Source organism: Vibrio sp. L3-7, from assembly GCF_963898195.1.
Taxonomy (GTDB): Bacteria; Pseudomonadota; Gammaproteobacteria; order Enterobacterales; family Vibrionaceae; genus Vibrio; species Vibrio echinoideorum.
On sequence record NZ_CAWQUW010000012.1, the window covers coordinates 57672 to 114378 of the forward strand.

Below are 56707 nucleotides of genomic sequence, written 5' to 3' on the forward strand. Positions count from 1 at the left end.
GAGTTGGACTCACACGCCAATATTGAAATCCGACTGTTCAACCCTTTTGAGTCACGTAGAGCTGGCTGGATTGGTCGTGCGTTCAACTTCTCGACTCACCAAAAACAACTGGATAATCGACTTCACGAGAAGTACTTCAATGTTGACCATCAATCGATGATTTTGGGCGGAAGAAATATTGGTAATGATTACTTTGGTTATAGCGAAAATGCCAATTTCTTTGATATGGACGTTCTGTTTCGAGGTACGGTAATAGCGTCTTTCGACCGAAACTACCAAGCACTTTGGGAGAGCGAATACGTAGTGCCAATTCAAGAGCGCATTCAAATCCAGGAGACCGAACAATACCAAGCGTTCACCAAAGCGTTAAACAAAGGCGAAAAGAATACAGCGTTGATCACGTCTGAAGTCGAAAGGCAGATAAAGAGCTTAAACCAACCGAAGTTCATTTCGGCCTCTGTCACGCCGGTATTTGACTCACTGGAGAAGCTCAATGACAACAAGCCTTACTTTCGTCAACGTACAGAGAACTTAATGAAGCAAAAAGTAGCGACGCCAACTAAGGCTATAATTTCTACGCCTTATATGGTGCCAAGCGATAATCAGTTTGTGTTTGTCGATGCGCTCAGAGAGAACCAAGCCGAAGTCACTTTACTGACCAACTCATCGGCTTCCAATGATTCAGGCTTTGTACCAGCTTATTACGAAAAACACCGTGAGACTTTGCTCGACAAAGGCGTAAGTATCTATGAGTACAAAAGCCAAGCTATCAATGATGATCACTACTTTCATGTTGATACCTACTACCACAACAAGACAGTAATTTTAGATGACCGTTTTACCTACATTGGCTCTTCTAACTTTGACCCAAGATCAGACTTTCTGAACGTTGAGTTTGGTGTGTTGATTGACAATGAGGAGTTTGCGAAGCAAGTGACACACAACTTAACGCGTCAGAAAGACGAATTGTTCTGGGAGGTGTCACGTGCCCAATCAGGTGAGACTACTTGGGTTTCAGGGGAACAAAAACAGACTAAAAACCCTGATTACAGTTCATGGAATACGTTGCCGGATTGGTTGTTCCGCAAAGTAAACGGCGAGTTTGAGCTTTAATACTAATGCCCGTGAGTGTGTCAGAATCATAAAGTCCTTATTTGTCTGCAACTCTTTGTAACTCATCAATCTTCAAAACATAAAAAACCGCGTGATTCGCGGTTTATTTATGTTTCAGGCAAGCAGATCTCAGTTTATAAACGACGAGTCATCGCTCTCTTGGCTACGTAGTTAACCATATCTAACGTTGTGTAAATAGATTCAACATCATTAATGTCGTAATCAAGATGGTCACGTTCGACATACTGTTCTGCTAGTCGATAGATATCTACAACACGCTCAGCCACAGCTTCCATTGGGTCAATAAGTTTGATAGTTGGAAATGCACTTGCAAGCTGTTTTCTAACAAGAGGAAGTTCAGTACACCCTAAAATCACGGTATTTACCCCTTTATCAACGATACTTTGTACAGCAATCGAAAGTAGAGCTGCATTATGGTCAAACTGACCGGCTTTAATACCGTTTGTTTTACGAATCGCTTGACCACACTCTGTCATCTCACCCGTCACTTCACCATAGATAGCGCTATGTACGTTATGCTCTTGCTCAAAGGCATCTGGCTTAACAAACACCAGATTGGCGTCCGTTAGGTAGCGATCATAGATTCCCGAGTTGTAAGTACCATTGGTACACAGAATACCAACAATTGCTTCCGGATTATCTTCTTTGATCTGATCAACCGTGGTTTGAAGCATATCGACAATATAAACATTGGTATGTTTTTGAACTTCAGGTCTGAAGTAATGAGCGGTATTGCATGTCATTACGCCAAATTGAACATTGGCATGTTCTAAAATGCACGCTGACTCGATCAGCTCAGGAACAGGGTCGGTGCCGCCTTCGTTAATCGCTTCAGAGCGGTCTGGGATATCTGAATTTTTCACCACAATCATAGCCATGTGGTCTTGGTCTTTAAGTGCGCCGTGTTCAATCTCTTTCTTAGCGACGATATCTTGGAACAGAGCATCCGCTTCCGGCCCCATATTACCAAATACACCGAATCGTACGTTTTTCATTGTTTTTACCTTTATGTTTGCTAGAACACAAAGGTTATTACGTTCTGTTGATTTGCTTGAATCCCATTGGATGGATCGAATCCTCGTGAGCGCTTAAGCAACGTACAAATATTAAAACTGAGTGCCTAAAGAAAAATGAATACGAAACTCATCGCCTTCAGGGGCATCTAAACCGTAAGCAAAATCGAGTTTAATAGGCACAAATTGTGAATTCCAAATAAGGCTAAGACCAGTACCACGCTTCCATTCCGTTTTGTCATCAAAAGCATCACCGACATCGAGAAACGCGCCCATCCAAATTGACCGATAAATCTGATGCTGATATTCAAGGCCTGCCGTTAACATGTAGCGCGCGCCAGTCAATTCACCGTTATCGTCTTTTGGAGAAATCGATTCATAACCATAACCTCGTAAGCTTCCATCACCACCAGCAAAATAACGCAGTGAAGACGGTACGTCCGACAACGATTTAGCAATGTTAATGCCAACGTTTGAACGGAAATGGAGCTTCTGACTGTCACTAATATCCCACGAAACTACACTGTTTCCTTCCAACCGCAACAGCCTTGAATCAGAGAACAGATTAGGGTCAGAATACTCAATAGAATAGATGTGTCGATGATTAAGCTCCAATTGATCATTTTTACGATCAACCTGAGAGAAACTGATGCCAGGTAACAACAATTGCGATTGGTTTTCCTCAGACGCCTGACGGTACTGTTCGTGCAAGTATTTGACGTAAATGGTGCTTTGCCAATCACTGTCTAATTGCCAGTAACGTTCGAACTTAAGATCGTTTGTAAAACTATTGGTGTCTCGATGATCAATTCGTTTCGATTCAAACTGAATACCAAAGTAATCAGTTGTGACTTTCTCAGTTGGGATTTTGTACCCCAACTGAAGTGATTGCTCCTGTTCAGACAAATATGTCTGTGTTTCAAAACTGTGGCCTCTTCGGTTATACCAAGGCTTTGACCAACTGAGAGAGGCTCGTAAACCGAGATCGGTAGAATAACCGCCACCCACCTGCACAATATTATGAGAGCTTGGCTCGGCAATGATATCAATTGGAACTTCTAGGTTGTCATCAAGTTTGTCAAAGTCACCATGTACGATGACACTTCGAAACCATTGAGTGTCAGACAAATCGGATTGCAGTTCACCTAACTTTATGGTGTCAAAGTCGTCACCTTTTTTGAAAGTTGGTATTTTCTCGATACGGGTAGGATCAACGCCATCATCTGGAATACTTATAGAACCAAACTTGTATCGTGGCCCACTTGAAAAGTGCAGGTAAATGTTGGCGATGTTCTCGCTGGGAATCACTTCAATTTTTGACTCGATAAACCTACCGTCAAAATAACCTTTCCGCTTCGCTAAAGAGAAAATCGCACGCTTAGTTTGGTCGTATTCTTGATGAGACAAAGTTAAACCTGAGCCTAACTTGCTATGATTGAGTATGTTGATGAACTCTTCATTTTTACTCGCTTCGCCTGTGACTTTTACTATCGATTCTGCGATGCGCATGACAGGACCAGAATCGATGTTAATGATCACGTTATCAGAATCATTGAATTCGATATCTAGCTGAGGGTGATAATAACCATAAGGATTGAGCGCATCTTGAATACGTTTAGATAGCTTAGTTTTCGATAGCTGTGACGCAGGAACATCGGCTAAAGGTTCTAAATATAATTCTACATTTTCGGTGAGAGTTTTATTAACCCCTTTAATCTCAAATTCAGCAGCTCTCGAAGAGTGTTGGGTAAACAGGAAAAATGAAGCTACCAGCACTAATTGTTTAATCGAGGTCTTCACGCGGTTACCCAATTTGCTCAAAACCCGAACAGGTTATGAGCAAAGCGTTAAATCGCTGAATCTCTTATGGAGGACGCTATCCTCCGAATGAACTTATCTTGTTGTTTAGCACCGTAACAGTCGCTTGTTTACGACTCAAATCCCCGTACTACAGAAACAAAAAAGGCGCTCATAAGCGCCTTTTAAATCCCTACTATTTACTGATTATCAGTAATCTCTCAACCAAATATCATGATTAGTTTGAGCTTTTTTATTTTTCTTCTTTTTGCCAGTCCCTTCGGGTGGTGCGACAGGTTTTAACGCTGCAACAAGTTCAGCGGTTGCTTCTTCATCCACTTCAAAACCTTCTACTTGCTCACGGTCAAGACGGATTTTGTTCTTCTTCTCGATGATCTTGAAGTGATGGTAATCTTCGTGATCGATCAATGACAACGCAAGGCCAACCTCACCTGCACGGCCACTTCGACCGATACGGTGCATGTAATCTGATGGGCTTCTTGGTAAATCAAAGTTGATTACAACTGGAAGTTTTTCAATGTCCAAGCCACGAGCAGCGATGTCTGTCGCGATTAAAACGTCAATCTCTCCAGATTTGAAATCTTCAAGGATACGAGTACGTGAACCCTGCCCTTTATCACCGTGGAATACTTCTGCGATGATACCGCGCTTGTAAAGCTTGTCTGCCAAGTGCTCACAACTGTTTTTCGCATTAACGAAGATCAGAGCTTGTCGCCATTGGTGTTGTTGAATCAGATGTGCTAGCAGAGCTGTCTTGCGTCCTTTCTCAACTTCGAATACACGCTGCACCAATGTGCTCGCGTTTGCACTTTGAAGTTGAACTTCAATCGGGTCGTTCAGTAATTCGTGAGTTAATGTTTTAACTTGCTCTGGGAAAGTCGCAGAGAACAGCAAGGTTTGCTTTTTGCTAGGAAGAAGTTTCAAGATCGCGTCTAGTTCTTCTGTAAAGCCAAGGCTCAACATGCGGTCCGCTTCATCAAGCACTAACGTCTTTACTTTATCGAGTTTGATAGCGTTGCTTGAGATCAGGTCAAGCAATCGACCTGGTGTTGCCACCAAGATATCTGTACCGCCACGTAGCGCTTGCATCTGAGTGTTCACCGACACACCACCGAATACACAAACGGTTTTAATTGCACCGTTGAAATGCACTGCGTAAGACTTAACGCTATCGGCAACTTGCTTAGCAAGCTCGCGTGTTGGAACCAAGATAAGGCCAGAAACATAGTTACCTTTGCCCGAACGACGGTCTAAAGGTGCATCTTCATGAATCTGCTGTAATAGTGGAAGTGCAAATGCCGCGGTTTTACCTGAACCGGTATTTGCGCCTGCAATTAGGTCGCGTCCTGCTAACACACTTGGAATAACTTGCGCTTGGATAGGCGTTGGCTGTTGGTATTCAAGCTCGGTAAGACGAGCCATCAATGGTGAAATTAAGCCAAGATCAGAAAAGTTGGTTGGTGTTGTGGTGTTAGTCATTAATTGCAGGAACTCAAAGCTAAAATAATAGCGCGCTATACTAACGTATTTCAGCCGTATTACGTAACTAAATCGCCCTTTTCACTGTTGTTTAAGCAATTAAGACCAACCAAAATACATCCGGAGATGAAGTAAGTGATACCAAAACTATTCTCGCGCCGCTTTACTTCTATGCCTTTGCCTCAATAGATTGTCATACCTTCCACTCAATTTAACCATCCAGCGACTGTTTGCGTCGGAACATATGAGTTTGGCTCGGTTAACCACACGGCTACGGCATCTGGCGTGGCGACCAATGGAGCGAAATTCACATTAAATTGCCATTGAGACTCACCACGTTGATAGCCGTCGTAAACCACGACAAAATCATGCTTGAGTTTCTTACCTCTGTTTTCTCCGGCTTTAACACTAGTGACTTCGTTCATCGCTAATAAGGCTATATGGGCAACATAAGTGCCTTTACCTTCATAACTCACCGTAAAAGAGTCATTTTTTCGTTCAACGGTTAAATTAGGGCTTGTTTGCTCGGTCATTGACGGTAAGTTTCGGTCGAGCCAATTGAAGTAACCGCGCCACTCTTTACCGTCGACAACAAAGCCTGGAGTATAAACGCCACTTGTTACCCCGTAAGCTTTGTATAAGCGTTGTAGCGAGCCGCGAAAAATGAACAGTGTTGACTAGTAAAGTGAGCAATGTTTTTTATGTTCATTTTACTAGTCAAATGGGCCTACAGGGTGTTTGCAAATGAATTCGCATACCAGCCATATTCGGTCTTTTTAAGTTTAACGATAGATAGCGCACTGTTAGGAGAACCCGCAATCAAAAGGCGAGTAAAGGTGCTGCTTCCAGAAACGTGATCATTGAATGTGATGCGATTATACTGCCCAGAGCCGGGCTTTAATCGCTGAAGCTCAATTGATATAAGGCCACTCAAAGAAATAAGTGTAATTTCCTGCCCAACATAACCATTAAAAATTTCACCAACTATTGAGCCTGAAGAACCATCACTAAAATAAAAAATATCACTCAGGCTAGCATCAAGGGAGTTAGAAACCTGAGTTACAGTTAGCTCTCGACTAGTATTAAAACCACGAAAATCACCAAGGCGGTAAATATAAGTTTCACTTGTACCCTTAAGGAGTACTTGTTCATGTTCCTGCATGTCTAACTTAAGGTTGTCAGATAAAGAATCGACAAGCTTAATACCATAACAAGGAACCATCTCACCTTGCGCCCCTCGCAAACGGTTGAGGGTAAATGAGGAGCAATGTACACGCCACTGCCTACCATCAAACAAAGAAGCAAAACAACCGTTAGACATGAGAACAAGATCACTATAACCAGAATAATCGTTAGAATTATCTGAAATCATGCCCAAATCAACCGGATTAGAAAAATCGACCGTAGCATCAAAACATCGTAGATTTTTACGTCCATCGAATGTTCCATTAGTGCCAATTGGAGCTATTAATAACAGCTTGTAACCATCAAAGCCGTCATTATCACCAACAACGACCCACGATGACTTGCAATCTGAGGTTTCAAATTGACCTTTTAAAGTCCAATGCCCGCCTATTTCATCATAAAGTTTATGAATAGAAGTTCGATAGCCATAAATTGGATTATCATAATAACTACGAGAGATTGCGAAAACCGAACCATCTGGACGTCGGCCGAAGCCAATTTCACCCCCAGTTTGACTATCAGTCTCCTTCGTAATCGTTTCACCAATGAGCCATGAATCACCGTCATTGTATGCGTATGTTTCAACAACGCTTGAGCTTGGTTGCTCAGTATAAGATATTGGCACCATGATCTGCCCATACTTATTACGAGCAATTTTAGTAGGCGGAGTAAAAACCAACCAAGCTTCGCTTGGTTTTATAGCGGCAGTGATATTGACAGGATTTGACCATGAGTCACCATGATCATCTGAATAAACAAATTCAATCTGTGATGATATATTTTCGTCATTGCCTGGCTGAGAGAATCCCCAACCGACTTGACCCTTAAATGAGGTATAGAAAATATAAGTTCTTTTTTCAAGTTCGTCATAGTAAATCACACTCTCAGAGCACTGATAAGGTAATGGTTTAACTACTGCCTTCTTAGTTTGAAATGAAAGGCAATTATCATCAGAAATTTTGACATGAATTTCCATTTTCATATTGTCAACCTGACCAGGGTCAATATCCTGACCTAATTTAGCAGTATATGCAGTAATAATTCTACCGCTTGGTAAAGTGCATGATGTTGGTGCATAAAAATAAACTATCTCATCACCTGGTGGAGTAGAGTCTGATTCGGTAGTAACCTCATGAAAAAGCGAGTTATTAAAATATTGAATACTTGATGGTTTAAATCTTTGTTTAAATATGTTTTTTGTAGATTCATTTATCCCGATCATGCGAGAATAATTACCATCAATTTTCATTAACTTTTTAGAAGCATCATAACCCTGAACGATACCAGATCTAAAAGGGTTTAAATTGTAAAGCCGTTCACTTGCATTAAGCTCATCAACTAGCCTAACAGCGGATTCTTCTCCGAGCTCATCATCGATAGTGACATCACTGATTTTTTGGGAAACGGATTCTTCCTGACGACTTGTAATTGAATCAAAAACAAAGGTAAAAGCCTTTTGTAAATGGTCGTCATTCTCTGGGTCAAACATTATCCCCTGAGCCGCCAGCATATTCTGAAACTCAGCAATCACATGGTTAAACCAATCAGCACCAGGGTAACTAGGTACATTGTTATCGCCTGACTCAGTAAACCAACCAGGACCACCACTAAGGGGCTTCTTAGGTGGGCGGCTCGTATCTTGACTGCCATTTTGTAGTGGATGCATTGTAAAACTCCAATTTTTTATTTTGTTTAAACGCCGTTTAAATGGCTTTTATTGCTCGTTGGCGTAATAGAATTCGTAATACAAACCACCTAGCTTGTAACGATTTAAAGTACATTCAAGAACGCCAGCATCAGAGGTTAAAAGCGGCGTTAAAACATCATCAAGACACGTCATGTAAGCACCAGGAATGCCATACACTGTAACGCGCAAAATGTAGCGGTATTTCTGTTCCCATAGTGGGTAAATGCAAGAACGTAAGCAGTGGTGAGGAAACGTCTCATCAACCTGAACAGTAAAGCCTAAATCTTCAGCTAACTTTTGAATGTTCCAAGCCTGCAAGCCACCCTTGCGGTGATACTTTTCTATGACTGAAAAGCGACGATATTCAAAATTCGAATTAGGCTCTGCTACACATTCAGGAAGCCCTAAATACTCTTCCCATTCAGCGAGTGTTTGATAGAGCGTTTCAGGGCGCATTTCGAGCAGTAAGTTGTTCGCATTATCTTCTGCTTGAACAAGTCTTGGTGCATAACCCTGAGCATATTTAACTAAGTTCGAATCTGGTGCTCTATCCCACAAAATACCTTTCGGCATTTGCGCCATTATCGAGCCTGTCCATGCCTCTACATCGTGCCCCATGTAATCACCCCTAAAGCATGAAGCTCACTAGATAGAGCAGGAACATCGGCATTAAGATCTAGAACGTAATCACTCACACCAGGTGTTGAACCAATAGCAGTACGAACAGAGCTTAATTGAAGCGTTGAACCAGGGCTTAGCGTCTTAATATAACCTTCTATACTGGTCTTCACGCTTTGCCTTAAATCAGTGTTGTCTGGGGATATTGTGATACCCAAATCAGTCTCTTTTAGTTGCAGAGGAATATACACCGCTTCAATGCCACCTGGTCGGCCAACATCAGTACCTGTTGCTGGGTCTGGGTGGCGATAAATATAATCCGTCATTGCCACTTGGTCGGTGTAGGTTGGAATGATATCGGCGCGTTCGTCATAGACAAACGCATAGCCAACAGTGGCAGGCCCTTGGTATAAATCGATACACCAAGCGCGAGTTACACCTGACACTTCACGACACCAAGCAACGTAATCATGTAACGCGCCACCCATTGGCGGGTTACGCTTACGAAATAGCAAACGTTCAAGAACCTGTGCTACTGGCTCTATCTCTGCACCGCCTGAAATCTCACCTGTAATACCGTTTGGTTGAATGCCTGGAACAGTAGAAACCAACGTCAGCGTTTGGTCTGAATCTAAGTTACCTGCAACGCCTGCTTCTTCCGCTTCAACCTGAACAACCACGGTGCCACCAGACGGCGCATTTGATAGCGTCACTCGATACAATCGGCCATCAGAATGCGTCATCACAGTGTCAACGGGAATAGGTACGTCACCAGTAAACGTTACGGGGCCAAAAGCATTGCTTGCAAGCTTTTGAAGCACACCTTCATAACGAGCGGTGTCGATAATGGTTTGGTCTTCAGATTCAGAAGAAGGAATAATTTGGCGAACAATCCACGTTTGATAATCATATAGATCGCGAATGCTGCCACTAACAGAAGCGTTTAAAGCCTGCTCGATACCAAACTTAGGCAGCAGAGTATCTAGTGAAGCCTCAATATCAATTAGGCCACTTTCGATTAACTGGCGTAGCGTAGGAACGTTAAACGGCACGTTGCGCCTCCCATCGTTTAGAAACCGTCAATGAAATCACTTCATCGTCTGGTTTAGTAATATCGATATTCAAGGCTAGGGTTTGAAAGCGAGGAATAGAACCCGTTACGATAACGCTTTTTGCCATCTGGCCATTGCCGCTATCAACCAACATCCAAGCCAGTGCGTCCTCTGCGTATTTCACCGCAAGATTGCGCACATCTGTCGTTAGTTTTTCACGGTAAAGCAGCCAGAGCTTAGAGCCCCATGGCGCATCGTAAAACGTGTCACCAGGCCAGCCTCTAAGGTCATTAGAAGCATCAGGCAAAGTATCGGATTCTTCAGCGCGAGAATCGGTAAACAACGAGATCAAAACGAGGGCTGAAACAGTGTCGCCATTGACACTTCCGCCCTCGATAATGATTCCTGTGTTTTTCATCATGTCGAACACGATGCTCACGCTCATAGTTAACCCACTGGTGCTGAAGTATTCCTGTTCTCTGCATCTTTGTGGAAGTGGCCAAGGTAGCTAAAGCCGCCTGCGGTTAAATCTGAACCGCTAACAACGCTGGCAGAAGTAATGCCGCCAGTAGCAAAAATACCAAGGTCTGTAGATATCCCACCTGTTACATGCAAAGGGCCTTGAATCAATGTTTCAGGGGAAATAATAGTGAAGGAATTAGCGGCTTCAAAAATAACGTCGGTTGCTGTAACAACCATCTTGCCATCTTTGGTTAAGCGGATTTTATGACCTTCCAAATGGTAGAGGAAAACGTCTCCGCTTTCACCCTTTGGACGATATTTTTTATCTTCAACGGCTACAGCAACCAAGTTACCTAGATTGCCACCGATAGCCGCAAGAATGGCTTCAGAGCCAACTGGTGGGAACGAACTGCAACCGTAGTTTTGAAAGCGCTCGATGTCATCAACTGATTCATCCGCATGCATCTTAAGCTGTAAGTTTTGGCGCTGTAAACCTTCGACCACACCAGAAACTACCGCTCTCGTAATTGCGCCATTAATACGACGACGAATAGGTGCTAGTAACTTTTGTACAAATCGCTCTGTTACCATTGGCCACCACCTAACTTCGTTTGCTTTTCTGCTTCAGCAGGAATATCGAATGCATCCGATTTCACCACGCTAACCACCGCCAAACGTCCACTGTCATCTTCGCTAAACATGATCGAGGAAATCATCATCTCTTCATCAATACCGAATATCTCATCGAGAACAGGCACCAATGTGTTGAAGTTCCAAAGCTTGCCCGTTTGCGGGATTCGCCACCCTGTCACCGTGTATTCAGCACCATTAGATTTGGCTAAGCTTCGTTGGCGTTCCCATTGTCCGCGCTTGGCTGCACCTTCTGCCGTGGTAATTTCTTCATTGATGATAATCATTGGTCGGTAACGGCTAATCTCTTCGTCTTTCACTTCCGCCTTGATACCGCCAACCGCTGAAAGTGGCGCATCATCCCAACGGCCAAACGAAGCACCATCGGCTTTAACTATAAAAATGCTATGACGATTACGCCAACTAAAACGGCCTCGCGCAGCCTTAACGTTTTCACCAAGAATCAAAGACACACCCGCACGTTCTTTGCTTGATCGCGTGATAACTAAATTCCCGTAGGTGTCGCTGGTAAGCAGCACGCCACGCTGACGAGCCAAACGAGAAAGCAGATCATGCGGTGTTTCGCCTTGCTCGATTTGAATACGAGGGAACGCCGCGCCCACATCGGTATTCACGATCACTTTAATGCCAAAGGGCTTGCACACTACGTTAGCAATCTGGGTTAACGTTTGGTTGTTGAACTGGCCTGAAGGGTAATCAATAGAGCAATCCACCAAGTCTGCGGTCTTGTCTCGGCCACTGACTGATATCACCACTTGAGTTGCATCGTAGCTCGGCACCCAATCATCCACATAGCCCGTAATCACACGCTCACCGCCAATTTCAACCACACACGGTTGGCCTTGCTTAATCGGGTCCATGAAGGCTTTATACTTATCTTCAGAGCCTTGCCACTTCCAAGTGAGCTCTAAGTCAAACGAACCAGCCATCGATTCAATTGAACGCGTCACGCTAATCTTTGTCCACCCGCCGTAAACATTGCCGCCAGCCTTAAGCACAACATCACTCATTGATCACCTCGACCAAATCAGAGGGAAGAATAAACGAAGGGTTAGAAAACCCATTACGACGAACAATGCTTTGACGCATCTCTGTGTTACCTGTTTCTTGCCATGCCACCAAAGATACAGGCACCGTGCTAACGGGCTTGTAGATACTTAACTGAGGCAATAACTCAGCACGAGATCGAGTGTCTTCCAACACAGCCTGGCGTAGTACACGCAGCTGACGCCACACGCTAGAATCGCCAACCTCAACCGCATCAGCAGAAAGGGCAGCAAGCTCATCAGCAATGCCGTAACCAATCTGCTTTAAGCGCTGACCTGTCATAACGGCATTACGCTCAACACCTGAAAGGCTTTCAACCACGTCCACCTGGTCGTTAAGTTCAAAGCTAACATTGGCATTACCCATTGCAGCAGCTTTTGATACAGACGATGAATTTAAAATTAAACGCTTATAGGCATTCGCATTGTCAAGAATGGCTTGCTGCTTGGCAGGGTTCGCCACCATAGACACTGAACTAGCAAAGCCATTGGCACTATCGATATTACGACTTAAACCACCTGTAACAGCCAGTTCAGCTCGCATACCATCCCAACGGTTCTGCACGTTCTGATAAACATCGAGGGCGCGAATAGGGTCAGTCACCACGCCTTTCACGTCTTCCAACAGACCCATGGTTTCACGCGCTAATTCACCAGGGTAGGCCAATAGGTTGCCAATAGAATCTTTGGCGCGCATAAGGCGATCAGTCCATTCACGCAACTCACTAGGCAGTGATGGTAAGCCACGAGTAAATTCATCTAAGTCATCTAAGAACTGGTCAACCATATCGCCTACACCTTCTGTGGCTGCTTCATCGAAGTCCTCTTCAAAAGCCGCGTTCGCCGCGTCTTGTGACTTTTCAGATTCGGCTTTTACTTGGTTGGCCGTATCGCTTTTAGCGTTAGGAAAAAGGTTTTCACCCACTTCGAAAACTTCAAAGCTAAAGGTCGCTAAGCCATCCGTTTTATTGACTAACTTAAAGCTACCCTTGCCAACTTGAACCTTACGAATACCAAACCAAGGGTGAATCATTTCACAAGGCCCTGGTGCGTTAATCGCTTCAATGATTTGTTTTAGCTTTTCAAAATAGCCATCACCTACCGTGCGGCCATTAATCATTTCTTGCTGAAGTACTTTACCGTTGTCTTCGGTATAGCCTTGTTCACGCTTAGGGTAAGCATGAGGAATAGCACGGCGACCAAAGTCACCACTTGCGTCATCTAGGAAAAATTCAACACCACGAATAGAGGCGTTTAAACGATCTTCAAATGCCATTTACAGCCCCTTTAATTAATTCCGGTGTCTGGGTCGATTTGAATGGTTGGCGAGGAGGACGTTACTTTCTTAGTAATACGGTCATCACTAACAGAAACATCAACTTTCACATTACCGTTGGCAACATTGTACTGGCCATAACCCACAGGCTGTTGATAGCCAGCGCCAGCACTCAAACCTAAGTAGCTATTCACTTTGTCTTCTGTTATGGCTTTATCTGAAGCCCCACCAAGCAAGTCACCTAGCGTGGTTGACTTAGCCCACTTGCCGAAATCGGTACCACCAATCAGAGAATCAAGCACAGTATCTACAACGGGGTAAATAATTGTCGCAGCAGCCGCACCTTTTAAAGCTGCGCCCGTTCTGCTTGGTTTCGTTGCACCTGGTCCTTTGCCGCCATTTCCTTTCCCATCAGGAACGTCACCACCTAAACCACCCATGCCACCACCTGGCATGTTTACAACAAACACTGGCATCGCGCCTAAGTCTTGAAAACCACCTTTACCATCGGAGCTACCTTTTTTACCTCCAAAGGTCTTTTTACCCCAACTAACAGCGTCTATTGCTTTCTTGCCTGCAACCAAACCACCGACAACCCAAAGCGCAGTCTCACCCCACTTCAGCCAGTTTTGAATGGTTTCATCATCAACACTGTTAATGGCATCAGCGAGTTCTTGAATAGGTTCAGCCAGTCTTTGATTGGCAAATTGATTAAATGAGTTATTTAGAGAGGTCATTGCACTGTTTAATGTGGCGGCATTTTTAGCAGCCGCTTCTTGCGTCGCACCTAGCTCAGAAGTACCAGAAGTCATTTGTAGAAGAAGGTCTTTGTTCTCTTGAGAATAAATAGAAGACAGACCTTGCAATGAAGTCTGGTCGAATACATCGCCCAACTTTAGCGGGTTATTTTTTGCGGCATCTAACACTTCAAGCAGTAGCTCTACTGGCTCTCGTAATTCTTTGGTGCCTTCTTTAAATACAGCGATGCCTTGTTTATCTAGAAACTCAACTTTCTTTTTATCTGAGAAAGTGGCGAACACGGCTTGAATAGAGGTTAGTGATTCGTTGGCGTTACCTTTTGCCTTTGCAAACAACTGAACAAGGGCAGACATTTGTGTAATCGCTTCAGGTCCTTTAGCCTGATAGGTAGCAAAAAGCTGCTCTGATATCCCTGCCAAATCCTTAACACTCACACTACCAATGGCGAACTGGCCGTACAGTTCATCAATGGTTTTCATTACCGCTTCTGAATCACGAATACCTTTTTCTCTGAACTGAGCAAACAACGCACCTGTCGATTCAGCATCAGCGCCAAAGGCTTGCATGAACACACCCATGTTCTCTAGGTTGTCCATTACAAATTCAAGATCACCTGTCTTACCAAGCAAAGTATCAACGCCTAAAGCCAAAGTGGATGTATCGATTCTTACATCGGCTTGAGTGGAAAGTTCTTCAATGGATTGGGTTAGCACATCCACTTGGTCGCTAGATAACTTGGCGTTGGTGCCAATACGAACCATCTGAGATTCAAACGCCGCTATATTGCGTACAGTTACGCCAGTGGCAAAGGTTGTTGCCATACCCACATAGCGATTACCTAATTTGTCGATACCTCGACCAGCTGCGGCGGTCGAGGTTTTAACGAGTGTCATGGCTTTTTGATTTTTCTTGGCGAACTCACCCATCGAATTACCATACTGACGCGCCTTAGCCGCTAGGTTGCCTGCAAGGTTTAAGACAATATCGGTTTCAAGCTTCTGTGCCATTGGTTAACTCTCTCAATTTTCGATAGGTTTTTAGCAGTCGCCGCAAGGGCATATGGGTTGTGACGTTTAACGGAACTTTTGAACACATTGCGAGTTGCAAGTTTTCGCAAATCTCCGGCAACGCCTTAAGGTCGCCCCCTGTTTTCAAGCTCCTTGGTAATCAGCTCATCGAGTTCGCTTGCTTTTTCTTGCAGCATTTTAAAGTCGTCCTGGTGCAGCTTTCTCAACTCCTTAATAGAGATAGGCCCCTGAACACTGCCAATGTACTCAACCTGACGAACAAGAAGCTCGATGCCATAAAGCACATCAGAGGTGTACGCCATGGCCACACCATCATTCACGATCACTTTCTCTGCCGCTAACTGCGCATCGATGTAATCACCAGAGCTTAACTCTCTTAGACCAACTTCATGGTGGACGGCTTCGCCCACCTTGAAACCATGATCCAATCCAAAGGTCATGATGGCCATTAAACGCGCTCCGCTGGGTTACCTTCGAACGTGCCCGTAATCTCACCAGAGTCACTTAACTGGAACGGTGCTTGTGGTGAGGCACTTGTAATCATGTAATCAACACCGTTGTCGCCTTCCCAAGTTAGCGTTGCGTCTGTGATGTTATTGATTTCAACAACATCGACATCTTCATCCGCCGCAATCACTACCGACACAGTAGAAGGCGTGAACTCTTTCGACTTACCCCAAATACGGTTTGGCCCTGCGTGAGAAACGTGAGTGAAACCACCTGGGTTCAAAGTAGAACCCTTCTTTGTTTTAAGCTGTTTGCTGTTAGCACGAACAACAACTTGACCAAGGATTTGTCCCATGGTGCGTACTCCCTATTAAAGTTTGAACTGCATTAGTGCGGCGAAGATACGGAACTGATTCACAATGTCTGGCTTGAACACACAGTTCAAACGGTTCTGATCACTTGTGTCTCGATACACTTCCAGCGTCTCTTTGAAACCATCGAAGTCTTCCATCAAACCACTTGGCACCCAGTCAGTATTGGCAAGCTCTAACACGGCATTGCGCATAATCTTTGGTGTCACAACTGGCTGACCAGGGTCAAGGCGATCAAGTACATCGTCACCTGCCAATTTATGGCGAGGGAATCGGTTGGTCACCATGGTTCGAAGTGAGTAACGTAAGTAACCCAATGTCGCTGGTGTAGTGATATCGAGGTAACTTGGGTCTGGGTCGCCATAAGCATTCTGACGATACATTGACACTTCACGTTCAATCGCTACTTCATTGCCGGGTGTCACCATGTATGTGGCAATACCATCATGCAAAAGTAGATTGCGCTCGGTCATATCCCACTGAGCGGTTTTAGCCGGTGGCAGCAAACTGGTTAGCACTAAAGTTTGAAGAGGGCGAGCAGGGTCAATGCCCAGTGAGTAAGACGCTCGGCCTGCGTAAGCGGCAGCAAATTCCCAAGGCGAGTTTGGCGAACTGTTCGTACCCATACACGTAAATAAGAAGTCATTACGCGCAGAGCCAAACGCACCCGTCTCAGCAAAGGTGCCACGGAACGCAGTGTAAGCAATGCCTTCAATCATCTTGAGAGGGCCCCAACGATTAATCAGCTCGTCACGTAGGTCATTCATTGATTGGGTATCGTTAAACGGCATCACGATATGGTTGTACCATTCGTTCGGAATAGCCGCGATAACGGCGCTCATGTCTGGCGTTCCTGCACCGCCTGTCATGTCGGTAATCGCAACGGTCACACCACCAGGCAAAAACTCACCATCGTAATAGTTGTAACGGATATCGATATCGTCGCCCGTAATACCCGTCCATTTACATGTCAGCTCTACAATATCGGTAGACGCCGCTTTCAAAGCAGCAGTAACAGGCAGGTTGGTATCAGCATTCACCTTAGCAATGATGGCCGTCGCAATAGAATCAGCATCGTCTGTGTCTTTCACCGTTACCTGCACGCTTTCGCCAGCAATCAATAACGCGATCACACCTGCTTTAACCGTGGTTGCAGTAACGGCAATCTCACCCTTAGCCGCACTTGCCGCCAAGTCAGCCACACCCAATGCATACACATCTGTATATTCATTGGTTTTGCGGAACTTCTTAAGCGTACGAGAAAGCATTGCACCTTTACCGTAAAGGTCGTCTATTTGGCTTTCACTTGTCGTAATGCGATTCAGCGTAAGTGCATCAGCACTGCCCGTTGCCAGCTGTTGGCCAAGTACTAATACTTTCTGAGCCAAAGCGGGTGTGCCTGAATTCGCTTCGCTGTTGTCGATCTCGATATAAACGAGTGGTACTCGAATATCGTTAGGAATAGAGCCCAATGACATGCTTATTCTCCTTCAGTTTTAGAGGTTAAAGCCTTGGCTTCTTTCGCCAGCGCTTTCTTTTGTTGCTCGATGGCATCGGCTTTTTCTTTTGCCAGTGCCGCCTTGGCTGCATCCCAATCTTTTTGAGGGACTAGCACCACGTCGCCATCATTAATTCTTCGAACCCAGTAGCCTGTGCGTTCGACTTCTTCACCAGCCGCGTTAACAAAACCACCTTCAGGTTTGCGTACGGGCACTTCGGCGTTCTTGGGTTTAATGGGGATCAGATTCTTTTTTAACGACATGATTAAGTCCTATATTTGTGTCACGGTTTATTGAGGCAGCTTCACTTCACCATCAATGGTGGGTGCGCCATCTGCGATTTCACCTTTCAGACCAAAGGTAATGAAGTCATCTAACGTACTGAGATCAATCTCTTCATCTAAGTACCATTGCTGCGACCAAGTGACAGACCAGATAGCAATACCAAGCTTGTCAATTTCACCGCTGTATAAATTGTCACTGCGTACGTTTTCAACGCGACCATAGGATGTTGGCAGTGCGCTTCTATCCATCAATTCACGCACTAACTTTCCTGCGACCACTTCGGCACGTAGGTCTTTTTCGTAACCGAACTGGTCAGTGGTAAACACATAGGCCACCAGGTTAACGTTACCAATTAAGCGATTACCCACGGTTTCATATTGCTGAACACGCAGGGCAGCAACACGAACGCCACCGTCACGGTTCGACATCCAGCGCTTAATATCATCAGCCTTATCAAAGCGGCCAACGTGGCGCTCAACGGTTTGGATCTTTTCTATTTCACGCACACCACCTTCAAGCTTTGGCTTAAGGTACTGAACGATTTCATTCACAGCCCAAACGGTAGAACCACTGGTGGTAAAGTCGGGTCTAGACATTCATTAACTCCTTCCAGAAGTCACCGATAACCGCATACACTTCAGATTGATTGTCGGTACTTAGCCCTAAGTATTCGCGCTGTGGAATGTTCATCATGCGAGTGAGCGCCCCTACAGACTGATAGACCGGAAACGCCAACGCTTTACCAAAGGCTTGTGTGATAAGGCGCGTATGAGCAGACACTTGAACCGGACCAGAAAAGCCATCTTGATGAACGCCAGCGTAGGCCAGCGGCGATCCAATTCGAACTTGGTTGCGCTGCACCTGGTACTGGATGGAGTCCAACAAATCGCCTTCGGACTGCAAAAGGGATTGGTTTCCATGTCGAGTCTTCGCATAACTGCTAGACCAATCATCCCAACGCTGACCATCAGGTGACGTTTTCTCATCGGCGATTCTTCTTCTGGTTTGGCTCTCTACAATCCCACCTAACGAATCCAGCAATTCCGCTTTGTGCTTTGGGTCGCTTAGGGTTCCAAGCAGCTGTTGATAGCGCTCAAGCTCTTGTGTTCCCGACACTTGAACACCAATCGACATTACAAGACGCCTCTCAAACTGTTGCGGGTGAACTGGCGCTCGTTCTCTTGAATGAGTTCAACCTTGCCCACACTGCTTTCGGTTGGCGCTTCGATGGTTGGCAAGCCTAATTCACGCTTGCCATTAGCAATTTCACGCAGGGTTTCAAGCTGCATCTTGTAGCGCTCTTCTAGTAAGTTCGTGGCCTGTTGGTCACGGTCGGCTAACCAGTAGAACGCAATAGTGATGGCAACCTTATTCAACATGCCTGGCACAGTCGGTAGTGGCAGAACATAACGACGCCCTAAGAAAGAGTTAATCTCTTCGTCGGCTTGGTCTAATGCCTGGTTAATCCAAACATCGTTGAGTTCGTCTGTAGTGCGGTCTACCGCAAAGTTCCACAGCATCTGCTCATCACGATCAAGTAAGTCTTGTTTGGTTGCGTAAGTTGCCATCGTATTTACTACCTTTTAAAAACGTTATTGCTGCATGTCTTGAAGATCGAGTACGTCTTCAAGTTCAACAACTTCGACTGTCAGGTGCGGCTCGTCGTGTACGCGCTTCGCCTTTTCAGGAGAGAGGAACACCACGCACTCTGGTTCATGATCTTTCGCATGAACTCGCGCAGACGCATCCGGCTCTTGCTCCACCACAAGCACCAGCTTTTCTTGGAGACGATGGAACTGAACGCCTGAGCGCCAAAACCCAGCATCTGATTTAGCGCATACTTTGAAAGCGCCAAGAATACCGATAGCGTCAACGCCATCCCCAGGATGAACCACATCATCTTTCTTTGAATCCACTTGCTCACTTGCCTTTCCTTCTTTGGTTTCAGTGCCCGCCATCAACGCTTCTTGCTCCGGCTTGTCGTTCTCCACCTTTTCAGGGTTCATAGAACTAGGCTCTGATTGAGATGAACTTTCATTTTTTGCCGACTTTACTTTAGGCATCGGTGTTGGTGTGTTGACTTCAGGAAGCTCTCGCTCAACCTTAACTTCTTCTTCGGCCTTTAATTCAGCATCGGCGTTGTCGAGTGCTTTCTGTTCGGCTTCCGCTTTAGCGGTGGAGGGATTTCCTTCCACTTTTCCAACTTTTCCGGTTGTTGATTTTTTAGTTCCACTCACTGTGAACTCCTTTAAACGAATATTTAATGGCGATTAAATTACGGTTTAATGCCCCAGAAACTCATGATCACACCCGCTGAAGAGGGCAACCCATTAGCTGCGCCAAATGAAACCAATGACACTTGGCTGCTTGCATCCGTTGTATAGTGACGCCAACGGAACTTGTCGCCAGCAAGCAAAGAGATGGAAACAGTGAAGTCATTCGGGCGTTTTTCATCATCGAATTGAAAGCCAAGGGTTAACGGTCGATGGCTACCTGAAACAGGAACCCAATTGCTACCATCAAACACCTCAGCAAACATGCCCCAATCACTGGCTGCAAAAGGTGAACTCTCACGTAGTACCAAAGCATTGATACTCACCATGCCGCTAAAGTCTTTTAAAGCGGTTGATTCGCCAGTCACCAGGTCAACGTCTATATCAGGAGAGGCCAAAGGCACATCGTTGAATAGAATCGTTTCCGGTGTATTGTCTGCCGCGAGCGTTTGTTTTAAATCGTTCGCATCTGGCGTGACATAACTGGCACGCATAAGCAAAACAGATTCAGGTGCTGGCGTAGCGCTTTGGCTTATCAGGGGTGAGTTTTCAAAAAACATACTTAACCTTCCGTAACGATGACATCGCCTGTTGAACTGGCCGTTCTTCCGTAAATATTTTTTGCTACAGCGCGAGACCAACCAATGCCTTTTTCAAGCTTCAGTTGGTGCCCAAACGTTTCAGCATCGGATGGTGCTGAGTCTTCAACACGGTACTTCACAACGCTGCCTGTTTGGTTGTCCATATAACCCGCCGCAGCAGAAGAAATAAGCGTCCAAGTGTTTGGATTAAGTTCAACTTTTACAGTCATGGCATAAATCCCTAAAGGTTGGCGGCATTGCTACCGCCAATCTGTGTTGCTGGTTAAGCGATGAATGGAGAAACGATCACTTCTACGTCTTGGAAATACACGTTGGTATCACCGCCTTCGATGAGCATTCGTTCAATCAGCTTCTTCGCTGCCGCACGGTTCGCATAGCCAACCACAAGCGTGGTAGGACGAACACCCAGAGGTACACCATCGGCACGTTTCATACCGCCAAGTTGTTTAACCGCCGCTTCATAGTTCGCTTCCGTTAACGCAGCTTTAGAGCCAATCGCTAATTGAGGGAAAGAGAAGCCAACTTCACAACGCCCATCAGTACCCGCTGCAAACTTGTTATTGAACCAGGTGTACTCTTCTGTCGGGTTCATGTTCTTGAACACGAACGGACGACGGTTCTGATACACGATAGGCTTCAACGTTTGCGAGTTATCAATCAAGAACCAAGGCGAACCTGTATCGGTTGCAGGATCACCAACCACGTTCGAGAACGTTGAAGCAGGTGTGGTGTCTAGTGGGTGGTCAGTATCAAAGTAGTTCTGACCGTCATAACAAAGCGTGGTGAAACCTGCCACAAGCAATGGATAAGCAAGCTTGTCTGGGAACATCGTTACCTGATCACCAAAACGTTCTGCCAATACTGAGTACTGACCGATTTGGTCATCTTCAACATTTTCACGGCTGATAGAGATAGAGCTTTCGAACGTCTTGTTAGTAATGGCGTAACCATGCTTACCCACATCAGCCAGCTGTCGGTCACCCACCCATTCTTTAATCTCTGGTAGGTCTTTCAACCAACCATAGAAGTTAGAGGCACCAGAAGATGGCACTTCAGTAGCAATCTTGTCCCATTGTGGGTTTGCTCGTGAAACACCTTTCACGAACGAGGCGTTCATTGATACAAACAACGCTTCAATAATTTGAGCTTCAGTCGCCATGATTACGCGTCCTTATTCAGTTCTTGGTTAGACGCGATAGAGTTCTTTGATGCTAGGAACTCTTCTTCGGTCAAATTCATCTTGCGACACATCGCAAGTTCGTCTTTATCTAACTGGCTGCCACCTTCAACTTTCGGCTTCTTAACCTGGGAGTTGGTCGCAATAGATGGAGCACTCTTCACAAACGCTTCGAACTGCTCAACACCGCCTTCAGCACGACACATACCAACAAACATTTCTTTGTTCGCTGGCGCAATCTTGCCTTCATCAATCGCAGCCTGAACCAAGCCATCGACTTTCTTATCGTCAATTTCTTTTAACTGAGCTTCAGCCGTGGTGGCGCGATTCAGTGCAACGGTGTGTGTTTCAATTGGGATGAACTTAGTTAAGTCCGGCGTAGCGGCACGGTTTAGCGCAATGTCTTTCTCAGACTTAAGTGAATTAATTGCGGTAACACCTTGCTCTTCGGTCGCGTCTGCGGCTAGGCCAAGCGCGGCTGCAATCAGTTGTGAAAGCGGCATGTCGGTTTCCTCTTGTCGATTAAGGGCAGGTACATAAAAGTTAGGTTTATTGGTTAAGCCAGCGCTGCTCATCGAAGTAATGACGCCTTGCTGGTCATAGTTAAAAGCAGGGGAGTAATACAGATATAACTTGTCGGTAATTTTATAGCGGCCGATATAGTTCCATTCGACTTGCGCCCAAATCTCACCTTCGCGGTTTTCTAGTGCCAGAATCCAACCCGCTGCATCAGCGTCTTTACCTTCTGGGCCACGAATCTCGGTAGCGTGTTCAATGTCGAAAGGAAGTTTTGCATCAAAGGCTGCAACAATCGCATCAGGTTCGGTGTTCATCCACATGCGACCATCACGGCCTCTTACTTCACCCGCAGGAATCATTGGCAACCAAACGCTGTTAGTACCTTGTTCTTCACCAAGGCCATCAATCATGCTGTTCGATAAGTTGAAACACATTGCCAGGTAAGTTTTTTTCATTACTCGCTCCATAAATCAGAACTTACATAACAACCTCCTCATTGGATTAGTTGGTATGAACTCGTTTCGTGGAGTTAAGAATGCAAAAAAAAAGCAACCGACGAGAAATAACGTCGGTTGCTCTATTTGGGAGGATGGGATGAATTGAAATACTTTTCTTGAGGGCTTAAAGATTACCCGAAAAAATCAGCTTATCAAGCTGACTCGTACAATCTCACCTAAAATAGTTTACTGAACCATGTTTAAACACTGTTTAAATCGACTCAGATTTGTTAGAACTTTTTTAAACGACACATTGTAGCCATTTTACAACTAAGAGCCGTTAGAGAGCGTTTCACGCATTCTTGCTTCTTTTTGTAATAGGTCTTCTTGCATCGCTTCTGTGCGTGATTTGCCAGGGTTGTAATTCCATCCTGGTTCAATGCCTTCAGGTAACACTTCCACTTCACCCGTTCGCTTGTTTAACCACTGCTTAGTACCACCCTCTGGTGAGTCGGTTGATACCTTATCATCGGCAATCAGCTTCTCAGCTTCAAACTTCGATACTTGGCGTATCCAACATTTGCAGCCCCAACCATTCGGTGGCATGTGGTTATCCCACCATGGGTCTCCAACAGGAAGCAGCGTATCTTTCCATTTAACGTGATCAACTCGATGCTCCATGGATGGCCCAAGCTGATAAAGCAAATAAGGCATGGCGCGTTTTGTTCGCTCGATGCGTTCCCATTGCCCCGCTGAACGTGCCGTTCTCATATTGGTTTTGTAAATGGTCTTTACACGACCGTCACTGCCTAATTGAACGGGCTTTGAATCTCCGCTCAGTGGGTCAACCATTTCTTGAATGCCCCACCAACCAGACTTAACCAAGAGTGGCTTTAGAATATCTTGAAACTGCTTGAACGTTTGGCCTTGCTCGATAGCCTCTTCAACAATGGCTTTTACATCCACAAGAAGATCGGCATTCAGCATCTTTGCTACAGTGAAGGCGTTGTTGTGCTCTTGCTTCCATACGTCGCGATAGTCAAAGCCTGGTTCTATTCCTTTACTCTTGAACCACTCTAGCGATTCAACAGGGACTATGTTTTCAGACGCAAGGGCTTTAGACATCTTTAGCGTCTCCATAGCCGCGCATCTGGAACATGTATTGCGCCATCTGCTCAACAAACACGTCAGCGCCTAATGTCTCTTGAAGCTCTGGCAGCTTTTCTAAGAACGTTTCATAACTGTCTGACGCATTGGCCAGTTCGATGATCGGGTTCATGAAGTCTTCGGCAACTTCTTCCCAGTCGCTCATGGCTTCATCGGTTAAGTCGTTCATTTCCGCTTCAGCGGTTTTGCTCACACGGTTAATGGCAAGACCTGGGCGTTGTCTGTTCATCGCCGCTGGCATGGTTTGCGCTAAAATGGCAGAGGTTGGCATGAGCACTTCTTCGTCCTCATCGGGCTCAGTCAATCCAAACTTTTCACGCACGCTCGATGCAGAGATTTTAAGACCACGATCAATAAGAGGCGTGATGCTATCAACCAACATCTTCAAGTCTTCTGGCTGAGGAAGTTGAATGCGCACTTTCGGGTAATGCTCTTGCGGGCCCCAGTTCAAAATGATGTAAGGCTTAACTAGATATTCATTAATGCAAGACTGAAGCTGACGAGCATCCCACTCAGCAATATCCATACGCACATCATTATGCACGTTGGCTTGAGATTGAGAGCTGCCGTTATCAGCCGTCATGGTTTGACCAAGTACCGCTTTACTGGTTTGTTCATCACACCAACGGGCCATGTTTTCAAACAGCGTATTACCGCCATTGCCTTTGGCCGTTTCAATAAGCTCTAGCTTCATGGATTCAGGGATCACCGCACCTGCATCACTGGCAATACGACCAATGGCATTCACCAGAGTACTGATATCTTCGGTACTGGCGTTCGGGCCGTACTTACCCACACGAACCGGAATACCAAACACTTCAGCAAACGCCCACCAATCACGAATCGTGAACGACTTAAGCATGTACATCACGGCAACCAATCGCGCTAAACCGTTGCGCCATACGCTGCCAGATTTAGATCGAGGCTTATGCACCATAAACTTATACGGGTCTAAAGGCGCACCGCTTGGCGCGTCATCGCTGATAAGCAAAATCTCTTGAAGCGTTTCGTTGTCCTGGCGTAAGTAGCGAGGGTCTACCCATTTATAATCTTGTGGCTTCCATGGGGTCTGTTTGGTGTCCCACAGTATTTGCACCACAGACAAGCCTTTACCTAGGCCATCAAGCAAGTCAAACAGCAGCTCTGGGATTTGGTCATCATCCATAATGGCGCGAACACGTTCTGCCATTTCCACATCGGCTTTGTCTTCACTCGCCGCCACAACGGTTGGGGCAATCGCCGCCACAGCCAACTTACGGGTGCGCAGCTGCGCCGCGTAGTGCAAATCGCGCTCTTCCATTTCTTCGGCAAGCGTCATGTAATCTTCGGGGTTGTTCCCATCCACTACACTGCGAAGTAATCCCGCTAATCGAAGCGGGTTTAAAGTAGAGGCGACACTGGCAGGTCGAGGGTTACGCACACTGGTGGTGTACGCTTTGGCAATGTCTTCAGACAGTAGCGTCTTATCGGCTTTTAATGGCTTGCCGCTTACATCAACAATTGAGGTCATAGTCTAATTCCTTTGCCGCGTAGGTCTTGGTTCGGCATATCATCAAATCGGTTATTTTCTTCGGCGGTGCCATGAAAGCGGCGTTGGTTTTCATCGGCACTGGCCTTGATGGTGTGCAAGCCGTAACGCGTTAAGTCCGCCTTAGAGGCTAAGTAAGCAAACCAAATAGCAATGGCACTATCGCCGTGTCGCTTGTTTCCGTTCTCGCCTTTGGTTCGTGTTGAATCAATACTAGGAACGCCAGCTTTAATTTGGATTTGTCCCAAATCAGTAATCACGTCCTCATGCCTTGGAAGCAGTATTTCATCATCTTCAAACGCAGCTTTAAATGAAGGCATGTTCTCGCGGTAGTAACCCACAGAGAGCATTACCTCAACCACTTCTTCGCCGTACTTGTATCGGGCTTGTTCGGCTAGGTACTGGCCATTACCACGTGCATCAAGATAAATACCATCACGCCTTGGAAGTTGATCGCAGATAAAGTAAAGCGCTTGCTCTTGCTGCTTGAATGGCACATTGCCAAGTTCTAATAAGAAAGGAACCGTGCGCTTCACATCATTTTGAACGGCCATGGGTGCATAAACGGTTAAGTCACCAGAGCGTGCAAAATCCTCACCCAAGCAATGGCGCAGTTTAGGATCGAGTTTATCGAGCTCTGGCTGAACGTGTTCGTCTAACCACTCTTTCATCTCAGCTTCACGGATGTGCTCTTTCGCTTCGTTAAACGCTTTAGATCCAGTAAAGCTTAATACTGGGCCATCTAACCGCGCAGCACGTTCACGCAAACCACGGCTAATGTAAGCACCACCGCCATTCTTCGGAACACATTGGTACTCTTCAAGTGCATCTTCTTCGGTGGCCGTGTCTTTGAGAAGGTTAGTCTTCCATTCGTCTTCTTTCTCTTGTGACCACTCTTGCTTAGTGACCTGACAAATTCGTTGATACAAGCCTTCCAAGCAAGCATCGTCGAGCGTAACGGTATGGATCGAGTAACGCTTTTTCCCTGCACGGCTATCTTGGATGAGTTGATTGAATAGGTTGTCTATACCATTGTGGGTAGAGATAAGTCGAACTTTAGAACCCCACATAGTCAAAGCGAGTGCGGCTTTTAGCACTTCGGCTAAGCGTTCATGGAATGCAGCCTCATCGATGATAACCGTACCCTGCATACCACGCAGGTTAGAAGGATTACTCGATAACGCTTGAACCTTAAAGCCCGATTCAAAGTAAATGACGAAGGTCAGAATGTCTTTGTCTTCATCATTGATAATATCTTCTTGAACTTCGCCAGCCGCTTTATCGAATATCTTGGCCCACAGAGCAACAGCATCAATGAACTCTCGCGCCATCTCTTTGTTCGAGCCAACATAGAACACGTTATTGCCGCCTTCACCTTTGGCTGTACCAGCACTAAGCGCAGAGTCAGCCGCTTCAGCAAACGTCAAACCAGTACGACGTGATTTCTCGGCAATCTTAAGCACAGAGTCATCGGCTATCCAACGCTTCTGATATCCAAGTAAAAGCTCATCCTTGTCGAACTTGACAAGGATGTTTTCAGTAATCGAATTGACGTTTGGTGATTCTGTCATTAGGCAATCCCTAGCAGCTCTGCTTTCAGCATCTTCACTGTGTCTGACGTTAAGCCAGCTTTCTTCGCTACCTGCTCAGTCTTCTCGACCATCTCTTCAGCAAAAGCTTTGCGTATTTCTTTTTCAACCTTATGGCTCACCATTGAGGCTTGCTCGATACGTTGAATAACTAAAGCGAGTTGCGCGAGTGCTTTGGGTGGAATCACTTCACCGTCTTCAGCTGCGCTTTCCATCATGGTCATAGATGTTTCAAAAGCCATGGTACGCACAAACTCTTGCAGCAGCTTACCCACATCAGAGGTGGGCGCTTCACCCAGTTTGGTTGTCCACACTTCCGCCACTTCGCGAGACTGCTTCAAACGCTGGCCCATTTCTTCCATGCGCTTGGCGTATCGGTTGAATCCAGTACGACTGATTTTCACATCTTCTGGAAGTCCCGCATCATCAATCATTTCATTCACGGCCAAGCGAATGTCTTTCTGTGTCATGTTCCCACTGCGAATAAACGCATTCAGAGTTTGACGAATTTCATCAGGCAGCAAATCTATCTTTGATTTTCGATTACTGGCTGAACGGTTAACAATGGACATACAACACTCCTAAGCGCGTGGGCGTTTTACGCCAGGAACAATGGCTTGGCCTGTTGCCACATCTTCACCACGGCCTGTAAGTTTTGCGACTTGGCAATCTAATACAGTACGAATGCTAATTAGCCCTTGCTCTTCAAGCCAAGATAAGTGCGTACGAACTGCATCACGGCTAATGTTGTGACCGTAAGTATCAAGGCAAGAATCAAGGATAGATTCGTTCGCTTCATAGCCTGTCATGTCATGAAGTGAACGCAAGATCACAAGACGCTGGTCTTCTTTTAATAACTCTTTAAAGCCCATAACAAATCCTATTTATCATCTTTTAAACGTTGTTCTAATAGCAGTTGAGCGAGGTGTTCTACAGGCTGTATTTGTGCCCGTAGCTCTTTCATCTCACCGCGTGTGTTTGCCATTTCAAGTAATAGCTGCGTGACTTGTTGCTGAGTGGGTAGATTGTCAATCTGCGTTTGTAGTTCGTCCACTTTACGTCCTACCTTTTCGAGGTCTTCTCGCTTGGCGTACGTTTTAGAAAGCAAGGCAAGGACTAACATCCCCAACGTGCTCAACGCGGCCCATGCGATAGGCCAATAAGTTTTGATCCACAACTCCATTAATGTGGCTCCTTATGTGATTGACAACTGACGCAGCGCACCGCATTTGGCATCGCTTCTAATCGCTTAGTTGGGATGGTGTCACCACAACTTAAGCAATAGCGATTACCGTGTTCATCTTCGTCGGGCTGTTCTATGCAGCGTGTACGTTGATGAGCAATGGCTTTTTCTCTGAAGGTTTGCTCAAGCTCTTGAGCCTTATCGAACTGGTCGGTCATTTTACTTTCACCGCCTTAAGTGCATCACCAACCATTGAGCCTGTGCCTTTGGTCATGCCACGCTTATCAGCAGAGCGCCAACCAAGGTAAGTAAGAAACGGTGCCATCAATCCCGCTGCAATTTCCCAATTTGCCCCCGTTCCTTTATCAAAGGCTTCGAGCAGTTCAAACAGGAAGATATAAGCAATGGCAGAATACAAACTCAAACGGCAACCCCAAGGGCGAGTGTGACGAACGTATTCATCATCAGCCTTATCACCTTCACGAATCGTCACTTGGGTTTCGTGATGTTCGGCTTGTTTATCACCAAGCGTGAGTTCTTGGCGGCGAGTCTTTTCTTTTTCTAACTCGACCTTAATCTTCTCAAGTTCAACCAAAGATTCAGGTGGCAAGTTTTGCAAGGCGCGAGTAACGGCTAACTCTTTCTGTGCCTTGTTAGCACCAAACATTAAATCGGCTTGCTCTACCGCTTCAGCTACTTTGTCTGCCGTTTCACTACCACCAAACAAACTGGATATGCCGCGAATGGCAGCAGGGCCATATTCCATGGCAAGCGAAGCTACCCCCGCGATGACTGAAAGTGACATTCTCTTAAGCTCCTGATTTTTGAAACTAGGTCATTCCCTTGTGGCGTTTTCGCAATACCAAGGTGGCGATCAATTTCATTTTGAGAGACACGGCTCCACGCTTTCGAAAAGTAACTCTGCATGGTGGCATCGTGGCTAAATAAAGGCGGGTTTAATGGGACTTCAATACCTGTTTGAACTTCCTTCAACTCGGCATCAAGGCGCTGTTCGCGCCCTCGTTGTTTGGCAAAGTCCCAATTGCGGCCCATGGTTACGCTCGACGAATAACAAGCTTGGCTTTTTCACCACCAAGGTGAGCCATAAAATAATCGAAGGCCGTGCCTGAATTGATAACAGCCCATTCATTATTCACCACACCAAAATCCATGCCTGGTGCAATACAACCTTCAAGCTGTGCTGCTCGGTTTGCTTTGTGGATAAGAATATGAGTTCGTTGAGAAGGGCCGAATCGAGTAACACCAAGGGTAGGTGCTTCTAGTGCGTAGCATTTGCCAAACTTCGGGCTGTCATGTGGCAGCAGGTCATAGGTACCTTCTGGAACACATGAAATGCCAGCTTGGTTATTTTTCCAAGGTCGTTCAACGGTCTTGAGAATAGCGTTTCCATTCTCATCGCACAGATAAGAAAAAACACCATGAGGGAAATAATTGCGATGGAGAGTTAGGGTTTTCATAGCACAACCAGTTTAGTAATGGGGTTACGTTTAACTGATTGTGCTTTCTATTTAATAGCTTGTGGAAGTAACGCGGATTGTTGATTGTTAGTTTGAAAAACCAGTGTCTGATACTAAACCAGACACCCCTTTACCTGCAAAGCAAAACTTAGTTTCCTCAGCAATAAAACAAACATTACCATCCTGAGCGAGTGAATTAACAATCCCTACTGAAGCATAATTATCAGTAGGGAACACTACAGCAACATCCTTCTCAAGACACATCATACTGAAGTTATAATCACCACCTAAAACATAAATACTACCGAACGGCTCTGGATGCGACTCTTTAAAATAACATTGATCATAAGGGATTAAGAAACCGAACTGAATGAAGTCTTTATTTACTTTTAGAACACCGTAAAAGTTACCATTGACCAACTCAGGTGATATGTATCCACCAAACCTCTCACTCTTTGTCCACGTTTCATATTCTGTACTTAATTCATTTGAATAATCACCAATAGAGACAACAGATAAAAGAGCCACTAGTAATTTATTCATCCCTAATTCCCTTTCTTAAAAGCAATCCAGTAAAGATAAGGGATTTGTAAAACAGGTATCAGAACCAATACTAACATTACCCACCAATCGGCCTTGAAGCCTTGATTCTTAGCAACTCTACAAAGAGGGAAGGCAGTAATAAATCCAACGATTAAAGTAACTATTAAGTCGAATATGGTCATTTTTCAATTCCTTAAAATAAATTCGGTTGACGGTTCTTAACTTCTATCTTGCGCATTTTAGCGACTACGCGATAGATATGCTGCATACTTTTATCGTATTTACGTGACAGCTCTTCAACATTCGCACCATTGAACTCACGCCAGATAGACAGGTTCATGATTTCAGATTCGAGCTGTCTGCCGCGTGGAAGGTAAAGCTGAACACCACCAAACTCTTTGCAAATACGATGCAGTAAAACCACCGCAAGCTTTGGATCGGTTTCGTTCTTAACGAGTTCATCTTTAAATATGCAGTAGATTTGGCGCATGGCTTCTGGCCATCGTTGGTGCTCTTCATCGTCTGCTAGTTTTTCAACTTCTTCTAGGCTTACATTCTTGTAACCAAACAAGTCTTGGTTTTCTTCACTCATTACTGCCTCCCATCCACATGGCATACCTTCACATAGTATGAATATAAAAACACCCCGCTTGGCGAGGTGTTTGTAGTATATGGCAGTGTTTACTGGTGGGGCACGTTAAGCAGTTTTGTAGTAGTTACTCGCATAATGTTCAGCTAATAGTTCGTAACCAGCTGGGCCTGTGCAATCGTTGTTCGATGGAATGCGACCACCACTTTTAGTGATCACCTCGGCCATTAATCGATAGTGCCATTTCTTTAAAGCTTCTAACACTTCAGCCGCTTGAGTTGACTTAAGCCAAACCGCTTTTTCAATGCCACGTCCATTTGATGCAGTAGTCATGCGCTTCACATAAGCATCAATGGCAACGTCGTTCGCATTGCGGATAAAACCTTGCTTGTGCATGGTACGCCAAATCGCCCGAATCTTTGCCACTTCTGGCGCTCTTGCTTGTGGCTTGCGTTTGGGTTTAAAGCCTAGCGCTTTCATTCTGTCTAACACTTTGGTTAGTTGAATGTCGTTCAAGCCTTTTGCACTTCGCTTACCTGTGCATTGCTCAAGAACGTCACGATAAGAATCATCTTCCATTGCAAGATCACGTTTAGCGATTTGGACAAGTTTGAGTAAGTTAGACATTGCTCCTCCTAAGCCGCTTTACGTTTGGCGTTCTTGCATTCCAACTGACAAGCTTTGCACCAACTCTGCAACCCATCGGGGTTTCTTCTGCATGGCGACCAGAACAAGGTGTCCTGCGGCCAGTACTCTTGGCAGTGTGGACACCATTTCTGCAAGCCTAGTTCAGCATCGAGTATGGCTTTACCATTCGCTAAGCGGCGTTGTAATAAACCTGATTTCATTAGTGGTGTGTATTCACCAAACATAATAAAAACCTCCTATAGCTTTGTGTTGTACTGGCTGCTCATCAGTACCTAGCAACCACGCTAGGCAGACAAGCAAGGCGAACCTTGCTTGTTTCGCTTATGCCGCAAGGCACGTTGCTTTAGTCAGTTCTAACCCTTCGAGCTTTTTGAATTGGCGACAAAGTACAGAAGCCTTTGAGAAGCTAGGGACATGAAAAGCATGAATATCGTGTAAGTCTGGGTACTCTTTTTTTGTGCGACGTTTGCCGTATATTTTCTCAATCGATTTTTTGAATTTTGTGGAATATTTAGCTTTGGTTTTTAAGCACCACACCTCACTCAGAATGCTTGGCGCATCTTCGGTGAAACTAATTCCATCTTTAAAACTCACCCATGCACCTTTGATACAGCCCCCAACGTAGACTTGAAGGCAGGTTTTCGATTCAGACTCACGAACGCGATGTACCGACACTTCATAACCTTTGTAATTAAAAGCGATATCAACCCAACCACCTGCCATTTCCGCTTCAATCTCAGCCCACATTTCTTTTGTAATTGGTTTGCTCATTCTTCATATTCCTTTTCATTGCTTGATATGGATTTCACTCGCTTCGCTTTGGGCAGTGGCGTATTGCGCCAATCACCGCAGTGGTTATCTGCCCATTGTTCTGCTTCGACTTGAGAGCAGCGACGAAACTTCATGATGTACTTGATTAATTGGTTAGCCCGCTTCGCTTTCGTCTTTTCCATTGAGTTCATCCATCATGTCTTCGTACTCTTCACGAACGTTCGAACTGGACTGATTTAAAATGAATTTCAGTGCTGCGATATAGCCTTCTTCAAAAGTGCTATCTGGAAATGCAGTGCCATCGTTTTCAATTAAGGCTTCAGCCATTTCAATTTCTAGATCAATCACTCTGCGAGTGTGGGCGGTAGTGAAAGAGCGTTGCAGTGGGTTAGGCATTGTCATGTTCACATTCCTCTTTCAGTAGTGAAGCCAATTGGTGTTGGCAGTACTGGTTTCTATAGATGGCCCAGTAGCGATTATCTTTTGATAACGCCACCTCAGACGCTTGAAACCACTGTTCAGCAGCAACGCCAAACTGACTAAGTTGTTCAGATTCAGAAGCCTTTTTAGCAAGCTTCATGTAGTAGCTAGATTCAGGCATGGGAGTAACCCTCTTTTCGCTTGTCGTACACCGTGACAATGTTGTTGTTTCGAATTAGGAAGTAGGCGCAGTCACTTTCTAAAATTCGCTTTGGCTGCCAACCTGATTCGCATTTCATTATTCTTCGCAGTCTGTTCTTGCTTGGGCGGTTAGCTTTCGCCACCGCCTCTACAAGTTGTGGAAGGCTGCGACCCGTACGTTGTCGCCATCTTTCGATAGCATGGCGACTGACGTTTATCTCTCCATATCGGGTGCTTATCAGTAACATTCACACCTCGCTATAGCTTGGCGATATCAAGAGCGATTTGTTTGTACTGACCATCACCTTGGCGTTCATAGATTCGAAGGTAAGGCGTTTTACCAACAACCTTGATTGAGTCGGCAATGGCGTCCATCGCTTCTAACCAATCAGGGTCGGTAATGTTTAACTGGCGAAGGCTAAGCACTTGGTTTACATCAATGTGACCTTGTTTGTTTACGCGGAAAGACAGATCAACCAGGGCTTTAATTTCATCGCTTGAATTTTCATTCCAACGGTTAATGCATTCGTCAATTTTTGCCTTAGCCGCTTGGATGCGTTCATCGAACACGCGGTGCTCTCCAATTGAGCGTTGCACCTTGTATTTGCCATCAAACGAAAGCAGCGTAACGTTGCCTTTGGTGCCACCGTATTTCACATCAAATTCAGCAGAGCTTAGGTCTACAAAATCCGCGACATTCTGCATGGCTTCTTTCTTAAACAGCGCAAGGGTTTCTTGTGTCGCAATCGCTTTTTTTACGATGTCAGCAACAACATCATCACGCAGTAAATCAACATCTTTGATTTGGCTTACGGGTACTTGGTGGCCTTGGCCGTTGAAGCGGAAACCGTCTTGTGGTTGGGTTTGATTAGTCATTGTTTTTCTCTCAGTTGTAAGTTGGGTTTGCACATTTGTGTTCTTGCGAGTTGATAACGGTGTTGCCTACATATTGCTGACACTCACCAGACCACCAACGCACTAGGCATTTGCTGAATCGAGCTACATACATTTTGTTCAAAGTGCCGTGGCGCATTTCCATCACAGCAACAGCTTTATCCATTAACTTTCTAGAAGGGTTGGTGACTTCGATAACGGGAATCGCTGGCTCGTAGTTGATGCGTAAAATGAAGCAGTCAGCTAAGGTCAATCGACCACGGGCGGTTAATACAGCCTGTTGTTTTTCATGCGAGTTCATCATTGGTATTTCCCCATTCCAAGTGCTAGTTTCCATAGGTTGCTAAGACCTACAGGTGATTTGATGCCATCAATCTTCTTAGCCTTTTTTTCTAAGGAAGGCTTAGCAATAGTTCCAAGCAATGGCTTTTCAACAGCCTCTTTGATTCCCAAACCTTGATTGAGTCGATACCTTAATGTGTGCACGCTCATACCAAATGCCCTTGCTATACTTGGTACTCCAACAACACCTTTGTATTCAATTTCGCGAACGCTCATATCTCACCTCAATCGTTGGTTTCTAATTCAGCAAACGCTTTGCGTAGCACTTGCTCACTAATGGTTTGGCCTTTGGCAAACATCGCCGCCAGTTTGAGTGTTTTGCTTAGCAATCTAAGGCCACCTGGGCGCTCACTGATTTGCAGCATTAACCCGCGTTCAGACTCGCCGTTTACGTTCCATGCATCAGCAATGGCACGAACGTCTGCTTGCTTGGTTTTGTGGATGCCACGCTTCTTCGCAATGCGAGAGAACAAGCGCGCAAAATCTTCATTACGGCGACCACCTGTAAGCTGCGTGTAAACCTTGTTATTGCCCACTAGCACCATGCCAACGCCCGTTTCTTCTTGCAGAATTCGCAGCTCTTCCAGTGTTGGGTAGTCAAGGTGATCCGCTTCATCAATCACCACCAAACCTTCGCTACCAATCAGGCGGTTTCGGATAACGCGAGACAGTGGGCCTTTACGGCGTGGCGCATCGTCCATGCCTAGTTCCATAGCCAGTTCATATAGGCACTCAGTAAGGCTTGAACGGCTTGGGCTTGAAGTGATCATCCATACGTTGTTGTTGCTTCGTTTGTATTCGCGCAGCGCTTCTGATTTACCCACACCAGACGCCCCAAAAATAACCACGATAGATTCGGTAACTTGGGCATACATCATGTCGTCGGTCAGCTGCTTAGCCGTTGGTGTCATCACAAAGCCAGGGTCTTTACTTGGCGTGGCATTACGCTGTTCTCTCATGCGTAACCACTGGTTCAGTTTTTCAATCATCTTGGCTGGGTCAGCTTTGTATGAACCGTTCAAAATTTGGCTAAGCGTGGCAGGTGATACGCTGATCTCTTTTGCAATCTGAGACGCTGAAACAGCCTTCGATTCTGTTAATGCACGAATGCGCATTAATGTGTCGGTTTGCTTAGCCTCTGCATTGCCTAGTTCAACTACGTTTGTATTCATATCAATCTCCATTTATGGAAGGTTTAAATAGGGTTTAAAGCTTGTTTTTGAATTTCTGTTCAAACAGGTTTGAAACGCTTTGGCTGAAGTTCTGTTCGTAATCTTCGTCTTCATCTTCTAGCGCTATGGCCTTAGCTGCCGTGTTGCCAATCGAAACGGGTCTGAATGGTTCAACCACTTTGCTTTCAGGTAGCACTTCTTCTTCAAGCGGCTTCATCATTGCAGCCACTTCCAGTGCATCCATTTCTGTTTGAGCTTGCGCAGCAATCTTGTTCGCTTTGGTAAATTGTGTGCGCTTGCGTTTGTGCTCTCTTGCCGCTTGCGTATCGCCAAATCCAGTCTTATCAAGACATTCAGCGGTACAAATTCGAACGCCATTCAAGGTGTAAACCTCGATAGATTCATGCAGCTTTAATGGGTCGAAACGCGCCACGAGTTTTTGGCCAACATGGTTCATCATCGATTCGCTGTAATAGCGGTTCTTACGGCCTTTCAAACTGCCGCCAGCGTCCAGTGAAATAGTGCCGTGTTTAGACACTCTTACTGCCTCGGCTTGAAGCATCATCATTTGCAATTGGTCGGTGGTTGCCTTGCGTATTGCTGCCGTTTCATAGCTGGCATTGAACGCTTGGTTAAAGCTCATAAACCCTTTGCACACTTCGGTGTTTCGGTTCTCTTTCGCGTTGTACATTTCCACGCCTTTAGCGATGGCTTGTAGAAAGTCTTCCGCATCGATCGCCTTGCTTCCGTAGTTGTCTGGTTTTGCCATTGGGTTCGGGCCTGTATAAGCGCCACGGCAAAGTGGATGTTTATCGATGTACTCTTCAAGGCCACCCACACCAAACGCACGTTCTATCGGTTTGGCTTGGCCGTGACCTTTACCTAATATCACGCTCGACCAGTGCAACTTGATATTCATCATTGGGATGATGCCAAGGGGATCGTCTGCTTTTACTTTGAAGCGGTAACGGTTAGGAACGCCGCCCGTCATCCATTTGTTTGCAGCTGCTCTGGTGTTATCCAAAGTCAGTTCTTTAGGCACACCGAACTTTTCACAAACGTCCATTAATGAAAGGCGAATGCTGTCTGTGTTTTCACTAATGTCACAACGCCAACCAACAATTTTGCGGCTGTAGATGTCTTGCCAAAACCACGTTTTAGGACGAAGAATTTCACCGTTAAACCACTTAACAAACACGTTGTGTTGATAGCCATCGCCATTGATCCACTCCAGAGCGTGAAGCCCTTCAACGGTACGTTCTTGCGGTGGGAACATTTGGTGCAGTGCGTGTTCACCTTCACGAAGCATGATGCGTTGTTGTACTGGCACTTCATGTTCAAGGCGGCGTCCTAAGCTTTTTAGGCTTGGTACTTTCCAACCTTTAGATGGAGCCGTATCAATAAGGCGCTCATAACACACCGACATAGCAGGTTGCTCTAGGCTCAAGTAGTCGGCTTTGAAAAACTCCCAAGCTTCAGGTGTGATGTAGGCAAACTGATTCGGCTTTTGGGCTTGGGATGATTCAAAGTTTTTAGGCAACAGAGCTGGAGCCCAATCACATTCGTCTATCCCTTTCACCTTCGCGCAGCTACGACGCAAAGTAGAAAGTGCCACGCCATATTCTTCAGAGACCGATTGATAAGCGTCCATCAACTTGATGCCGTTATTCTTAAGTGCAAACACGGCTTGAACGGTGCGTAATGCTTGCTGTGCTTTCTCTTTGGCAGCGTTGTTGTTCTTACTCCAACGAGCCCAAAGCGCTTCACGGCAATACGACTGCTCGCTTTTCTTTTTCGGCAACTCAAGAACCTGATCCCCAACTTGAACTTTGCCTTGTTTTCTCATCAAGGCGGTTTGAACCTGGACTGGAAGAGTGGATACTCGATACTCAAGTACACGTCCTTTAACGCCTTTAGCTTGTTGCTTTTGCCATCCTTCCTTTCTCGCTCTATACGATATTCCTTGAGGTGTTTCGGGCAACCCTGCAACTCCTAAAAGGTCTTTAGCTAGAATCCACATAAGTCCTCCTTCTAGTATCGGCTAGGCCAGATGACTGATGGTTGAACCCCAATTGCTTCTGCAATGATTTTTTCAGCTTTTGGGTATTTGACGCGCATAGCGTTTCTTAATGTGCTTGCTGCTAGACCTTCTCTAACTGAAAGCTGAGTAAGAGAAATTCCTTTCTTATGAAGTGCGGCCACGATGTCTACACGGTGCCAATCTGCATTGTTTGTTTCTTTATCCATTTCATGTCACCATTTAAAGTTAGTAATCGGTGTAACTCTGTGCGTTTACCCCGCTGTGTATGAAAGAGATTAGATTGAAAGAAACGTTAAAGCAACTTCTTTCTTTTAAAAATCTATCAATTCTGTGATGATTTTATTTAAGTTGTTGTTTTGTATTGACTAAAAATTAAAAGAAAAAGCAAATCTTAAAAGCAAGATGGCTTTCTTTTTAGGTGGTTTAAATGAAAGAGTGGTTTTTAACAAGTGACTTGGTTGGAAAGAACGGGATGCCAGATACTCCCCAAGGAGTAACTAATAAAGCTAGGAATGAAGAATGGAAGAAACGAAAGGCTCCAGGGGTGAAAGGGAGAGCATTTGAATACCACAGAAGCAGCCTTCCTCAATCAGTTATAGACTCCTTAGAAAACAACGAGGTACGAGAGCCTTCCGGTGCCTATCTTGGTGATACTATTAAGATTCCTGTCTACGACGTCACGGTGTCTGCGGGGCATGGCTGCATCCCATACGAACAAGACCAAGCTAATGAATACGTAGCAATCCAGAAAGAGCTTCTATCGCTCTATGGCGTAACGAACCGTAGAGAGCTATTCATTCTTCCTGTAAAGGGCGACTCCATGGAGCCCACGCTCTATGAAGATGACCTGGTGCTGATACAACGGATAAATTTAGATAGCTTTTTACATGAAGGGGTTTATGTCATTCGTCTGAAAGATGACCTATTCATAAAGAGAATTCAATACAACCATATAAAACAGACACTTAAAATAAAAAGCGATAACAAAGAGTACGACGAAATGTTTTTCTCAGGAGATGACCTAAATGATATTGAGGTCATTGGTGAAGCGGTGCGTGTTCTGATGACGAGGATTAGAAAGGTTAGACTTTAACGCCTCACGTTTTAAATGTTTAAACTCGATTTAAACAGCGAACAAACAAAACAGACAGTGCTCACTTTGATAGTCTAAATTACATAAATTAGAAAGGATTGCTCAAATCAGCTAAAATTGCTCAACAGCCAAAAACGCAAGCGGGGCTCAAGACCTAAAATCTCAAACCCCGCACTGTATCTAGCTCCAAGCCTAATTTTCTCCCACTTGATCCCTTAAAGGTCAGCCTGATCCCTAGTCCCTACTTATTGTTCATATCATTAGTCTCTATACAAGCGTTGCTTCTGACTGAACGCTTTGCTGGCGAACTTGTCTCCCCAACCTAGGTAATCCCAGTAGTCAACGTGATAAGCGAGCGGAATGACTTGTGTCCAGAGTTTCGGATGATCTTCAAAAGTGCTGAGGTATTCATCAGCAGGCGGACAACTCGAACAACCTTCAGAGGTAAAAAGTTCGATAACCTGCGCAGGCTGTCCTTCGTTACTCCACGTTTGTGCAAACGACACAGAGGAGTAGGCACCAATTGGCAAGGCAAGTAAACAGAGTTTAATCAATGGTGAGTTGCATTTGGCGTGTGACATACCGTGATCCTTGTACAAAGCGAATTTACTGGCGCTCAAATACAGACCGTTATGCCTAAGTCTTTCTTTCAGGTGATGAGTTTCTTTCAGATGTCGGGGTTATTTCAGATGCTTAGTCTATTTCAGACACACAGCTTATTTCAGATATAAAGCTTTCTTTCAGATACAAAAACGCCAGCTTTAGAAGCTGGCGTTTTCTAATTCTGTATTTCTTTAATTCAATGCGTTTACGCTGGAATTAACGGTTGATACCGATATCGCGTTGCATGTGACCAGATAGGTCGCTTGCGTAGTAACTACGTGGAGAGTTGTCTACAAAAAGAATATCGAAAATGTGTGCAATCAATCCTTTGATGTTAACCGAGTAGGTCTTCTTATCCATAGAGTTAGGAACAGCGATAGTATTCATTTGCATTGCTTGAGCCATGATTGCCTCTCTATAAATTTGTTTATGTGGTTCGTTCTGATGACAAGAATAATAGGTGATCTTTTGCAGGTTAAAAAATGACTAAAATTAGAAATTCAGATTAGTTTTTCTAATAAAACAAGCCATTAACAATACCTTGAAATACATATTCACACTTGATGAGTAAAAATTCACAACAGCGCCTAAATCATGCATTTAGTACAAATAACCCTCAAGTAACAGCGGTCAATGTCACAAAAAATTTACATAAATAAATTTCAGTCTTCATTGACCACCTAATCCTTATCGAGTTTTCGATAAGTTATTTTTGTTTTAATTTACTTGTTCAATGTCTGGCTTCTTCGCATAAATCGACGCTATAACTGCAATCGTCATAGTAGAAATCAGAACAGCTAGCGACCAATACGTTGGGATAGCCCACTCACTGTCAACCAATAGCATTTTCACACCAATGAACACCATGATGAATGCCAGTGCAGGCTTCAAGTAGATGAACTTATCCATCATGCCTTGAAGAACAAAGTACAAAGAACGAAGGCCAAGCAATGCAAATACGTTCGCAGCCAGTACTAAGAATGGTTCTCGCGTAACGGCGAAAATCGCAGGAATAGAATCCAATGCGAACATCACATCCATGACCGCAATTGCACCAATCACCAACATCATTGGCGTCAGCACCCATTTAGTGCCTTGCTTGATCATCAACGCTGGGCCGTGGAAGTTTTCAGCTACAGGCATCACTTTACGAAGTAACTTCTCAGGTAGCGTATTCACGCTCTCCTCTTCGCCCTTGTCTAACGCCAGCTTAATACCCGTACCAATTAGGAACGCAGCAAATACATAAAGTACCCAGTGGTATTCTGCCAACAGTTGAGCACCTAATGCGATCATAATTGCACGAAGCACTAATGCGCCAATTACGCCCCAAAGAAGCGCACGAGGTCTTAGATGCTCAGGAACTTGGTATTGAGCAAAGATCATCGCGAAAACGAACAAGTTGTCTACACTAAGGGATTTTTCTAGCAAGTAACCGGTAATAAATGACACGGTTGCTTTTTGGGCTGTGTATTCACTATTCGGCGCATAGATGTCCCAAAAAAGGTAAATGGAACCAGCAAATAAAAACGCGAGCACAAACCAGAAAACGCTCCAAATTGCCGCTTTCTTGATGGTTACGCTGCCACCACGAGTCTGATAGATATCAATAGAGACGAGAATTACTGTCAGCAGGAAAAAGCCCGCATAAGTCGTCATAATTGGCGATGAAAAAAAGGATTCACTATTTGTAGATAATAGAGATTGAGTTGAGTTCATTATTCCTCCGGGCGGAAGAACTGTTCAAGACCTTCCGCAAACAAAACATATCAAGTTCCACGACGGATCTTGATTGTGATTGCGTTGGTCTCGTTGAAGTGAAATATGGGATTTCACCTTTACATACCGGATAGACTCTTGGCCTAACGAGATGACGATATGTAAACTTGCGCTAACTACTCCCCAAACGCGTGGATAATATTCCTCTATCTTTGTTTCGTCTAGAAAAATTTTCGGAAATAAATAAAAAAGGAGCAAAACGCTCCTCATTTATTTCTATAGGTTTGTCAAAACGACATTCGTATTGATGCTGAGAATACTGCTGAGAGAATTACCCCCTAATACCGTTACTCAGTGATACAAATCCGTTACTCAATGATACGAATAACGAACGAGTCTTGTACGCGCTTTGTCTGACAGTTCACTTCAAGGCACGCTACGTTATAAACCCGCAGTAGGCACCAAGTACACCAACGCTGACCAAACAGACACCCAACCAACCACCGCTACTGCATCCAACCAATCTTTCTTATCCATGCTTATCTCCACAAGAAGGCGACCTGCAGGAATAAAGCATAAACAATGCCAAATTTATAAATAGGCAGAACTAATAATAACAATCACAAGTATTACCTGTAACTATCTAAAACACTCCAAACAATTCAGCGGCTCGTTGTGTTGCAGTGACCCTGGGTGGTCTTGTAGAAACTCGATGAAACAGTCAGCCATTGAGTCGGTCGTAACCACGCCATCACCTATCATATCCAAGACAGCGTTATAGCCCTCTTTTCCTTTCATGGTATAGGCTGACGACGCGCCTCGGTAAATACGGTCACGAGAAACAGCCTGCCAGCCCAATGCTTCAGAGTGAATTTCTAAATGGTGAATCCTATGCCCTAGAGGCGCTTCTTTGTGATAACAGAACCTCAGATTATGCGTATAAGGGAAACTGCCTGAACCTGTCCCTACAACGCCATTATCCAAAGCATTGTTGATTGCACCTTCAAGCATGCCTGCGATCGTTTCACCTTTTACTTCATACACACCAATGGGTACGGCAAACGGTAGTAGTTTTCCGGCAATATCGGCAACCGAAACATCACCACTATTCAGTGAATTTCTGACGCCGCCAGAATTATGAATCGCGAAATCGACTTCATGGCCTTTCTTATTCATCAAGTAGTGAAATGACTGAGCAACCAACGGCGCAAGTTGGCTTGGACCTTGTTCATCAGGAATACGCACATGGCGAAGTTTTGTATCGGCATGAGCGATAACTTGTTGCTGAAGCTTCCTAACTCTAGGCTGATATTTGTCGGTAAGAATGCTTTGTAGTTCAGGATCTTTCTTACATACCGCAATATTCTGGTGGTTGTTTAAGAACTCACACGCCATATCATGGGCGTCATCTTGTCCTACTTCACTCAGTTTCGCGTCTATAAACAGTCGACGGCCTAACAGCAGTTCGTTCTTACCGTTAAAGTGAGTCACTTTGCCTTCAGCATCGAACTCGATTTCGCAGTGTCCTAGGCTCATTGCGTGGAAACCCGCTTGCACAACATAGGTGTCACCGACTTTCACGCCGTAATCATCATCTTTAACTAAGCCAATACCAGAGAAATCACCTTGTAAGCGATGACTATGACCACCAACAATAACGCCAATACCAGATACATTGGCCGCTAGTTCTAAATCAGCCTCATAACCAAGGTGACTCAGTAGCACAATCTTGTTGATGCCTGATTGATGGATCTGTTCTATCGTGGCTTTTGCCGTTTCTAGCGCATTTTCAAATGGTGTATCGATATCTGGATTAGCAATGCCTGCCATCTTGTCGATGCTTAAGCCGAATATGGCAACCTTCTCGCCATCAAACTCTTTCGTTATAAAAGAAGCACTTCGCGTTTCAGTCAGATAAGGCTTAACAATTTCGTTGTCCGCTAAGGTATGAGTTTTATTGATATCCTCATTCGATAGATTCCAGTTACCGGCCAACAGCGGGAATTTGATTCTTTTCGCGAAAATCGCAACGGGCTCATTACCCATGTCTAGCTCATGATTGCCGAGCGTCATAGCATCTATATTCAGAGCATTTAAAAGGTCGGCGTTCGCTTTTCCCTTGAACAGAGAAAAGTACAAAGTGCCCTGGAAGCAGTCTCCGGCGTGTAAAAACAAGGTTCCAACCTTTTGTCGATGGGCATCTTGTTCTATTTGTTTGAAACGTGTTGAGATTCGAGCAAAGCCACCAGCACTGACATAAGGTTCAATGATGTGGTTGTTCATTTTAAGTGATAGCTGTAATGAGGTTGGTTCAAAGTATGAGTGGGTGTCGTTGATGTGTGCCAACACTATTTTTGTCGGCTTATTATTTTTAGTCATATTTTCTTCTCTCTTTGTCCCTTCATACTAGGTCGAGAATCATGACAGAATCGTGAATTTTATGAAACTGCACTGCAATAAATTTCTCTATATAGATCAAAAATCTCATTTTGCGCTGTATTAATAAAGAGCGGGTTTTGTGACAAATGAGCATACCGAATAAACAATTATCGATTATGATTAAAGATATCTGTTAGCTTTCAAATAATTAGCAGAGTCTTCCGTTAGGAGCAAGCCTATGCAACTAGAAAGAATAGAGATTTCTGGCTTTCGAGGTATCAAGCGCATGTCACTCGCGTTTGATGAGCTAACCACGCTTATTGGTGAAAATACTTGGGGTAAATCTTCATTATTGGATGCCCTTTCCGTCGTTCTTCCCTCTGACGGCGTTCCCTATCACTTCGAAATGACTGATTTTCATGTCGATTACTCAGTTTCACATCCACAGTCTCAACACCTTCAAATTGTTCTAGCGTTAAAAGCCAACGACAAGAGTGAACTCAATGCTGGCCGTTATCGCAAACTAAAACCAATTTGGGTACAAGATGAGTTCGGTGTCTTCCGTATCTACTACCGAATCAGTGCAACGTTAGAGCAATATGAGACCACGACACATTATGCTTTCTTAGATATAGAAGGTAATCCGCTTAAACTGCACCATTCAGAAAAGCTCGCTCAAGAATTGATGACGTTGCATCCAGTGATCCGCTTACGAGATGCAAGACACTTCGAGCGCCCATTTAATGGAAATGCACTTAACCATAATGCTCATCTCCCTACTAATGGCCACGCTAATAATGCAAACGGAAATGGGAACGGACATAATCACACGACCAATGGAAACGGCACCAACGGCAATGGACGTAAGGCTCGAATAGAAAAGCGAATTGATAATACCTGTCGACGATTAATGGCCATTCCTGGTCATGTAAACAAAGGCGAGATGCGCAGCAGCCTTGAGTCAATGCAAAGCTTAATAGAACATTACTTTTCATTTAAAAGCGCTTCTCGTAAGAATCCAAGAAAACCACGCGATGGTTTACTTTACTCTGCCGGAGCAAACGATAAGAGTATTCATCAACTTGTCGAAGAAACCAAAAATAAACAAACTCGCTTATTATTCATGGGTTTACTTAACGCATACCTACAAGCTAAAGGTCCGAACGAATTAAGACGGTGCGCGCGCCCTCTTTTGATCCTTGAAGATCCAGAAGGTCGATTACACCCTACCCACTTGGCAAGAGCTTGGAGTTTGATGCAGAAATTGCCAATGCAGAAAATTCTCACCACGAACAGTGGCGATCTTCTCGCTGCTGTACCTCTACAGTCAATTCGTCGATTAGTTCGCCACTCCGACAAAACCATCGCAAACCAACTCAATATGAACCACTTCAGTAAAGACGAATTGAGACGAATTGGTTTTCACATTCGATTCCATCGTTCTGGCGCTCTATTCGCTCGATGTTGGTTACTCGTAGAAGGTGAAACAGAAGTTTGGTTATTCAATGAATTAGCTAACCAGTGTGGCTATAACCTTGCCGCTGAAGGGGTGCAAATTATCGAGTTCGCTCAATCAGGGCTAAAAGCACTCATCAAGGTGGCACAAGAGTTTGGCATCGATTGGCACGTGGTGACTGATGGCGATGCGGCAGGTAAGAAGTATGCTGCTACCGTGATATCAAAGCTAGGGAACGATCAAGAACGACACCGCCTCACTGAACTGCCTGACAAGGATATTGAGCATTACTTGTATATGAACGGATTTGAAAACTTTTTCCGCGACATGGTAAAAATCCCTTACGACCATCCTATCCCAGCGAAAAAGGTGGTCGCTAAGGTTCTTAAAAAACATGCAAAGCCCGACTTAGCCTTAGCGATTGTTTCTCATTGCGAGAATCAAGGACAAGAATGTATTCCATTGTTGTTACGGTGGACGTTAAAACGCGTAATCACCATGGCGAACGGGAACACTTAATACCTAACCACCTAATACCCAAGCACTTAGCACTTAGCACTTAGCACTTAAACGTAGCACCTAATTTATCTGATATCTGTTATTGGTTCTTCTACTGACAACGTCTTTAACTTACCAGAACCATTAAAACCAAAAAAGGCACACCAAACGGTGTGCCTGTATAAATCGTTATACAAATTAATTGGGGGTTATCTTGCAAGAGTTCACATTGACTAAGCATCTGCTGGCTTATTGGGCCGTTTCTGACCTTCTAAACCGCAGCAAACTGATTAAACCATCACTGATCTATTAAGCCTTCGCTTGCTTAGCGTGTTGCTCAACCGCTTCCGAAGATTGGTTCGATTTTTCGTGAAGCCACAGACCCGTAGCTTTCATTAAGTATCCAAATACACCACCAAGCAGCAAAGATGGTACTACAAGTTGCCAATCGCCACCTGCAGCAAACGTAGCACAACAACCAATGAAGGTGCCGGGGATATAACCTAACCACGCTTGTTTCGCTTGAATACACATAAAGAAAGCAACGATAGCGGTAATTACATAGCCTAAGATCTCTAACCCAGCAAAGGTTGAACTTTCGATAATCACCATTGCCCAGAATACGCCTGTCATGTTAGTTAATAAACTGCCCGCTAGTCCTTTCACGCCGCCTGTTGGAGAAGCAAAATAACTGGTGCAACCTAAGAAACCTGCCCATGACAATAAGCCGAAAGAGATAGCAATCCATCCCCATAGACCTGACAAAATACCTGTTGTTAATGAAATCGCGACTAATGTACTCATACTATTTCCAAAGCCTAATTGTAGGAATATCTACAACCGGATTTAGCCTCACTTAAAATCAAGTAAGCATATTATGGGAAGATAGCCTTTTTTTAGCCGATCTAAGTCACATTAATAATGTATGCGAATGTGTATTTATCATAAAATGGAGACCGGAATCGCTTATTCAACACAAATAGTTATCGGAATTTCGTCAATAGTTTTTGGTATTTTGTAAATTAAGAGCTACAAAACGGATGGTTTACCTTTCATCATTCGTTTCCCCTCTCGCTTAATACACTCAGCAAGTGGGTTCTCAGCCATATCAGCACGCCAGATAAAAGACAGTGTTCTTTCCATTTCTAACTCAGGAACATTCAACGTAACCAGTTGGCCTGATTCAACAAACTGTTCGACATCTAAATAAGGTAAACACGTTAAATATGGGCCGTTTGCAACCAAACTTCTTAAAACAGGAACGTGTTCGTACTCTCGCCAAACATCAAGATCGCCAATTAAATGGTGAATAGAGCTATCAAAAACTTTGCGAGTACCAGAACCGTGTTCTCGTAACACCCACTTAGCTTGCTCCAATTGCGCCAAACTTACACGTTCACGCTTCGCAAAGGGGTGATGAGCCGAAGCAACTACCGTTAAATGGTCAGTACACCACACTTCTTGGTGAACTCGGTTGTCGTCACAGCGACCTTCGATAACGCCCAAGTCATATTGGTAATCTAATACACCATCTATAACTGCGTCCGTACTTTGCACACCAAGCGAGATTCGCATCTCTGGAAAGTCGTTATCAATAATACTGATGAGGTCTGGAACTAGGTGTTCAGCTGGGGTTTGGCTAGCACCTAATTTGAGTTCACCACTCAATAAATGCTGCTCATAGAAACCCATCTCAATCTGTTGTGCATCTTGCAGTAAACGCTTCGCTTTTGGCCTTAGCCACATGCCCCAATGAGTGAGGGCCATTTGCTTGCCCTGCCTTTCAAACAAAGGCCTGCCGAGCATTTTTTCCAACTGTGCAAGAGACATACTTGTCGCCGATTGAGTCAACGCTAATCTGTCTGCTGCTTGACTAACACTCCCGGAATCTGCCACTGCATCAAATACCGCGAGTTGCTTCAATGAATAACGCAAAATTCATCCTTAATTCTTTTAATAACTTATGTCCTGCTGCTCGTTTTTTACTAAGCCGATGAGCAATCAATTTCATTCTACGCGTAACCAAATCTATATCAATAAATTTGATGTGGTTTCTAAAAATTATCAATTTTACCTGTACCTCTCAACCCCCTAATCTGTAATGGCAGGACCAAAGGGCTCTGCAAAACATTACTGATTAACCATTACGGATTAACCAAGTAATCAACACTAGGAAATTAGACATGACGGATTGTTCAAGGGGGGTATATGGCAACCAGCACTTCTGAAAACCATCAACTGTTCTCACCAACAGAAATGATGGCGGAAGCAGAGAAGTTTGCATTAAGCAAAGCAAATAAAACCAGCAGCATGACATTGAGTTTGGCAATCATGGCTGGCGCATTCATCGGGCTTGCTTTTTTATTCTACATCACGGTTACCACCGGTAGCGCTGATGCTGGATGGGGTTTAAGTCGTTTAGCCGGCGGCGTCGCATTCAGTATGGGTTTAATCCTGATTGTTATTTGCGGTGGTGAACTGTTTACCAGTTCAGTGCTATCAAGCATCTCATGGGCAAACAAACAGATTACTTTCGGAAAAATGCTTTCTATCTGGGGCAAGGTGTATGTAGGCAACTTTATTGGTGCGATGTTCCTTTTAGCTTTAGTAAGTGCAGCAGGCTTGTATCAACTTGATGGCGGACAATGGGGGTTGAACGCTCTAAATATTGCTCAACACAAGCTACATCATAGCCCTGTTCAAGCTTTTGCTTTAGGTGTTCTTTGTAACTTATTGGTGTGCCTAGCTATCTGGCTAACGTTTAGCTCAGCAAATGCGATGACTAAATCGATGATGACTGTCTTACCAGTTGCCATGTTTGTTAGCTCAGGCTTTGAGCACTGTGTAGCAAATATGTTCATGGTTCCACTAGGCATCACGATTCAAACATTCGCACCAGAGAGTTTTTGGATGCAAATCGGCGCGACACCAGCCCAGTACGCAGACCTAAACGTCATGAAATTTGTCACCGCAAACTTAATACCAGTGACAATCGGCAACATCGTAGGTGGTTCGGTATTGGTCGGCTTAGCCAATTGGAGCATCTACCGTCGCCCACAACTTAAAGCAGCAAAAATTACCGCTATTACACAAACAACAAAAATTACGTCAGTTAAGGAAATCACTATGAACACAGCAACAACTATCAAGCAAATCATGAACACTCAACCAATTACACTTAGCGTAGAAATGCCTACATCCGTTGCGATTGATTCACTTTTAGACGCTCAACTTGTTAGCGCTCCTGTTTGCGATGTTGAAGGCCGCCTTGTAGGTATCTTCTCTGTTCATGACGTAATGGTTGACCTTTGGTGCCAAGACTACATTCCGACTAAAGGCCAGAAAGTAGTAGACCTAATGAGCCGTGACGTAGTCGCTATCTCTGCTAGCGATAAGTTGGTCGATGTTGCTGAATTCCTATGTATCGACAAAGAGCAACTTTACCCTACTACAAGCATGGGCTACGCAACTCGCCTGACTTCTCTTTCTCTAGAAGAGCGTGCAAAAGCGATGAAAGTAAGCCAGCCACATATGCTTCCAGTACTAGAAAATGGCGTAATGGTCGGTGTGTTGACTCGTACAGAGGTAATGCAAGCGCTACGCCCTATCTACGGTGACCGCCTAAACGTGGTTCCACAAGCTGAACTAGAAACAGCTTAACTAAAGAAGGATGAGCTAACGAATACTAACTTAACTAAAACAAGGCTGGATGATTAGGGATTAGTCGTTCACTTAAGAAAATCAGTCATGGCAACGTTGACTGGCTAGAAGTAAATGGTGGCTTAAAACGTAGTAAAAGGTTTGACACAAAACAAACCTAAACGCGTGGCCATTTACCTCAATAAAAAAGGCGCAAAGTGAATACTTTGCGCCTTTCTCTATTTCTAGCTGTCTAGCTACTTGTCCTTTTTCTAACTAACCTGCTAGTTGATATCGACCAAACTTTTGATGTTTCTAAAAATGTTGATACCAATCAGCGATTGTTGATAGTTAGATTACTTCTTTACACCTTCAACGTGCAGATCCATGTCTACGTAGCTTGAAGCGCCCATTACTGGAATGTTGAAGTCAGCAAGCTCTAGGCGAGTTGTACCAACAAAACCAGCACGCTCCCCGCCCCATGGGTCCTGACCAGCACCAATGAATTCAGCTTCGATAACGATAGGCTTAGTAACGCCGTGAAGTTTAAGGTCGCCCATTACTTCAAGTTTACCATCGCCTTTATCAACCACTTTTGTGCTGCTAAATGTAGCATCAGAGAACTTGCTTGTATCGATGAAATCACCGCTACGGATGTGCTTGTCACGTTCTGCGTGGTTTGAATCAAGGCTTGTTGTATCGATAGTCACGTTTACTTTAGATGCTTCAACATTGCTTTCATCAAATGAGAAATCACCTGAGAATGTGTTAAAACGACCTTGGATAAAGCTGTAACCTAGGTGGCTAACTTTAAAGTTAACTGAAGCATGTGCACCTTTTGTATCAATCACGTAATCAGCGGCGTTCGCAGCGAAAGGCATTGCCATAGCAAATGCTAATCCTGTAGCGATAATTGACTTTTTCATTTTGAAGCTCCTATCATTTTTCGTAGCGTATCGTCTTTGTCGATAACGTGGTGTTTTATCGCCGCCAAAGCGTGTACTGATGCCATGATGATCAGTACCCATGCAGCGTAGTAGTGAATCGTTCCTGCAAGATCGGATTGATTTTCAAACAGTTCGCCCATACTTGGAACAGTGAACCAATTGAATACGTCGATCCCGCGGCCATCTGATGTTGAAATCAAATAACCTGAAATAAATAAAACGGCTAAGTTGAGGTACATAAAACCGTGAGCAATCTTAGCTGCTACTACTTCATAGCTTTTACCTTTCACCTTCGGTGACGCGGTAACTAGCTTCCAAAGTAAGCGAATAACGGTAACACTAGCCAGAATAATACCTACCGAACGATGGTAGTCTGGCGCTGTTTTGTACCACTCGCTGTAGTATGAAAGATCAACCATCCATAATCCCACACCAAATAAGCCAAAAATCGCGAGTGCTGAAATCCAATGCATCGCTCGAGCTAATGGGTTGTAATTTCTAACGTTGTTGTCCATGTATCTATTCCGAATGTTAACGAGTAGTGTAGTTTTGAAAAGCGTACCCTACACCAAGTTTATGTAACATATTATTTACCAAGCTTTACATTAGTTACATCATTTCAAACTAATCGAGTTATTCAAATTTTTTGAACAAGTGGTTGTTTTTTTGAACCAGTCACTCTTTTTTCGAACAAACGCATATTGCCTTTAAATTTCAACGATTTGTTCGATTTCATAAAGCTCATCTGAGATATCTAACATTTTTCGCTCCATCACTTGTTGGGCATCTGCTATCCCCTTGTTGTAGTAAATCGCACCCAACTTTTTACTTATGAAGTCAACCAGGAACTCTGTATCGAACTGGCCTATTTCTACATCGAGCTCATCTTGCAAGTACTTTTGAAGTGCATGAGTGACTTCAGACTTTTGTTTTGAATCTAATTGAATAGTCATAAATATTTCCAAATAAACTGGTAGTAGAAGAATTGTGTTTAGCTGACTAAGATTATGTTTGTTAGCTGTAATCCTGGTAACGCACGTAACCTTGGTAACTCACGATAATCCGGGTACCCACCACTATAATTTAGGTAACCACCACTATAATCTAAGTAACCAACGTAATTCTGGTAACTCATTATAATTCCTCATAATTTAGAATACAGACCATCAGAGTGCCAGTGCTATCCATAAAAATGGCTTTGAATAGCTAATTTTGATAGAGGGATCAAGAACTCACACTTTGTTGATAGGTAATGGCACAGAAATTACCGTACTATTGCCCATCAATAAGATAGTAACTGTGTATAAGGGACTTCATTGTTATTAGATCTAGTGATTAAAAGCGTCAATCAGTTTCAGGATGATTGTCTAAAGCTCTGTGAACACCATTACCCCACGGTACACAATCAAGGGATTAGTGAGCATCACATAGGTAAAGCTTTTGCTCGACGGATGGAGCATACCTTCGTTAGTTTTGATCATGCCAGTAACATAAGCCCACTTGAAATGCTTTCCTCGGGAGATACCCCTCGTTACTTCCGGATTTCATCTGAAATGGGTACGGTTTGGGTGATCAGCCATCATATGGTGAGTGGAGGAAAAACCTGTCGCAAAAAGCTGATGTTAGACATTCATAAATGGCAATCCGAGTATGGATTTGCCATCCAACCTAATGACCTTTTAATCATCGTATCCGACCACTGGATAAGCCGAAGTAAGACCAGCGGTGAGCTTTTACATTGGTGGATGGGTGAATTACCGGACGAGGTCTCCGAATACAGTCAACAAGGTATTACACTGCGAGAGAGTGAGTCTCAATTTGCAACTGACTTGAACAACAATTTTCGAATCAGTCCGTGCTTTATTAAGTTTGGACACCCACTAAAACGCTCAGGGAATCAACAATTAGTTCGTAAATACCTGCAACTTTATGCGGTACTTCAATGGCAATAAGAATATAGGTCAATTTTTTGACTTAATATTAAAGTGAATTTTTTTAAGCCTTTATCTCTATATTTTATAAAAGAAACCATTCTCCTGCTCATTAATTATTCAAAATTAAACTTTGAATAATTAATAGCTTATCGCATTACCTTATCAATTTTGAGATACAGATAACATTTTAATGTAACGCCAATAGTCTCCCTATTCGGTAACTTTGACATTCTCCCATAATCTAAGTCTTTAACCCTACTTTTTACTGGTGTATCGGCGTTCTAGCTTTATATTGGTTGGGGTGGATATGGGATAGATCACTCAGCCATTAAATTCACAATAGACTATCAGTTAAAGTAAATGACAAAGAAATATAATAATCAACATCTATTATTATACTATTTTATCGTTAATTATCTTTATTGAACCATTGACTAATGGAATGGATTTTTATTAATTGACAATTTAATAACATATGTCAATATTGTGACAGCCATGACGTGTATTATCGTCACTTAATAAACACCTTTACTAACGACTATGATTTTATCAGAAAGATGCGAATTTATTAGCTGTATATCGGTAGATGCCGATATGCAGTTTATTGCTAAATATCAAGACCTAACACTAAAAAGCGTCTATCAACCTATATTTGATTGTTCTATGACTCAGATAGGGGTAGAGGCTTTAGTTCGCCTATCAAATAGTAAAGGGGAAATTATTCGACCTGACCACTTCTTCCATTCAGATGAAACTTCTTGCATCGATAAAATCAATGTAGAGAGGTTGAGTCGCGCCATACATATTCGTAACTTCGCGCAATCAACGATTCGTCATTTAGATCTATTTCTAAACGTTCTTCCAAATGTTGGTGAACTGTTTGCAGAGGGAAAAGTGAACGACTCTTTGTTGGCTAAACGACTCAATGAACTTAACCTATCATGTCAACAGATCGTGATGGAGTTGGTAGAGCTTAACGCGGAAAGTGAAGAGCGATTGAAGGATGCAGCCCAATCACTGGCAGAGAGTGGCTTTCAAATTGCAGTCGATGATTTTGGAACACAAGCATCAACAGAACAACGTGTCCGTCATATCAACCCTCATATCATCAAGATAGATCGCTCTGTTATGCTAAAGTTCGAAAAAGGCGATATCCTCGAAATGGAGCAAGTGCTTGAGCTCGCCAATCAAATTGGCGCAAGAACAGTAATCGAAGGAATAGAAACCCCACAACAACTTACGGCCATGCAAGGCTTGGGCTTCGATATGTATCAAGGTTATCACTTAGCCATGCCAAAACCCATTGAGCTTGATTTACGTATTGCCATCTAAAACTGCCCCTACTCTATCTGAAGCCGCTCTACCTTTGGTTAGCGGGTAGTGGTTAGCGGCTTTTTTGTAGCGCCAATCTTATATACCAAATCACACCCATAAAAAAGCCCAGTCAAAATTGACTGGGCTGGCTTAAAGAATCTGTTTTATATCAATCCCTAATAACCCGCAGTGGACGGTTTGATTCTATATAGGATAGCGAACATCACCGGTACTACTATTAAAGTCAGTACCGTAGCAAAACCTAAGCCTGCCATGATGGTAATCGCCATCGAGCCAAAAAATGCATCGAATACCAAGGGGATCATACCCAAGATAGTCGTCAATGCCGCCATAGATACCGGTCGTACACGACTAATCGCACTGTCAACAACCGCTAAATATGGATCTTTACCTGTGGATAGCTCACTGTTGATCTGATCAAGCAAAACGATACCGTTTTTCAAAATCATGCCACTTAAACTCAATAAGCCTAAGAATGCAGTAAAGCTGAATGGCATATTGGTACTTAACAAACCAATCGAAACACCAATGATAGACAGTGGCACCGTAAACCAAATCACAAGCGGCTTGCGAAGCGAGTTAAACAAAAGCATCGTGATGATAAACATCAACAAGTAACCCATTGGCAATGAACCAAATAGTGATTCCTGAGCGTCTTTAGAGCTTTCGTATTCACCACCCCAGCTAATGCTGTAGCCTTCAGGCAGCGCTAAAGCTTCTACCTTTGGTTTTACACGAGCAAATAAGCTAGCTGGAGTTTCATCACCCAACACATCGTGGTCAGCAAGCACCGTTAGCGTACGCTTTCTATCACGACGTTGAATTAAAGGCTCAGACCATTGAAGCTCAACACCATCAATCACCTGCTCTACCGGAATATAAGTTTGTAGCGATGGGCTCCAGATCTTCACGTTGTTCAAAGATTCAAAATCAAAGCGCTCTTCTTCAGGGAGACGAGTGACGATCGGCAACATATGTGTACCATCACGCAATAACCCGATGTTATACCCGCCAAACGCCATCTGTAATGTCTCAGACAGGTCGGTTTTTGAAATACCAAGACGACGCGCCTTTGATTCATTGAAAAGCGGCACGAGTTCTTTGGTGCGTTCACGCCAATCATGACGAACATTTCGAGAACCGGGATCCGCTAACAAGATATCTTCCACTTCTACGGCAATACTACGCAGTATTTGTGGGTCAGCACCGATAATTCGAGCTTCAATCTTTGAAGCTGGTGACGGCCCAAATTCGATTAACTTAAACTGGAACGTGGGTTGTTCAAATTGATTCGCTAGATCCTTGTCTAACTCCGCTAGCACCTTAAACATCGTGTCACGGTCTGTGGTCCGGACTTGAAGTTGACTGTACGCTTCATAACTTTTCTCTGGTTGGTATGTCAGCGCAAAACGTTGCATGCCTTGCCCAACCGTGGTTGTTACAAACTCCACATCGTCCTGCTTGCGAATGTAACTTTCAACCTTCTCAGTCTGTTTAATCGTTTCACGAACATCGGTACCTTCAGGCATCCACATATCCACGTAGAACATTGGCGTGTTTGATGGCGGGAAGAACTGCTGTTTTACCATACCAAAACCAACAACCGACGCCGCTAACAAGGCCACCATACTGACTACGGTTAACCATCTAAAACGTAACGCAAGTTTTAAACATGCACCGAATATAACGAAAAGGATGCCTTTGTATGGGTCTTCGTTTTCGTCAACCTTATCTTCTTCCTTAAGCAGCATTTCAGCAAGGAACGGAGTCAGTGTTAATGCGGTTACCCAACTCAAAAATAACGAGAAGCAAAGTACCCAGAACAATGAGCCCATGAACTCGCCTGTTGCATCTTTTGATAGACCGATAGGTGCAAAAGCAGTGATCGCGATAATAGTCGCACCTAATAAAGGCCATTGTGTCTGTGTCACAATATCTTTTGCGGCTTGAAGTTTAGTTTTACCTTTTTTCAATCCAACAAGAATACCTTCCACTACGACGATCGCGTTATCAACCAACATACCTAGTGCGATAATCAACGCGCCCAGTGAGATTCGGTGTAGCTCTACATCGTTATAGTCCATAAGAATGAACGTGCCGAAGACTGTCAGAAGAAGTACCAAACCGATGATCAAGCCACTGCGTAAACCCATTGCGAAAAGCAATACGATGATAACAATCGCAACCGCTTCTACTAGGCTAATCAAGAAGTCAGCAACGGATTTATCGACTTCTTGTGCTTGGTTGTAGAAGTAATTCAGGTCTACACCCGCTGGCTTAATACTTTCTAAACGATCCAACTCTGCATCAAGCGCTTGGCCAATCTCGACTACGTTCACGCCTGATGAAAATGAGATACCTAGGTTGATGGCTGGTTTACCGTTGTAAGTCAGTACATTACCGGGCTTCTCTTGAATTCCACGTGTAACGTCAGCAACATCTTTAAGGCGAATCAAATTACCCGTGTCACGACCATGAATGATTAAGTTTTCAAGTTCTTCAACTGTACTCAGTGTGCCATTAGGTCTAATCGTCAAGCTTTGACCGTTTAACATCACCTCACCTGCTGATACCACACTGTTTTGTTGTGCTAAAAGAGAGGTCACTGTCGACATATCTAGGTTCAGCGCCGCTAAGCGTTCAAGCGACATTTCAACAAACATTTGTTCTTGTTGATCTCCAGCAATGCTGACTTTCCCAACGCCTTCTACGAGTTCAATTTCACGGGTGAGATAGTCGGCGTATTGCTTCAACTCAACAGAGTCATAGCCGTCGCCCGTTAGCATGATCATTACCCCGAACACATCACCAAAATCATCGATGATCTGAACAGAATTAACACCGCTTGGAAGCATAGGTTGGAGGTCGTTGATTTTACGACGCATTTCATCCCAAATCTGTGGTAGCTCGTCTGGACCATAATCCATCTTCATGCTCACCATAATTTGAGACATCCCATTCGATGATGTCGACGTGATCTTGTCGATATAGGGAAGCTGACGAATCTCTTTCTCTAACGGATAAGTCAGTTCTTCTTCAACTTCCATCGACGTCGCGCCAGGGTAAGTTGAAATAATCATTGCATCTTTGATGGTAAAAGCTGGGTCTTCTAGACGGGACAGATTACCGAAAGACGTGACACCGCCAACGGCCAAAATGACGAGAAATAGCCAGCTAATTACTTTGTTCTTTATTGAATATTCTGCGATGTTCATTCTGCTTTTCCTGACAATTTGATTCCGTCACGGAGTTTTCTTAAATTCGAGTTTACGAGCTGGTCACCTTGCTCAACACCGTGAGCGATAAGTACGCCTTTGCCACTGATCTTTTCAACTTCAACTTCGCTTTTGAACGCTTGTCCATCTTCGAGTTTCCACACGTAAAACTGGTTCGCTTCAACTCCAGCTTGTAGTGTCGTCATAGGTAACTGGTAGCCTTGAACATCACTCAAGCCCGCTTTAGCCATATCTACGTTTACCGTAACGCTTGTACCAGGCAAAACTTCGTTTTCTGGTTGTTGCATCTGCATCCAAAATTCGTAGGTACGAGATTGTGGGTGTAACTCACTGGTGTGTTCTAGATAGGTCAATGGGTAATGACCAGTATGCCCACCAAATGTTGCTTCAGGGCGGTAGCTGTTTGAGCGCATATCTGGGCTAATTGATGCCAGAATCGAATCTGAGACTTGAATTCGTACATACACCTTATCGTTCTGATACA

General features: G+C 44.3%; 64 protein-coding genes, 1 other RNA gene and 2 pseudogenes (2 of these 67 only partly in view). 6 read left to right on the top strand and 61 right to left on the bottom strand.

Annotated elements, in window-relative coordinates; all coding sequences use genetic code 11:
* Positions 1 to 1113, top strand: partial view of a phospholipase D family protein gene (locus AACW75_RS10175; protein WP_145568826.1) — the 3' portion only. Its footprint begins 345 nt before the window's first position; only the last 1113 of its 1458 coding nucleotides appear in the window; its start codon lies off the left edge, out of view; it ends in the stop codon at positions 1111 to 1113.
* A 134-nt stretch (positions 1114 to 1247) separates the two neighbouring features.
* Here AACW75_RS10175 and AACW75_RS10180 read toward each other — a convergent pair whose 3' ends face one another.
* From AACW75_RS10180 to AACW75_RS10425, 50 genes and pseudogenes are all read right to left on the bottom strand, one after another.
* Positions 1248 to 2129 (bottom strand): aspartate/glutamate racemase family protein, encoded by an 882-nt coding sequence (locus AACW75_RS10180; RefSeq protein WP_102576227.1) that lies wholly within the window; start codon positions 2127 to 2129, stop codon positions 1248 to 1250.
* 111 nt (positions 2130 to 2240) lie between these two features.
* Positions 2241 to 3959, bottom strand: coding sequence for an autotransporter assembly complex protein TamA (locus AACW75_RS10185; RefSeq protein ID WP_102576226.1), 1719 nt, complete (start codon positions 3957 to 3959; stop codon positions 2241 to 2243).
* 195 nt (positions 3960 to 4154) lie between these two features.
* Complete coding sequence (locus AACW75_RS10190) at positions 4155 to 5444, bottom strand: DEAD/DEAH box helicase (RefSeq protein ID WP_135457845.1); 1290 nt, start codon at positions 5442 to 5444, stop codon at positions 4155 to 4157.
* Positions 5445 to 5650: 206 nt separating this feature from the next.
* Positions 5651 to 6091 (bottom strand): annotated as a pseudogene (locus tag AACW75_RS10195) (DUF1223 domain-containing protein); the annotation flags it as partial.
* Positions 6092 to 6171: 80 nt separating this feature from the next.
* A complete protein-coding gene (locus AACW75_RS10200; protein ID WP_237297385.1) occupies positions 6172 to 8295 on the bottom strand; it encodes a sialidase family protein in 2124 nt (707 codons plus the stop codon).
* Between the two features lie 48 nt (positions 8296 to 8343).
* The gene (locus AACW75_RS10205) at positions 8344 to 8934 is read right to left on the bottom strand and encodes a YmfQ family protein (protein WP_237297386.1); all 591 of its coding nucleotides are present in this window, start codon (positions 8932 to 8934) and stop codon (positions 8344 to 8346) included.
* A complete protein-coding gene (locus tag AACW75_RS10210; protein WP_237297387.1) occupies positions 8919 to 9986 on the bottom strand; it encodes a baseplate J/gp47 family protein in 1068 nt (355 codons plus the stop codon). The genes AACW75_RS10205 and AACW75_RS10210 overlap by 16 nt, the downstream gene beginning before the upstream one ends.
* Positions 9976 to 10431 carry a phage GP46 family protein gene (locus tag AACW75_RS10215; protein ID WP_237297388.1) on the bottom strand — a complete coding sequence of 152 codons (456 nt, stop codon included), beginning with the start codon at positions 10429 to 10431 and terminating at the stop codon, positions 9976 to 9978. The genes AACW75_RS10210 and AACW75_RS10215 overlap by 11 nt, the downstream gene beginning before the upstream one ends.
* 2 nt (positions 10432 to 10433) lie before the next feature.
* The gene (locus AACW75_RS10220) at positions 10434 to 11039 is read right to left on the bottom strand and encodes a phage baseplate assembly protein V (RefSeq protein ID WP_237297389.1); all 606 of its coding nucleotides are present in this window, start codon (positions 11037 to 11039) and stop codon (positions 10434 to 10436) included.
* The gene (locus AACW75_RS10225) at positions 11033 to 12109 is read right to left on the bottom strand and encodes a phage baseplate assembly protein (RefSeq protein WP_237297390.1); all 1077 of its coding nucleotides are present in this window, start codon (positions 12107 to 12109) and stop codon (positions 11033 to 11035) included. Before AACW75_RS10225 ends, AACW75_RS10220 begins: the two co-directional genes overlap by 7 nt.
* Positions 12102 to 13421, bottom strand: coding sequence for a DNA circularization protein (locus AACW75_RS10230; protein ID WP_237297391.1), 1320 nt, complete (start codon positions 13419 to 13421; stop codon positions 12102 to 12104). The genes AACW75_RS10225 and AACW75_RS10230 overlap by 8 nt, the downstream gene beginning before the upstream one ends.
* Before the next feature lie 11 nt (positions 13422 to 13432).
* Entirely contained in the window at positions 13433 to 15187 is a 1755-nt protein-coding gene (locus AACW75_RS10235; protein ID WP_237297392.1) for a phage tail tape measure protein, read from the bottom strand.
* A 125-nt stretch (positions 15188 to 15312) separates the two neighbouring features.
* On the bottom strand, positions 15313 to 15657 hold the full coding sequence (locus tag AACW75_RS10240; RefSeq protein ID WP_017099324.1) for a phage tail assembly protein: 345 nt from the start codon (positions 15655 to 15657) through the stop codon (positions 15313 to 15315).
* Complete coding sequence (locus AACW75_RS10245; protein WP_017099325.1) at positions 15657 to 16010, bottom strand: phage tail tube protein; 354 nt, start codon at positions 16008 to 16010, stop codon at positions 15657 to 15659. Before AACW75_RS10245 ends, AACW75_RS10240 begins: the two co-directional genes overlap by 1 nt.
* A 15-nt stretch (positions 16011 to 16025) precedes the next feature.
* Positions 16026 to 17504 carry a phage tail sheath subtilisin-like domain-containing protein gene (locus AACW75_RS10250; protein WP_237297393.1) on the bottom strand — a complete coding sequence of 493 codons (1479 nt, stop codon included), beginning with the start codon at positions 17502 to 17504 and terminating at the stop codon, positions 16026 to 16028.
* A gap of 2 nt (positions 17505 to 17506) precedes the next feature.
* Entirely contained in the window at positions 17507 to 17788 is a 282-nt protein-coding gene (locus tag AACW75_RS10255; RefSeq protein WP_237297394.1) for a DUF2635 domain-containing protein, read from the bottom strand.
* Positions 17789 to 17815: 27 nt separating this feature from the next.
* Complete coding sequence (locus AACW75_RS10260) at positions 17816 to 18406, bottom strand: hypothetical protein (RefSeq protein ID WP_237297395.1); 591 nt, start codon at positions 18404 to 18406, stop codon at positions 17816 to 17818.
* Positions 18399 to 18944, bottom strand: coding sequence for a phage virion morphogenesis protein (locus AACW75_RS10265; RefSeq protein WP_237297396.1), 546 nt, complete (start codon positions 18942 to 18944; stop codon positions 18399 to 18401). The genes AACW75_RS10260 and AACW75_RS10265 overlap by 8 nt, the downstream gene beginning before the upstream one ends.
* Positions 18944 to 19378: a gp436 family protein gene (locus AACW75_RS10270; RefSeq protein ID WP_102558102.1), complete on the bottom strand. Its 435-nt coding sequence runs from the start codon at positions 19376 to 19378 to the stop codon at positions 18944 to 18946. Before AACW75_RS10270 ends, AACW75_RS10265 begins: the two co-directional genes overlap by 1 nt.
* 24 nt (positions 19379 to 19402) lie before the next feature.
* Positions 19403 to 20047, bottom strand: a complete 645-nt coding sequence (locus AACW75_RS10275) for a hypothetical protein (RefSeq protein ID WP_237297397.1) — start codon at positions 20045 to 20047, stop codon at positions 19403 to 19405.
* A gap of 38 nt (positions 20048 to 20085) precedes the next feature.
* Positions 20086 to 20643: a hypothetical protein gene (locus AACW75_RS10280; protein WP_237297398.1), complete on the bottom strand. Its 558-nt coding sequence runs from the start codon at positions 20641 to 20643 to the stop codon at positions 20086 to 20088.
* A gap of 2 nt (positions 20644 to 20645) precedes the next feature.
* A complete protein-coding gene (locus tag AACW75_RS10285) occupies positions 20646 to 20894 on the bottom strand; it encodes a hypothetical protein (RefSeq protein WP_237297399.1) in 249 nt (82 codons plus the stop codon).
* Between the two features lie 53 nt (positions 20895 to 20947).
* Positions 20948 to 21844, bottom strand: coding sequence for a Mu-like prophage major head subunit gpT family protein (locus AACW75_RS10290; RefSeq protein WP_237297400.1), 897 nt, complete (start codon positions 21842 to 21844; stop codon positions 20948 to 20950).
* Positions 21845 to 21846: 2 nt separating this feature from the next.
* Entirely contained in the window at positions 21847 to 22836 is a 990-nt protein-coding gene (locus AACW75_RS10295; protein WP_237297401.1) for a phage protease, read from the bottom strand.
* A 312-nt stretch (positions 22837 to 23148) separates the two neighbouring features.
* Positions 23149 to 23943, bottom strand: a complete 795-nt coding sequence (locus tag AACW75_RS10300; RefSeq protein ID WP_237297402.1) for a phage head morphogenesis protein — start codon at positions 23941 to 23943, stop codon at positions 23149 to 23151.
* Positions 23936 to 25495: a DUF935 domain-containing protein gene (locus AACW75_RS10305; protein WP_237297403.1), complete on the bottom strand. Its 1560-nt coding sequence runs from the start codon at positions 25493 to 25495 to the stop codon at positions 23936 to 23938. The genes AACW75_RS10300 and AACW75_RS10305 overlap by 8 nt, the downstream gene beginning before the upstream one ends.
* Positions 25492 to 27084 carry a terminase large subunit domain-containing protein gene (locus AACW75_RS10310; protein WP_237297404.1) on the bottom strand — a complete coding sequence of 531 codons (1593 nt, stop codon included), beginning with the start codon at positions 27082 to 27084 and terminating at the stop codon, positions 25492 to 25494. Before AACW75_RS10310 ends, AACW75_RS10305 begins: the two co-directional genes overlap by 4 nt.
* The gene (locus AACW75_RS10315) at positions 27084 to 27674 is read right to left on the bottom strand and encodes a DUF3486 family protein (RefSeq protein ID WP_069669243.1); all 591 of its coding nucleotides are present in this window, start codon (positions 27672 to 27674) and stop codon (positions 27084 to 27086) included. Before AACW75_RS10315 ends, AACW75_RS10310 begins: the two co-directional genes overlap by 1 nt.
* A 9-nt stretch (positions 27675 to 27683) precedes the next feature.
* On the bottom strand, positions 27684 to 27974 hold the full coding sequence (locus tag AACW75_RS10320) for a VpaChn25_0724 family phage protein (protein ID WP_016076437.1): 291 nt from the start codon (positions 27972 to 27974) through the stop codon (positions 27684 to 27686).
* A gap of 8 nt (positions 27975 to 27982) precedes the next feature.
* A complete protein-coding gene (locus tag AACW75_RS10325; protein WP_016076438.1) occupies positions 27983 to 28285 on the bottom strand; it encodes a DUF2730 family protein in 303 nt (100 codons plus the stop codon).
* The gene (locus AACW75_RS10330) at positions 28285 to 28503 is read right to left on the bottom strand and encodes a TraR/DksA family transcriptional regulator (protein WP_016076439.1); all 219 of its coding nucleotides are present in this window, start codon (positions 28501 to 28503) and stop codon (positions 28285 to 28287) included. Before AACW75_RS10330 ends, AACW75_RS10325 begins: the two co-directional genes overlap by 1 nt.
* Positions 28500 to 29090, bottom strand: a complete 591-nt coding sequence (locus AACW75_RS10335; RefSeq protein WP_237297405.1) for a hypothetical protein — start codon at positions 29088 to 29090, stop codon at positions 28500 to 28502. The genes AACW75_RS10330 and AACW75_RS10335 overlap by 4 nt, the downstream gene beginning before the upstream one ends.
* On the bottom strand, positions 29063 to 29338 hold the full coding sequence (locus AACW75_RS10340) for a hypothetical protein (protein WP_016076441.1): 276 nt from the start codon (positions 29336 to 29338) through the stop codon (positions 29063 to 29065). Before AACW75_RS10340 ends, AACW75_RS10335 begins: the two co-directional genes overlap by 28 nt.
* 2 nt (positions 29339 to 29340) lie before the next feature.
* The gene (locus AACW75_RS10345) at positions 29341 to 29763 is read right to left on the bottom strand and encodes a DUF5675 family protein (protein ID WP_102551325.1); all 423 of its coding nucleotides are present in this window, start codon (positions 29761 to 29763) and stop codon (positions 29341 to 29343) included.
* An 87-nt stretch (positions 29764 to 29850) separates the two neighbouring features.
* The gene (locus AACW75_RS10350; protein WP_237297406.1) at positions 29851 to 30306 is read right to left on the bottom strand and encodes a hypothetical protein; all 456 of its coding nucleotides are present in this window, start codon (positions 30304 to 30306) and stop codon (positions 29851 to 29853) included.
* A 193-nt stretch (positions 30307 to 30499) separates the two neighbouring features.
* Complete coding sequence (locus tag AACW75_RS10355) at positions 30500 to 30898, bottom strand: Mor transcription activator family protein (RefSeq protein ID WP_069669238.1); 399 nt, start codon at positions 30896 to 30898, stop codon at positions 30500 to 30502.
* A 105-nt stretch (positions 30899 to 31003) separates the two neighbouring features.
* A complete protein-coding gene (locus AACW75_RS10360) occupies positions 31004 to 31522 on the bottom strand; it encodes a gp16 family protein (protein ID WP_237297407.1) in 519 nt (172 codons plus the stop codon).
* An 8-nt stretch (positions 31523 to 31530) separates the two neighbouring features.
* On the bottom strand, positions 31531 to 31767 hold the full coding sequence (locus tag AACW75_RS10365) for a hypothetical protein (protein WP_102367791.1): 237 nt from the start codon (positions 31765 to 31767) through the stop codon (positions 31531 to 31533).
* A gap of 28 nt (positions 31768 to 31795) precedes the next feature.
* An RNA gene (locus tag AACW75_RS10370) (hammerhead ribozyme type II) lies at positions 31796 to 31866 on the bottom strand.
* Positions 31865 to 32314, bottom strand: coding sequence for a hypothetical protein (locus AACW75_RS10375; protein ID WP_102367792.1), 450 nt, complete (start codon positions 32312 to 32314; stop codon positions 31865 to 31867). The genes AACW75_RS10370 and AACW75_RS10375 overlap by 2 nt, the downstream gene beginning before the upstream one ends.
* Complete coding sequence (locus AACW75_RS10380; RefSeq protein WP_102367793.1) at positions 32311 to 32496, bottom strand: hypothetical protein; 186 nt, start codon at positions 32494 to 32496, stop codon at positions 32311 to 32313. The genes AACW75_RS10375 and AACW75_RS10380 overlap by 4 nt, the downstream gene beginning before the upstream one ends.
* Entirely contained in the window at positions 32468 to 32716 is a 249-nt protein-coding gene (locus AACW75_RS10385) for a hypothetical protein (RefSeq protein ID WP_102367794.1), read from the bottom strand. The genes AACW75_RS10380 and AACW75_RS10385 overlap by 29 nt, the downstream gene beginning before the upstream one ends.
* Positions 32703 to 32915 (bottom strand): ANR family transcriptional regulator, encoded by a 213-nt coding sequence (locus AACW75_RS10390; RefSeq protein WP_102367795.1) that lies wholly within the window; start codon positions 32913 to 32915, stop codon positions 32703 to 32705. Before AACW75_RS10390 ends, AACW75_RS10385 begins: the two co-directional genes overlap by 14 nt.
* The gene (locus AACW75_RS10395) at positions 32908 to 33183 is read right to left on the bottom strand and encodes a hypothetical protein (RefSeq protein WP_102367796.1); all 276 of its coding nucleotides are present in this window, start codon (positions 33181 to 33183) and stop codon (positions 32908 to 32910) included. Before AACW75_RS10395 ends, AACW75_RS10390 begins: the two co-directional genes overlap by 8 nt.
* A 10-nt stretch (positions 33184 to 33193) precedes the next feature.
* Complete coding sequence (locus AACW75_RS10400; RefSeq protein ID WP_237297408.1) at positions 33194 to 33811, bottom strand: DUF3164 family protein; 618 nt, start codon at positions 33809 to 33811, stop codon at positions 33194 to 33196.
* A 10-nt stretch (positions 33812 to 33821) separates the two neighbouring features.
* A complete protein-coding gene (locus AACW75_RS10405; protein ID WP_237297409.1) occupies positions 33822 to 34133 on the bottom strand; it encodes a hypothetical protein in 312 nt (103 codons plus the stop codon).
* Positions 34130 to 34387, bottom strand: coding sequence for a hypothetical protein (locus tag AACW75_RS10410; RefSeq protein WP_237297410.1), 258 nt, complete (start codon positions 34385 to 34387; stop codon positions 34130 to 34132). Before AACW75_RS10410 ends, AACW75_RS10405 begins: the two co-directional genes overlap by 4 nt.
* An 8-nt stretch (positions 34388 to 34395) precedes the next feature.
* Positions 34396 to 35343, bottom strand: coding sequence for an AAA family ATPase (locus tag AACW75_RS10415; protein ID WP_069669232.1), 948 nt, complete (start codon positions 35341 to 35343; stop codon positions 34396 to 34398).
* 34 nt (positions 35344 to 35377) lie between these two features.
* Positions 35378 to 37363 carry a transposase domain-containing protein gene (locus AACW75_RS10420; RefSeq protein WP_237297411.1) on the bottom strand — a complete coding sequence of 662 codons (1986 nt, stop codon included), beginning with the start codon at positions 37361 to 37363 and terminating at the stop codon, positions 35378 to 35380.
* Positions 37364 to 37374: 11 nt separating this feature from the next.
* A complete protein-coding gene (locus tag AACW75_RS10425; RefSeq protein ID WP_017096631.1) occupies positions 37375 to 37590 on the bottom strand; it encodes a helix-turn-helix domain-containing protein in 216 nt (71 codons plus the stop codon).
* A 221-nt stretch (positions 37591 to 37811) separates the two neighbouring features.
* On the opposite strand from AACW75_RS10425, the gene AACW75_RS10430 reads away from it, so the two are divergent.
* The gene (locus tag AACW75_RS10430; RefSeq protein ID WP_237297412.1) at positions 37812 to 38477 is read left to right on the top strand and encodes a helix-turn-helix domain-containing protein; all 666 of its coding nucleotides are present in this window, start codon (positions 37812 to 37814) and stop codon (positions 38475 to 38477) included.
* A gap of 266 nt (positions 38478 to 38743) precedes the next feature.
* Here AACW75_RS10430 and AACW75_RS10435 read toward each other — a convergent pair.
* From AACW75_RS10435 to AACW75_RS10450, 4 genes and pseudogenes are all read right to left on the bottom strand, one after another.
* Positions 38744 to 39058: pseudogene (locus AACW75_RS10435) on the bottom strand (DUF1223 domain-containing protein); the annotation flags it as partial.
* 238 nt (positions 39059 to 39296) lie between these two features.
* The gene (locus tag AACW75_RS10440; protein WP_017079198.1) at positions 39297 to 39485 is read right to left on the bottom strand and encodes a hypothetical protein; all 189 of its coding nucleotides are present in this window, start codon (positions 39483 to 39485) and stop codon (positions 39297 to 39299) included.
* Positions 39486 to 39797: 312 nt separating this feature from the next.
* Positions 39798 to 40799, bottom strand: coding sequence for a TerC/Alx family metal homeostasis membrane protein (locus AACW75_RS10445; protein ID WP_102576223.1), 1002 nt, complete (start codon positions 40797 to 40799; stop codon positions 39798 to 39800).
* A gap of 639 nt (positions 40800 to 41438) precedes the next feature.
* Positions 41439 to 43178: a bifunctional metallophosphatase/5'-nucleotidase gene (locus AACW75_RS10450; protein WP_145568824.1), complete on the bottom strand. Its 1740-nt coding sequence runs from the start codon at positions 43176 to 43178 to the stop codon at positions 41439 to 41441.
* 238 nt (positions 43179 to 43416) lie between these two features.
* Here AACW75_RS10450 and AACW75_RS10455 point away from each other — a divergent pair, with 238 nt between their 5' ends.
* Positions 43417 to 45153 carry an ATP-dependent endonuclease gene (locus tag AACW75_RS10455; protein ID WP_102551370.1) on the top strand — a complete coding sequence of 579 codons (1737 nt, stop codon included), beginning with the start codon at positions 43417 to 43419 and terminating at the stop codon, positions 45151 to 45153.
* A 288-nt stretch (positions 45154 to 45441) separates the two neighbouring features.
* Here the strand turns inward: AACW75_RS10455 and AACW75_RS10460 are convergent, their stop codons facing one another.
* The gene (locus tag AACW75_RS10460; protein WP_017074344.1) at positions 45442 to 45936 is read right to left on the bottom strand and encodes a DUF1097 domain-containing protein; all 495 of its coding nucleotides are present in this window, start codon (positions 45934 to 45936) and stop codon (positions 45442 to 45444) included.
* Positions 45937 to 46161: 225 nt separating this feature from the next.
* On the bottom strand, positions 46162 to 47067 hold the full coding sequence (locus AACW75_RS10465; RefSeq protein WP_009845304.1) for a LysR substrate-binding domain-containing protein: 906 nt from the start codon (positions 47065 to 47067) through the stop codon (positions 46162 to 46164).
* A gap of 273 nt (positions 47068 to 47340) precedes the next feature.
* Between AACW75_RS10465 and focA the strand changes: the two genes are divergently transcribed.
* On the top strand, positions 47341 to 48792 hold the full coding sequence (focA, locus tag AACW75_RS10470; protein ID WP_135457835.1) for a formate transporter FocA: 1452 nt from the start codon (positions 47341 to 47343) through the stop codon (positions 48790 to 48792).
* A 335-nt stretch (positions 48793 to 49127) separates the two neighbouring features.
* On the opposite strand, the gene AACW75_RS10475 is transcribed toward focA, so the two are convergent.
* The 3 genes from AACW75_RS10475 to AACW75_RS10485 form a co-directional block, all read right to left on the bottom strand.
* Positions 49128 to 49697: a YceI family protein gene (locus AACW75_RS10475; protein WP_029224957.1), complete on the bottom strand. Its 570-nt coding sequence runs from the start codon at positions 49695 to 49697 to the stop codon at positions 49128 to 49130.
* Positions 49694 to 50233, bottom strand: a complete 540-nt coding sequence (locus AACW75_RS10480) for a cytochrome b (RefSeq protein WP_145568822.1) — start codon at positions 50231 to 50233, stop codon at positions 49694 to 49696. The genes AACW75_RS10475 and AACW75_RS10480 overlap by 4 nt, the downstream gene beginning before the upstream one ends.
* A 192-nt stretch (positions 50234 to 50425) precedes the next feature.
* Positions 50426 to 50671: a DUF2164 domain-containing protein gene (locus AACW75_RS10485; RefSeq protein ID WP_017074348.1), complete on the bottom strand. Its 246-nt coding sequence runs from the start codon at positions 50669 to 50671 to the stop codon at positions 50426 to 50428.
* A gap of 363 nt (positions 50672 to 51034) precedes the next feature.
* Between AACW75_RS10485 and AACW75_RS10490 the strand changes: the two genes are divergently transcribed.
* Positions 51035 to 51670, top strand: coding sequence for a hypothetical protein (locus tag AACW75_RS10490; RefSeq protein WP_017074350.1), 636 nt, complete (start codon positions 51035 to 51037; stop codon positions 51668 to 51670).
* A gap of 576 nt (positions 51671 to 52246) precedes the next feature.
* On the top strand, positions 52247 to 52984 hold the full coding sequence (locus AACW75_RS10495) for an EAL domain-containing protein (RefSeq protein ID WP_135457830.1): 738 nt from the start codon (positions 52247 to 52249) through the stop codon (positions 52982 to 52984).
* A 158-nt stretch (positions 52985 to 53142) separates the two neighbouring features.
* On the opposite strand, the gene AACW75_RS10500 is transcribed toward AACW75_RS10495, so the two are convergent.
* Both AACW75_RS10500 and AACW75_RS10505 read right to left on the bottom strand, forming a co-directional pair.
* Positions 53143 to 56202, bottom strand: coding sequence for an efflux RND transporter permease subunit (locus tag AACW75_RS10500; protein WP_145568820.1), 3060 nt, complete (start codon positions 56200 to 56202; stop codon positions 53143 to 53145).
* Positions 56199 to 56707, bottom strand: partial view of an efflux RND transporter periplasmic adaptor subunit gene (locus AACW75_RS10505; protein WP_237297413.1) — the 3' end only. Its footprint extends 547 nt past the window's final position; only the last 509 of its 1056 coding nucleotides appear in the window; its start codon lies beyond the right edge, outside the window; it ends in the stop codon at positions 56199 to 56201. Before AACW75_RS10505 ends, AACW75_RS10500 begins: the two co-directional genes overlap by 4 nt.

Bases quoted from the DNA above. Each gene is read 5' to 3' on its own strand.
- AACW75_RS10390 (WP_102367795.1), bottom strand. From the start codon at position 32,915: ATGCCTGAATCTAGCTACTACATGAAGCTTGCTAAAAAGGCTTCTGAA.
- AACW75_RS10340 (WP_016076441.1), bottom strand. From the start codon at position 29,338: ATGGGCCGCAATTGGGACTTTGCCAAACAACGAGGGCGCGAACAGCGC.
- AACW75_RS10335 (WP_237297405.1), bottom strand. From the start codon at position 29,090: ATGTCACTTTCAGTCATCGCGGGGGTAGCTTCGCTTGCCATGGAATAT.
- AACW75_RS10445 (WP_102576223.1), bottom strand. From the start codon at position 40,799: ATGAACTCAACTCAATCTCTATTATCTACAAATAGTGAATCCTTTTTT.
- AACW75_RS10225 (WP_237297390.1), bottom strand. From the start codon at position 12,109: ATGAGTGATGTTGTGCTTAAGGCTGGCGGCAATGTTTACGGCGGGTGG.
- AACW75_RS10500 (WP_145568820.1), bottom strand. From the start codon at position 56,202: ATGAACATCGCAGAATATTCAATAAAGAACAAAGTAATTAGCTGGCTA.
- AACW75_RS10300 (WP_237297402.1), bottom strand. From the start codon at position 23,943: ATGTCTAAAGCCCTTGCGTCTGAAAACATAGTCCCTGTTGAATCGCTA.
- AACW75_RS10375 (WP_102367792.1), bottom strand. From the start codon at position 32,314: ATGAGCAAACCAATTACAAAAGAAATGTGGGCTGAGATTGAAGCGGAA.
- AACW75_RS10485 (WP_017074348.1), bottom strand. From the start codon at position 50,671: ATGACTATTCAATTAGATTCAAAACAAAAGTCTGAAGTCACTCATGCA.
- AACW75_RS10460 (WP_017074344.1), bottom strand. From the start codon at position 45,936: ATGAGTACATTAGTCGCGATTTCATTAACAACAGGTATTTTGTCAGGT.
- AACW75_RS10365 (WP_102367791.1), bottom strand. From the start codon at position 31,767: ATGTTTGGTGAATACACACCACTAATGAAATCAGGTTTATTACAACGC.
- AACW75_RS10415 (WP_069669232.1), bottom strand. From the start codon at position 35,343: ATGAATACAAACGTAGTTGAACTAGGCAATGCAGAGGCTAAGCAAACC.
- AACW75_RS10430 (WP_237297412.1), top strand. From the start codon at position 37,812: ATGAAAGAGTGGTTTTTAACAAGTGACTTGGTTGGAAAGAACGGGATG.
- AACW75_RS10350 (WP_237297406.1), bottom strand. From the start codon at position 30,306: ATGAATAAATTACTAGTGGCTCTTTTATCTGTTGTCTCTATTGGTGAT.
- AACW75_RS10315 (WP_069669243.1), bottom strand. From the start codon at position 27,674: ATGTCCATTGTTAACCGTTCAGCCAGTAATCGAAAATCAAAGATAGAT.
- AACW75_RS10290 (WP_237297400.1), bottom strand. From the start codon at position 21,844: ATGGCGACTGAAGCTCAAATTATTGAAGCGTTGTTTGTATCAATGAAC.
- AACW75_RS10495 (WP_135457830.1), top strand. From the start codon at position 52,247: ATGCAGTTTATTGCTAAATATCAAGACCTAACACTAAAAAGCGTCTAT.
- AACW75_RS10440 (WP_017079198.1), bottom strand. From the start codon at position 39,485: ATGGCTCAAGCAATGCAAATGAATACTATCGCTGTTCCTAACTCTATG.
- AACW75_RS10395 (WP_102367796.1), bottom strand. From the start codon at position 33,183: ATGTTACTGATAAGCACCCGATATGGAGAGATAAACGTCAGTCGCCAT.
- AACW75_RS10240 (WP_017099324.1), bottom strand. From the start codon at position 15,657: ATGGCCATCATGACCTTTGGATTGGATCATGGTTTCAAGGTGGGCGAA.
- AACW75_RS10190 (WP_135457845.1), bottom strand. From the start codon at position 5,444: ATGACTAACACCACAACACCAACCAACTTTTCTGATCTTGGCTTAATT.
- AACW75_RS10260 (WP_237297395.1), bottom strand. From the start codon at position 18,406: ATGTCTAGACCCGACTTTACCACCAGTGGTTCTACCGTTTGGGCTGTG.
- AACW75_RS10230 (WP_237297391.1), bottom strand. From the start codon at position 13,421: ATGGCATTTGAAGATCGTTTAAACGCCTCTATTCGTGGTGTTGAATTT.
- AACW75_RS10310 (WP_237297404.1), bottom strand. From the start codon at position 27,084: ATGACAGAATCACCAAACGTCAATTCGATTACTGAAAACATCCTTGTC.
- AACW75_RS10400 (WP_237297408.1), bottom strand. From the start codon at position 33,811: ATGACTAATCAAACCCAACCACAAGACGGTTTCCGCTTCAACGGCCAA.
- AACW75_RS10405 (WP_237297409.1), bottom strand. From the start codon at position 34,133: ATGATGAACTCGCATGAAAAACAACAGGCTGTATTAACCGCCCGTGGT.
- AACW75_RS10200 (WP_237297385.1), bottom strand. From the start codon at position 8,295: ATGCATCCACTACAAAATGGCAGTCAAGATACGAGCCGCCCACCTAAG.
- AACW75_RS10215 (WP_237297388.1), bottom strand. From the start codon at position 10,431: ATGAGCGTGAGCATCGTGTTCGACATGATGAAAAACACAGGAATCATT.
- AACW75_RS10450 (WP_145568824.1), bottom strand. From the start codon at position 43,178: ATGACTAAAAATAATAAGCCGACAAAAATAGTGTTGGCACACATCAAC.
- AACW75_RS10270 (WP_102558102.1), bottom strand. From the start codon at position 19,378: ATGGCAACTTACGCAACCAAACAAGACTTACTTGATCGTGATGAGCAG.
- AACW75_RS10265 (WP_237297396.1), bottom strand. From the start codon at position 18,944: ATGTCGATTGGTGTTCAAGTGTCGGGAACACAAGAGCTTGAGCGCTAT.
- AACW75_RS10360 (WP_237297407.1), bottom strand. From the start codon at position 31,522: ATGTCTAACTTACTCAAACTTGTCCAAATCGCTAAACGTGATCTTGCA.
- AACW75_RS10320 (WP_016076437.1), bottom strand. From the start codon at position 27,974: ATGGGCTTTAAAGAGTTATTAAAAGAAGACCAGCGTCTTGTGATCTTG.
- AACW75_RS10250 (WP_237297393.1), bottom strand. From the start codon at position 17,504: ATGTCATTGGGCTCTATTCCTAACGATATTCGAGTACCACTCGTTTAT.
- AACW75_RS10220 (WP_237297389.1), bottom strand. From the start codon at position 11,039: ATGGTAACAGAGCGATTTGTACAAAAGTTACTAGCACCTATTCGTCGT.
- AACW75_RS10480 (WP_145568822.1), bottom strand. From the start codon at position 50,233: ATGGACAACAACGTTAGAAATTACAACCCATTAGCTCGAGCGATGCAT.
- AACW75_RS10205 (WP_237297386.1), bottom strand. From the start codon at position 8,934: ATGGGGCACGATGTAGAGGCATGGACAGGCTCGATAATGGCGCAAATG.
- AACW75_RS10425 (WP_017096631.1), bottom strand. From the start codon at position 37,590: ATGGATAAAGAAACAAACAATGCAGATTGGCACCGTGTAGACATCGTG.
- AACW75_RS10385 (WP_102367794.1), bottom strand. From the start codon at position 32,716: ATGACAATGCCTAACCCACTGCAACGCTCTTTCACTACCGCCCACACT.
- AACW75_RS10380 (WP_102367793.1), bottom strand. From the start codon at position 32,496: ATGGAAAAGACGAAAGCGAAGCGGGCTAACCAATTAATCAAGTACATC.
- AACW75_RS10455 (WP_102551370.1), top strand. From the start codon at position 43,417: ATGCAACTAGAAAGAATAGAGATTTCTGGCTTTCGAGGTATCAAGCGC.
- AACW75_RS10245 (WP_017099325.1), bottom strand. From the start codon at position 16,010: ATGGGACAAATCCTTGGTCAAGTTGTTGTTCGTGCTAACAGCAAACAG.
- AACW75_RS10410 (WP_237297410.1), bottom strand. From the start codon at position 34,387: ATGAGCGTTCGCGAAATTGAATACAAAGGTGTTGTTGGAGTACCAAGT.
- AACW75_RS10325 (WP_016076438.1), bottom strand. From the start codon at position 28,285: ATGGAGTTGTGGATCAAAACTTATTGGCCTATCGCATGGGCCGCGTTG.
- AACW75_RS10330 (WP_016076439.1), bottom strand. From the start codon at position 28,503: ATGACCGACCAGTTCGATAAGGCTCAAGAGCTTGAGCAAACCTTCAGA.
- AACW75_RS10285 (WP_237297399.1), bottom strand. From the start codon at position 20,894: ATGACTGTAAAAGTTGAACTTAATCCAAACACTTGGACGCTTATTTCT.
- AACW75_RS10355 (WP_069669238.1), bottom strand. From the start codon at position 30,898: ATGAGTGAAGAAAACCAAGACTTGTTTGGTTACAAGAATGTAAGCCTA.
- AACW75_RS10235 (WP_237297392.1), bottom strand. From the start codon at position 15,187: ATGGCACAGAAGCTTGAAACCGATATTGTCTTAAACCTTGCAGGCAAC.
- AACW75_RS10475 (WP_029224957.1), bottom strand. From the start codon at position 49,697: ATGAAAAAGTCAATTATCGCTACAGGATTAGCATTTGCTATGGCAATG.
- focA (WP_135457835.1), top strand. From the start codon at position 47,341: ATGGCAACCAGCACTTCTGAAAACCATCAACTGTTCTCACCAACAGAA.
- AACW75_RS10280 (WP_237297398.1), bottom strand. From the start codon at position 20,643: ATGTTTTTTGAAAACTCACCCCTGATAAGCCAAAGCGCTACGCCAGCA.
- AACW75_RS10295 (WP_237297401.1), bottom strand. From the start codon at position 22,836: ATGAAAAAAACTTACCTGGCAATGTGTTTCAACTTATCGAACAGCATG.
- AACW75_RS10420 (WP_237297411.1), bottom strand. From the start codon at position 37,363: ATGTGGATTCTAGCTAAAGACCTTTTAGGAGTTGCAGGGTTGCCCGAA.
- AACW75_RS10345 (WP_102551325.1), bottom strand. From the start codon at position 29,763: ATGAAAACCCTAACTCTCCATCGCAATTATTTCCCTCATGGTGTTTTT.
- AACW75_RS10255 (WP_237297394.1), bottom strand. From the start codon at position 17,788: ATGTCGTTAAAAAAGAATCTGATCCCCATTAAACCCAAGAACGCCGAA.
- AACW75_RS10305 (WP_237297403.1), bottom strand. From the start codon at position 25,495: ATGACCTCAATTGTTGATGTAAGCGGCAAGCCATTAAAAGCCGATAAG.
- AACW75_RS10180 (WP_102576227.1), bottom strand. From the start codon at position 2,129: ATGAAAAACGTACGATTCGGTGTATTTGGTAATATGGGGCCGGAAGCG.